At 58.5% G+C, this 42,859-nt stretch carries 45 protein-coding genes (1 of these 45 cut by a window edge); 23 read left to right on the forward strand and 22 right to left on the reverse strand.

Annotated elements, in window-relative coordinates:
* The 3 genes in view from ACN2TU_RS01760 to ACN2TU_RS01770 are tightly spaced (at most 1 nt apart) and all read left to right on the forward strand, a layout consistent with a single transcriptional unit that may run on beyond the window.
* Window positions 1–702, forward strand: partial view of an ABC transporter permease gene (locus ACN2TU_RS01760; protein WP_435152285.1) — the 3' portion only. Its footprint begins 279 nt before the window's first position; 702 of the gene's 981 nt are visible here — the last part of the coding sequence; its start codon lies beyond the left edge, outside the window; it ends in the stop codon at window positions 700–702.
* Entirely contained in the window at window positions 699–1,736 is a 1,038-nt protein-coding gene (locus ACN2TU_RS01765; protein WP_435152288.1) for an ABC transporter ATP-binding protein, read from the forward strand. Before ACN2TU_RS01760 ends, ACN2TU_RS01765 begins: the two co-directional genes overlap by 4 nt.
* 1 nt (window position 1,737) lies before the next feature.
* Window positions 1,738–2,838: an ABC transporter ATP-binding protein gene (locus tag ACN2TU_RS01770; RefSeq protein WP_435152290.1), complete on the forward strand. Its 1,101-nt coding sequence runs from the start codon at window positions 1,738–1,740 to the stop codon at window positions 2,836–2,838.
* Between the two features lie 375 nt (window positions 2,839–3,213).
* Here ACN2TU_RS01770 and ACN2TU_RS01775 read toward each other — a convergent pair whose 3' ends face one another.
* From ACN2TU_RS01775 to ACN2TU_RS01785, 3 genes are all read right to left on the reverse strand, one after another.
* On the reverse strand, window positions 3,214–4,263 hold the full coding sequence (locus ACN2TU_RS01775; RefSeq protein WP_435152293.1) for a succinylglutamate desuccinylase/aspartoacylase family protein: 1,050 nt from the start codon (window positions 4,261–4,263) through the stop codon (window positions 3,214–3,216).
* Between the two features lie 413 nt (window positions 4,264–4,676).
* The gene (locus ACN2TU_RS01780; RefSeq protein ID WP_435152296.1) at window positions 4,677–6,134 is read right to left on the reverse strand and encodes a metallopeptidase TldD-related protein; all 1,458 of its coding nucleotides are present in this window, start codon (window positions 6,132–6,134) and stop codon (window positions 4,677–4,679) included.
* Between the two features lie 89 nt (window positions 6,135–6,223).
* Window positions 6,224–6,466: a hypothetical protein gene (locus tag ACN2TU_RS01785; protein WP_435152299.1), complete on the reverse strand. Its 243-nt coding sequence runs from the start codon at window positions 6,464–6,466 to the stop codon at window positions 6,224–6,226.
* Between the two features lie 420 nt (window positions 6,467–6,886).
* Between ACN2TU_RS01785 and ACN2TU_RS01790 the strand changes: the two genes are divergently transcribed.
* Entirely contained in the window at window positions 6,887–7,909 is a 1,023-nt protein-coding gene (locus ACN2TU_RS01790) for a threonine ammonia-lyase (protein ID WP_435152303.1), read from the forward strand.
* 413 nt (window positions 7,910–8,322) lie between these two features.
* On the opposite strand, the gene ACN2TU_RS01795 is transcribed toward ACN2TU_RS01790, so the two are convergent.
* Together ACN2TU_RS01795 and ACN2TU_RS01800 are read right to left on the reverse strand one after the other, a co-directional pair.
* Entirely contained in the window at window positions 8,323–9,630 is a 1,308-nt protein-coding gene (locus tag ACN2TU_RS01795) for an amidohydrolase (protein ID WP_435152306.1), read from the reverse strand.
* A 300-nt stretch (window positions 9,631–9,930) separates the two neighbouring features.
* Window positions 9,931–10,188, reverse strand: coding sequence for a hypothetical protein (locus ACN2TU_RS01800; protein WP_435152309.1), 258 nt, complete (start codon window positions 10,186–10,188; stop codon window positions 9,931–9,933).
* 130 nt (window positions 10,189–10,318) lie between these two features.
* Between ACN2TU_RS01800 and ACN2TU_RS01805 the strand changes: the two genes are divergently transcribed.
* The gene (locus ACN2TU_RS01805; RefSeq protein ID WP_435152312.1) at window positions 10,319–10,804 is read left to right on the forward strand and encodes a hypothetical protein; all 486 of its coding nucleotides are present in this window, start codon (window positions 10,319–10,321) and stop codon (window positions 10,802–10,804) included.
* Window positions 10,805–10,823: 19 nt separating this feature from the next.
* Here the strand turns inward: ACN2TU_RS01805 and ACN2TU_RS01810 are convergent, their stop codons facing one another.
* From ACN2TU_RS01810 to ACN2TU_RS01845, 8 genes are all read right to left on the reverse strand, one after another.
* On the reverse strand, window positions 10,824–11,063 hold the full coding sequence (locus ACN2TU_RS01810) for a hypothetical protein (RefSeq protein WP_435152315.1): 240 nt from the start codon (window positions 11,061–11,063) through the stop codon (window positions 10,824–10,826).
* Between the two features lie 64 nt (window positions 11,064–11,127).
* On the reverse strand, window positions 11,128–12,204 hold the full coding sequence (locus ACN2TU_RS01815) for a M42 family metallopeptidase (protein WP_435152318.1): 1,077 nt from the start codon (window positions 12,202–12,204) through the stop codon (window positions 11,128–11,130).
* A 115-nt stretch (window positions 12,205–12,319) separates the two neighbouring features.
* Window positions 12,320–12,553, reverse strand: coding sequence for a hypothetical protein (locus ACN2TU_RS01820; protein WP_435152321.1), 234 nt, complete (start codon window positions 12,551–12,553; stop codon window positions 12,320–12,322).
* Between the two features lie 306 nt (window positions 12,554–12,859).
* A complete protein-coding gene (locus ACN2TU_RS01825; RefSeq protein ID WP_435152324.1) occupies window positions 12,860–13,036 on the reverse strand; it encodes a DUF7556 family protein in 177 nt (58 codons plus the stop codon).
* A 92-nt stretch (window positions 13,037–13,128) separates the two neighbouring features.
* Entirely contained in the window at window positions 13,129–13,329 is a 201-nt protein-coding gene (locus tag ACN2TU_RS01830; protein ID WP_435152327.1) for a hypothetical protein, read from the reverse strand.
* A gap of 357 nt (window positions 13,330–13,686) precedes the next feature.
* Window positions 13,687–13,833 carry a P-loop NTPase family protein gene (locus tag ACN2TU_RS01835; RefSeq protein WP_435152330.1) on the reverse strand — a complete coding sequence of 49 codons (147 nt, stop codon included), beginning with the start codon at window positions 13,831–13,833 and terminating at the stop codon, window positions 13,687–13,689.
* Window positions 13,834–14,031: 198 nt separating this feature from the next.
* Window positions 14,032–14,418: a Zn-ribbon domain-containing OB-fold protein gene (locus tag ACN2TU_RS01840; protein ID WP_435152332.1), complete on the reverse strand. Its 387-nt coding sequence runs from the start codon at window positions 14,416–14,418 to the stop codon at window positions 14,032–14,034.
* Entirely contained in the window at window positions 14,415–15,584 is a 1,170-nt protein-coding gene (locus tag ACN2TU_RS01845; RefSeq protein ID WP_435152335.1) for a thiolase domain-containing protein, read from the reverse strand. Before ACN2TU_RS01845 ends, ACN2TU_RS01840 begins: the two co-directional genes overlap by 4 nt.
* 348 nt (window positions 15,585–15,932) lie before the next feature.
* Here ACN2TU_RS01845 and ACN2TU_RS01850 point away from each other — a divergent pair, with 348 nt between their 5' ends.
* From ACN2TU_RS01850 to ACN2TU_RS01865, 4 genes are all read left to right on the forward strand, one after another.
* On the forward strand, window positions 15,933–16,922 hold the full coding sequence (locus ACN2TU_RS01850) for a TackOD1 domain-containing metal-binding protein (protein WP_435152338.1): 990 nt from the start codon (window positions 15,933–15,935) through the stop codon (window positions 16,920–16,922).
* Window positions 16,923–17,056: 134 nt separating this feature from the next.
* Window positions 17,057–17,338, forward strand: a complete 282-nt coding sequence (locus ACN2TU_RS01855; RefSeq protein ID WP_435152340.1) for a hypothetical protein — start codon at window positions 17,057–17,059, stop codon at window positions 17,336–17,338.
* Between the two features lie 132 nt (window positions 17,339–17,470).
* Window positions 17,471–17,767, forward strand: coding sequence for a hypothetical protein (locus ACN2TU_RS01860; protein ID WP_435152342.1), 297 nt, complete (start codon window positions 17,471–17,473; stop codon window positions 17,765–17,767).
* 73 nt (window positions 17,768–17,840) lie between these two features.
* Window positions 17,841–18,152, forward strand: a complete 312-nt coding sequence (locus ACN2TU_RS01865) for a hypothetical protein (protein ID WP_435152345.1) — start codon at window positions 17,841–17,843, stop codon at window positions 18,150–18,152.
* Between the two features lie 139 nt (window positions 18,153–18,291).
* Here the strand turns inward: ACN2TU_RS01865 and ACN2TU_RS01870 are convergent, their stop codons facing one another.
* Both ACN2TU_RS01870 and ACN2TU_RS01875 read right to left on the reverse strand, forming a co-directional pair.
* Entirely contained in the window at window positions 18,292–19,473 is a 1,182-nt protein-coding gene (locus ACN2TU_RS01870; RefSeq protein WP_435152347.1) for a mechanosensitive ion channel family protein, read from the reverse strand.
* A gap of 104 nt (window positions 19,474–19,577) precedes the next feature.
* On the reverse strand, window positions 19,578–19,976 hold the full coding sequence (locus ACN2TU_RS01875) for a hypothetical protein (RefSeq protein ID WP_435152350.1): 399 nt from the start codon (window positions 19,974–19,976) through the stop codon (window positions 19,578–19,580).
* 173 nt (window positions 19,977–20,149) lie between these two features.
* On the opposite strand from ACN2TU_RS01875, the gene ACN2TU_RS01880 reads away from it, so the two are divergent.
* Together ACN2TU_RS01880 and ACN2TU_RS01885 are read left to right on the forward strand one after the other, a co-directional pair.
* Complete coding sequence (locus ACN2TU_RS01880; protein WP_435152353.1) at window positions 20,150–20,581, forward strand: hypothetical protein; 432 nt, start codon at window positions 20,150–20,152, stop codon at window positions 20,579–20,581.
* 220 nt (window positions 20,582–20,801) lie between these two features.
* Window positions 20,802–21,392: a methyltransferase family protein gene (locus ACN2TU_RS01885; RefSeq protein WP_435152356.1), complete on the forward strand. Its 591-nt coding sequence runs from the start codon at window positions 20,802–20,804 to the stop codon at window positions 21,390–21,392.
* 20 nt (window positions 21,393–21,412) lie between these two features.
* On the opposite strand, the gene ACN2TU_RS01890 is transcribed toward ACN2TU_RS01885, so the two are convergent.
* Complete coding sequence (locus tag ACN2TU_RS01890) at window positions 21,413–23,062, reverse strand: acyl-CoA synthetase (protein WP_435152358.1); 1,650 nt, start codon at window positions 23,060–23,062, stop codon at window positions 21,413–21,415.
* Window positions 23,063–23,173: 111 nt separating this feature from the next.
* The gene (locus ACN2TU_RS01895) at window positions 23,174–23,506 is read right to left on the reverse strand and encodes a hypothetical protein (protein ID WP_435152361.1); all 333 of its coding nucleotides are present in this window, start codon (window positions 23,504–23,506) and stop codon (window positions 23,174–23,176) included.
* Window positions 23,507–23,683: 177 nt separating this feature from the next.
* Between ACN2TU_RS01895 and ACN2TU_RS01900 the strand changes: the two genes are divergently transcribed.
* Window positions 23,684–24,061, forward strand: a complete 378-nt coding sequence (locus ACN2TU_RS01900; RefSeq protein WP_435152365.1) for a hypothetical protein — start codon at window positions 23,684–23,686, stop codon at window positions 24,059–24,061.
* Between the two features lie 94 nt (window positions 24,062–24,155).
* On the opposite strand, the gene ACN2TU_RS01905 is transcribed toward ACN2TU_RS01900, so the two are convergent.
* Both ACN2TU_RS01905 and ACN2TU_RS01910 read right to left on the reverse strand, forming a co-directional pair.
* Window positions 24,156–24,920 carry a DUF4397 domain-containing protein gene (locus ACN2TU_RS01905; protein ID WP_435152368.1) on the reverse strand — a complete coding sequence of 255 codons (765 nt, stop codon included), beginning with the start codon at window positions 24,918–24,920 and terminating at the stop codon, window positions 24,156–24,158.
* 71 nt (window positions 24,921–24,991) lie between these two features.
* Window positions 24,992–26,686 (reverse strand): right-handed parallel beta-helix repeat-containing protein, encoded by a 1,695-nt coding sequence (locus tag ACN2TU_RS01910; protein WP_435152370.1) that lies wholly within the window; start codon window positions 26,684–26,686, stop codon window positions 24,992–24,994.
* A gap of 102 nt (window positions 26,687–26,788) precedes the next feature.
* Here ACN2TU_RS01910 and ACN2TU_RS01915 point away from each other — a divergent pair, with 102 nt between their 5' ends.
* Window positions 26,789–27,142, forward strand: coding sequence for a hypothetical protein (locus tag ACN2TU_RS01915; protein ID WP_435152373.1), 354 nt, complete (start codon window positions 26,789–26,791; stop codon window positions 27,140–27,142).
* Window positions 27,143–27,209: 67 nt separating this feature from the next.
* Here the strand turns inward: ACN2TU_RS01915 and ACN2TU_RS01920 are convergent, their stop codons facing one another.
* Together ACN2TU_RS01920 and ACN2TU_RS01925 are read right to left on the reverse strand one after the other, a co-directional pair.
* The gene (locus ACN2TU_RS01920; protein ID WP_435152376.1) at window positions 27,210–27,659 is read right to left on the reverse strand and encodes an ester cyclase; all 450 of its coding nucleotides are present in this window, start codon (window positions 27,657–27,659) and stop codon (window positions 27,210–27,212) included.
* Window positions 27,660–27,745: 86 nt separating this feature from the next.
* On the reverse strand, window positions 27,746–28,450 hold the full coding sequence (locus ACN2TU_RS01925) for a DUF6517 family protein (protein WP_435152379.1): 705 nt from the start codon (window positions 28,448–28,450) through the stop codon (window positions 27,746–27,748).
* 155 nt (window positions 28,451–28,605) lie between these two features.
* Between ACN2TU_RS01925 and ACN2TU_RS01930 the strand changes: the two genes are divergently transcribed.
* On the forward strand, window positions 28,606–29,766 hold the full coding sequence (locus ACN2TU_RS01930) for a glutathione-independent formaldehyde dehydrogenase (protein ID WP_435152444.1): 1,161 nt from the start codon (window positions 28,606–28,608) through the stop codon (window positions 29,764–29,766).
* A gap of 72 nt (window positions 29,767–29,838) precedes the next feature.
* Here the strand turns inward: ACN2TU_RS01930 and ACN2TU_RS01935 are convergent, their stop codons facing one another.
* On the reverse strand, window positions 29,839–30,489 hold the full coding sequence (locus tag ACN2TU_RS01935; protein ID WP_435152381.1) for an RNA ligase partner protein: 651 nt from the start codon (window positions 30,487–30,489) through the stop codon (window positions 29,839–29,841).
* A 122-nt stretch (window positions 30,490–30,611) separates the two neighbouring features.
* Between ACN2TU_RS01935 and ACN2TU_RS01940 the strand changes: the two genes are divergently transcribed.
* From ACN2TU_RS01940 to ACN2TU_RS01980, 9 genes are all read left to right on the forward strand, one after another.
* Window positions 30,612–31,718: an RNA ligase gene (locus tag ACN2TU_RS01940; RefSeq protein WP_435152384.1), complete on the forward strand. Its 1,107-nt coding sequence runs from the start codon at window positions 30,612–30,614 to the stop codon at window positions 31,716–31,718.
* A 55-nt stretch (window positions 31,719–31,773) separates the two neighbouring features.
* Window positions 31,774–33,009, forward strand: a complete 1,236-nt coding sequence (locus tag ACN2TU_RS01945) for an ornithine cyclodeaminase, nickel-pincer nucleotide-dependent (RefSeq protein WP_435152386.1) — start codon at window positions 31,774–31,776, stop codon at window positions 33,007–33,009.
* A gap of 101 nt (window positions 33,010–33,110) precedes the next feature.
* Window positions 33,111–35,621 (forward strand): PAS domain S-box protein, encoded by a 2,511-nt coding sequence (locus tag ACN2TU_RS01950; RefSeq protein ID WP_435152389.1) that lies wholly within the window; start codon window positions 33,111–33,113, stop codon window positions 35,619–35,621.
* 82 nt (window positions 35,622–35,703) lie between these two features.
* Window positions 35,704–36,081: a DUF7344 domain-containing protein gene (locus ACN2TU_RS01955; RefSeq protein WP_435152392.1), complete on the forward strand. Its 378-nt coding sequence runs from the start codon at window positions 35,704–35,706 to the stop codon at window positions 36,079–36,081.
* Between the two features lie 321 nt (window positions 36,082–36,402).
* Window positions 36,403–37,758 carry a diaminobutyrate--2-oxoglutarate transaminase gene (locus ACN2TU_RS01960; RefSeq protein ID WP_435152396.1) on the forward strand — a complete coding sequence of 452 codons (1,356 nt, stop codon included), beginning with the start codon at window positions 36,403–36,405 and terminating at the stop codon, window positions 37,756–37,758.
* Window positions 37,755–39,296, forward strand: coding sequence for a pyridoxal phosphate-dependent decarboxylase family protein (locus tag ACN2TU_RS01965; RefSeq protein WP_435152399.1), 1,542 nt, complete (start codon window positions 37,755–37,757; stop codon window positions 39,294–39,296). Before ACN2TU_RS01960 ends, ACN2TU_RS01965 begins: the two co-directional genes overlap by 4 nt.
* Window positions 39,293–41,116 carry an IucA/IucC family protein gene (locus ACN2TU_RS01970; protein ID WP_435152401.1) on the forward strand — a complete coding sequence of 608 codons (1,824 nt, stop codon included), beginning with the start codon at window positions 39,293–39,295 and terminating at the stop codon, window positions 41,114–41,116. Before ACN2TU_RS01965 ends, ACN2TU_RS01970 begins: the two co-directional genes overlap by 4 nt.
* Window positions 41,113–41,703 (forward strand): GNAT family N-acetyltransferase, encoded by a 591-nt coding sequence (locus tag ACN2TU_RS01975; protein ID WP_435152404.1) that lies wholly within the window; start codon window positions 41,113–41,115, stop codon window positions 41,701–41,703. The genes ACN2TU_RS01970 and ACN2TU_RS01975 overlap by 4 nt, the downstream gene beginning before the upstream one ends.
* Window positions 41,700–42,859, forward strand: a 1,160-nt coding sequence (locus ACN2TU_RS01980) for a lysine N(6)-hydroxylase/L-ornithine N(5)-oxygenase family protein (protein ID WP_435152407.1), incomplete at its 3' end; no start/stop codon positions are given. The genes ACN2TU_RS01975 and ACN2TU_RS01980, both read left to right, overlap by 4 nt.

Raw genomic sequence — 42,859 nt, forward strand, 5'->3', positions numbered from 1 at the left:
AAACCATCGCTTCTCGGCGCCGACAACTCCTACATCCTCGGGACGACCGCAGAAGGGTTCGACATCTTCAGCCAACTCATTTACGGTACGCGTGCGGCGCTGATGGTCGGGCTCATCGCAGCGGTGTTCACCGCCGGCATTGGGACACTCGTTGGCCTTATCGCAGGGTATTATGGCGGAAAAGTCGACGACGCGCTAATGCGGCTGGTCGACTTTCTGTACGGAATGCCGTTGTTGCCAACCGTTATCGTCCTCGTCGCGGTGCTAGGCCCGAATCTTTGGAACATCATTCTCGCGCTGATAATCCTTCAGTGGCGTTCGACTGCTCGCGTCATCCGGTCGCAAGCCCTCTCACTCCGCGAGCGGCCGTTCGTGAAGGCCGCGGAGGTCGCCGGTGCGGGCGACTGGTACATCATCAGTCGGCATCTTGCCCCCAATGTCCTGCCACTAACATTCCTGTACGGGTCGTTCGGCATCGCATGGGCCATCCTGGCCGAGGCGGGTGTCTCGTTCATCGGCCTCGGCGATCCGAACACCGTCTCGTGGGGTACGATGCTCCAGGCATCCCGAGCGTACTCGGCACTTCAGTTCGGTGCGTGGTGGTGGTTCGTACCGCCGGGCATCTGCATCGGGCTACTCGTGATTAGCGGCTTCCTCATCGGCCGCGGCTACGAAGAAATAACTAACCCCAAGCTACAATGAGTCTACTCAAAGTCAAAGACCTCGAAGTTTACTACGAAACCGAAGACGGTCCCGCACAGGCGGTCGACGGCGTATCATTTGAACTCGAAGAGGGCGAAAACCTCGGCATCGTCGGCGAGTCGGGTTGCGGTAAGACCACACTCGCGAAGGCAATAATCGGCATCCTCCCCGACGCTGGATACGTCAACCACGGTAGCATTGATTTCAAGGGTGACGATATCACCGAAATGACTGGCCCCGAACGGCGTCGCTTAAAATGGGAGGAGATATCGATGATCGCTCAGTCGGCGATGAATTCGTTGGACCCAGTGTACACCATCCGTGAGCAGATCGTCGAGGCCGTTGAGACTCATCGACCAGGCACGGGCCGCGTTGAGGCCGACAAGCTGGTGACCGAGATGTTCGAACTCGTCGGATTGGACCCGGATCGAGCCGACGATTATCCCCATCAGTTCTCCGGCGGAATGCGGCAGCGCGCCATGATCGCGATGGCGCTCGTGCTCGAACCGTCGCTGATGTTGGCCGATGAGCCGACCACAGCGCTCGATGTCATCATGCAGGATCAGATCCTCAAACGCATCAGCTCGATTCAACAGGAGATCAACTCCTCAATGCTGGTCATCACCCACGACGTGAGTGTCGTTGCTGAGACATGCGATCGTGTCCTCGTGATGTATGCCGGGAAAGTAGCGGAAGAGGGACCGGTCGAAGAGATATTTGAACAACCGTACCACCCCTACACGATCGGCTTGAAACGGGCGTTCCCGAACATCCGTATGAGCGACCAAGACTTGCTATCCATAGCGGGGTATCCGCCCGAACTGGTAAATCCACCTCAGGGCTGTCGATTCGCCGAGCGATGTCCGATGGCGACCGACCGGTGCCGCGAGGAGGAACCCGAAGCACAGCACATCAACGGCCTGCGGTCATACTGCCACTACGCCGACGAGATCGATTCGGAACTGCGGCCGTACGCCGACGACGCAAGAACGTGGAACCAGACTGCTGCAGCCCAAGACGTCGGAGGTGACTAAGATGAGCGACGTACTCTTAGAAGTCGACGATCTCAAGAAACACTTCAAGGTCGATCAGGGATGGATAGCAAGTCTGATGCAGTCGGTCTCCGGTGGAGAACCGGAGTACGTCCACGCCGTCGACGGCGTCAGCTTCGACCTTCACGCGGGCGAAACTCTCGGACTGGCAGGAGAGTCCGGCTGCGGCAAGACCACAACGGGAATGTCGCTGGTAAAGCTTCATGACCCGACCGACGGCGACATCGTCTACAACGACAAGGAGCTTTCGAAGGCCAGCGACGCCGAACTCCAAGAGTTCCGGCAGAACGCGCAGATGATATTTCAGGATCCGTTCGAGAGCCTGAATCCACGGATGACGGTGTACGACATCGTGGCCGAACCGCTTCGAATCCACGACATTCGCAACGAGACTGCACGGGTTCAGCGCGCCCTGGAGTTCGCAGAACTCCTTCCGGCCGAGCAGTACTTCGATCAGTACCCCCACGAGTTGTCCGGGGGTCAACGCCAACGCGTCGCCATCGCGCGTGCACTCGTGCTTGATCCCGATTTTATCGTCGCAGACGAACCGGTGTCGATGCTAGACGTTAGTCTTCGAGCCGGAGTTCTGTCGCTGCTGGATCGGATGACCGACGAGTTCGGACTTTCGGTCGTCTACATCAGTCACGACCTCTCGTTGCTCCGGCATATGTGTGATCGCCTCGCCATCATGTACATGGGAAAAATCGTCGAGAAGGGGCCGACGGACCAGGTAATCGAGAATCCTCAACATCCCTATACACAGGCGCTCATTAATGCGGTTCCCGTTCCCGACCCGGACGTGGGACGTGAGCGAGTCGAACTACAGGGCGAAGTAGGTGATGTTATCGACATTCCGACTGGCTGTCGGTTTAAGGATCGCTGTCCAAAGTACATCGGCGACGTCTGCGACAAAGTCGTCCCGCCGTTGGAACAGAAGTCGGACGTCGACGGAGAGCAAGCCATCGCCTGCCATCTCTACGAAAGCGCCGAGGGGTACGACCCCTACGAGGAGTTGGCAGGCGAACATCGAGAGGGCGAAGTCACCGCGAACGACGACACCGAGTCGGCACCGGCGGACGACTGACCGATTCCTCTCGCATCGCTCGCAGGTCGCCGCCCAAACTTACTGGTCGCCTATACAGGATTACAGCGAGAGTGCCCGGTGGCTTGACTGCGGGGGTGACTCGCGTACGCGTTATCGTCTGTTCTCTCAAGATGTCCCCTGCGGACTGTGAACTACCCCGTCCTACGCGCTTCGCGCGTTGAGGAAGGGCCTTAGCGCCTGCAATTCAGGTAATGGGCGACAGTGAGGTGTGTGAACCGCCCGACCCCTCCCTTCGTATCCGCTCGGACGCCCGCGGTGGAAGACGTGCGGGTGCAGGGCGTGTGCATCCGAATTTGGGGAACCGGCAAACGCCGCGGGGTTTGACCCCGCGGTTGTTCACGACAGCGGTTAGTCTCAGCGCTCCTGTAGCAGCGGTTCGTCGTCTGGTACGGCCATATCGAGGAGTGGATCGTTTTCGTAGACTGCCACGCCCTCGTAACGGCTGAGGACGTACCCCGAGTGTTCTGCGTTCACTCGTGTCTTCGTCTCTCCGTGGGGAGTGACAATATCCGCGACTGTCTGTCCCGATTGGACTGACTCCCCCTCTCGTACCCTGTATTGAACGATTCCAGCGGTGTCCGTGTGCGGGTGGACAAGCCGTTTGAGATTGTTCTCGGCAGGCAGCTCGAACTCCATCGGGAACGACGCCGATTCGGCGACCATCCCGGAGGCGTGGAGCACGTTGTACAAGCCGACGATGGCCGCTTCACAGACGTCCTGTTCCACGACAAATCGACCGCCAAGTTCCGGAGTGAATGCCGGAATCCCGTCTGCGGCGGCTGCCCCGGTCAACGTGTGCTCGAGCGACCGTCGCTCGGTCGCCTCATGACTGAATTGGTTGACCACAGGGAGGCCGAACGCGTCGGCGAGTTCGGTGATACAGTCGCGTAACTCGACGGCTTCGGCTTTCTCTCGATTCTCCCCGTAGTTCACTCGCGGTCGAATCGTGTACGGGTACGTCGCGATCCAAGACGTATGAAGTGAGATGACCATATCTGCGCTCACGTTGATCTTCTCGTACAGCCGCTTGCAGATCAACTGCTGAACGCTCGGTGGCGTCTCGGCGTCTTTGCGCTCGAAGCCGAAGTATCGGTTCGGGTCGTCGCCGTGATAGTACGAGGTTCGAGCATTCGTCCGGAGTCCAGACGGGTTCATCACCGGAACACAGACGACGGTTCCCTTGAGCGGTTCGTCCCGAATTCGGGCTACAAACTCGTGTATTGCTTCCATTCCAGTCGGTTCATCGCCGTGGATCGTTCCGGTCACCCATACTGTCGGCCCAGATTCTTTCCCTTCGACGACGACGACGGGAATATGTTCGGGCTGCCCCGTCGGCAAATCAGTGACAGACAGGTAGCCCGTAGAAACCTCACCGGGCGTTGACTCTGCAGTTCCGAGTTTCATGGGTATTTCTGGTGACGATCTGTGTAAGTCGATGTCTCCGGCACGTGTTGCGGTTCAATATGCGGACTGGGTAATCGGCTCGATGCGATGGGAGCAATCCATCTTTCGTGATCGATTCGCTGTCGCGTAGCGAAACGAGCTCTCCGCCGTTCTACAGTATCCCTGTGAAACATAGCTAATCGTGAGTTGGTCATTTTCGTTAGTCAGTCGGTTAGTTGACGCCTCTCTCGTTGGTTATCGGAGACGCTGGCAATCCTGATAGTCGAGAATTCCGTAGAGGTGGATCGTAAATCCATCGGGAATTCTGTTGCCGACACGTTCGTCGTGTGGAAGCGTTTCCTGGGGAAGCTCTGTTCGCTACGTATCGTCACCGACAGTGGGTCTGCAGCCTCCTTCTGACTCCTCTCCGTGGCTTACTTCCGAGTGCGAAGTCTAGTCCGGAGGCGAACGCCGGGCGCAGTCACCGTATACGGAATCTGTGATTTGTGTTTCTCGTCGACACCTGTGACGGTGCCGCGAACATCTCCGATGGCGGTCACCTTGTGGAGTGTCAAGGGGTCGTACGCTAGCGACAGACTTTCGGTGCGACCGGCGCGTTCGCCGTTCCGAAGTCGGTAGCCCTCTGCGACAGGGAACTCGGCGCAGCCTCGGTCGGGTCGGTCACCGACCTTCCGGTTGATATCTCTCGCGTAGAGGGCACTAGCGGGCATGACGCCCGACCGCTGGACGCGTTCAAACTCGTCGCGAAGCCACGGTTCGTCGAATCTCTGGATGAGTACGTCGGCCCCGTCGCGGAGGGCCGTCCGGCTGGTGTCGCCGGGTGCGACCTCTAAATGGCGGGCGTGGATTCGCGGTGCCTGCCCGAAGCCGAGACTGCGGACAGCGTTCCCGGTGGGGGACACGCCTGCTTCGGCTCCGGTGGCGGTGTTGTGGAGGTGTCGCGTCACGGTTCCGCTCTCGACCAGTTGCACCGGTGTCGTCGGTCGGAGTTCGGCGTCGTAGCCGGCGGCGGCCCATGACCCGGCGTGAACGGTATCCTCTATACATAGCGACTTTGGACCGAGTTCGTCACCGATGTCGTACGGGCTTAACCCCATCTCAACCATGTCGGCTTCAAGGTACCGCGAGACGAACGCGAACAACTGCCCAGCCGCCTGCGGACTCAGAACGACGGTCGTCTCGCCGGTTGGCGCGTTGGCCCTCGCCGCTCGCGTCAATGTCCGTGCGTCAGCGGCTGCGGACTCGAATATGTCTGGGAGTTCGTCGAGAAATGTCGCGCCCCGAGTGGACCCGGTGTGGCGTCGAATCGTCGGTCCGTCTCGGATCGCGAGGGTGAATGCCGCGCTCGCGCGATCCAGCGTCGTTCGAACGGTGCTTCCAGTCGTCGTCGCCGCCGTCTCCTCGATGTGGGCGTCGGTGTAGTTGACCCACTGTCGTTCGAGATCAATATCCGCCGCCGCCGTGAGACTCGCTTCAATGGTCGAACGCTTCGTTTCTAGCGATACCTTGTCGATTCGATCCGTTGCCCACCCACCGTGGACAGCTCTGTGGGTGGTGAACTGGTCGAATCGGGCAGCATCAGCCTGTGCCAGAAATTCGCCGCCGCGGACCGCTCTGTCCGCTATGTCGGCTAACACCTCCTCGTTTAAAGTCGTCGTGTACCGATAGTCGGCAGCGCCGTCGGTGAAGACGCGACACCAGACGCCCGTCTCGTCGAACGCAAGTTCGTCTCGTGGACCGTCTTCGGTCACGACGAGGTCTGTTTTTGCCTGCGAGACAGCTCCCACCTCAGCGTACGCGACGTCGTCATCGTCCTCGAAGCGGTCGAGCAACCATTCCATCGCTGCTATCGGCTCGTCGCTCTCGGTCATGCGAAGAGATATCAATCCACAGGGTATGAAACCACCGGAAGACGACCGGGTTCACCGTTGTTTGAACGCGCCAACGCATTGGAAATCGACTATCGTCGATTCTTGCGCTGCTGTGCTTCCGCTTCCGCCTCGTACGACTCGGCGACATTGGTATCCTGCAGTTTCCGTCGATACTCCCATCCGCCAGCCAATAAGATGAGGAGTCCAAATACCCCGCCGCGCAACGGGGCCCCCGCGAATGAGAAGTAGGCGAATGCGACGACGGCGAACGCCACGGAGAGCCCGAGGCTGACCGTCGCCCATCCGTTCCGTCGCGGTCGAAAGTTTGGCATGCTTTCACATATCAGGAGCGACCGTATCAACCTTCGGGAAGTCAGTCTTAAACGATGGAGATACTATTGACACGGCGTTTGGTCAACGACCACTTAAACCGATAATACCGATACATTGATAATTTGTTCCGATTGACGATCATGCCAATTTCTGGAGCGATTTTCCTGATTGCTCGACAAGATAAGTGGATACGCTCGCCACGGTATTCGAATTTCGAGCACCTGTAGCTCCTAAGCGGCCAACTATGCACCAACCACACACCCATCGAGAGAAGAATATCTGAGAGCCACTGAACTCCAGCGAGGGCGCTAAGTATTGGCACCTCGATCAAGAGATCCACTCCAAGTTAGTGTAATTTACGAAACACGACCATTCCTACCGTCGACACTTAACTCACTTGCACCCCTATCGCCGAGCCGATGCCATCATACAAACCCGTCGAATCCCCAGACAAGACGACAATCTTCTCTTATCATGACCTGACCCCTCCCACCACACGGGAGATCTATAAGGCACGACAAATCGTCAGGCAGTATCTCCCGCAAACTCCGTTAGTGCGGAGTGAGAGTCTCTCAGCTGAACTTGACGCTAATGTGTTGATCAAGCGTGAGGATGTGCTTCCAACACGATCGTTCAAAATTCGGGGGTTCTATAACCTCCTCGCCGAGCTTGAGCCAGAGTTTCGTGAGAAAGGATTAATCACGGCGAGTATGGGCAATCACGGCCAAGGGATGGCGACAGCTGCACGCGAATTCAATATTCCAGCAATTATCGTCGTTCCTGGGACACTCGAGAATCAGACGAAAATCAACAGTATGAAGCGGCTTGGTGCGACCGTCATCAAGCACGGCCAGGATTTCGATGAAGCCCGCGAATACGCTGAACAACAGGCAGCCGAGGAAGGATATCGATATGTGCATGGTGGGAATGAGCCCCATCTGATTGCCGGACGTGCCAGTGCTGGTCTCGAAGTTATTGAGGACTGTCCGGAAGTGGATGTTGTAATTAACCCTGTCGGCGGGGGGAGCAGTGCTTCAGCCTACGCACTCACGATTGGCAAACTTCTCGGCGGTGATGTCATTGGCGTTCAGGCAACCGGGGCTGATGCCGTCTATCAAGCGTGGAGTGAGGGGACGATTGAACTCCAAGAGCAAGCGGATACGTTTGCTGAGGGAATCAATACACGAACCCCATTTGCACTTCCGCTTCAGATTATGCAAGACCACCTAACAAAAATGATGCTTGTCGAAGACGACGACATACGGGCTGCCATTCAGAAACTTCTTACCGAGGATGCAGTGTTAGCCGAGGGGGCAGCCGCCGTCGGTGTTGCAGCTGCAGTTCAATTGGGCGACAAACTTGCAGGGAAGACCGTTGTTTTGCCAATCACAGGAAGCAACCTCTCGGCGGAAAAACTCCAAGACATACTTGTTAACTCGTGAGGGATTACAGTCCGGAATTTGTGTTCCACGGTATCCGAAATTCAAGTGGTAAACCCATCTTCAACGGAAGGGGAAAAAGAATAAGATAGGAATACAGTAGCGTTCATGTATTCTCACCGTGTAATTGATCTTCTAACTCGGCAATCAAATAAGTAGTAAAATATCCGCCATGCTACCACCGATGATTAAACGTGGAAAGAAACGTGTGGAAGACGTATAGACAAAGTGCCGAATTGATAGGAGTGGGCTAAGTCAAACCACACAAAGAGGGATACATCCACAGAGTCAAGAACCGCTGTGTTCACAGTGGTGCACGTTCTCCTGAAACAGAAAGCTTCGGACTTAGTGGAGGCGCGATGCGCTACAGTAGCCGGGGAGTTCACGCGCGGGGTATTGTCCTCCTTACCCTATCTTCATAAACCTTCTTCAGAACAATCGAGTGGATCACGATGAGCAACAGTGCAAATAGCGTCGGTTAGCACCTCGACTGCGATCGGTAGTGACGCTTCGTCGATATCAAACGTCGCTGTATGATGACCAGTTGGGTGATTAGTACCGACGATGACGTACGTTGCTAGTCCACCCTGTTCCTGAACTGCGTCCATAAGGTAGGTTGCATCCTCGCTTGCTCCGAACCGAATCTTATCGATAACGTGGGTAACAGCATAGTGGTTTTGTGCAGTCTCACTAACGATAGCAGCCAACTCGGGATCGCTGTCAGCACGCGGTGCTTGACCATCAACAGTCACATCGGCATCGCATTCATGCATGGCTGCAGCGGCGTGAACCGCATTCTCAAACCTCGTTTTTGTATACTCCATTATGCGAGTAGTCTCACCACGTACCTCTGCTTCTGCCTGGATTTGCTCGGCAATTACGTTCGGTGCGGTCCCTCCCTCCACGCGACCAATATTGACTCGGGTTGTCCCATCGGCATGTCGAGGAATGGCGTAAGTGTTCTGGATCGCGGTCCCAAGAGCCTGCATTGTGTTTTGGCCATCGTTCGGTGCGAGGCCAGCATGGGCAGATTTCCCCTGAAACGTGACGCTGAGGTTGCTAACTGCAAGTGGTTTGACCATCCCAGCAACTACCTTTCCAGTCGGATGATCAAGACCGATGTGGATCGCGAACAGATAATCAACGTCGGATATATGCTCACTTTTCGCCATTGGTCGGCCACCTCCTGCTTTCTCCTCTGCTGGTTGGAAGAATACCTTGAACGTGCCAGAGAAGTCACTCTCTGTAATAGCCTCAAGTATACCAAGTCCAATGGTCATATGAGCGTCATGCCCACAAGCGTGCATTACACCATCATGTTGAGAGCGAAATCCTTTGGCTGTCGGATGATGAATTTCGTCAGTCGACTCTTCACGAAGGAGACCGTCGATATCGACGCGCAGAGCGACAGTTGGCCCATCACCACGATCAAGGATCGCAACTGCACCGGTGCAATTCTTGAGCCGATTGAGAAACTCAGTAGGGGCACCGTCTTCACGGGCCTGTTCTCGCCAGCGGTTCATTTCAGTAGCGGAGGGGACGGCCAGTCGCTCAGTAAGGTTCATCGCTTCCTTCCCAAGGTGGAGTTGGTCAACACCGATGTATTCAATTTCTTCTGCAAGCCGAGAGGTAGTGTAAAACTCACGCCATGCAGGTTCAGGATATCGATGAAACTCACGTCGAAGGTCGGACAAACGATCATGAATAGGAGTGGTGACCGGCATGAAATCAACCTTGGTTGTACTGGTTATAAATTTACCCTCTACATACTCTGCTATCCTTGAAGAGACCAGCAAGAAGTGAAACCAAAGTTACTCTGATTACTCACACAGGTACTCTCTAAGAGATACCAGCGGTAGTATCATAGAAATCAAATTCGGTGAGGCGTTAGGAAGTTCTCCACTAAGAGGAGTTTCAGGAGATTATAGACTAAGGTAATTAAACAAGTAGTTGTGGGTCGATAGAATAAACGAGGTTACTGATGACACGCCACCTCACCAAGACGGAGCGAATTTCAACGTCTACTATCGACGGCGGGTCGGGAGCGCGTCGAACTGGAGGGCGAGGTCGGGGACGCAATTGACGTTCCGAGCGGCTGTCGGTTCAAGAATCGCTGTGAGGAGTACATTGGAGGCGTCTGTGACAAGGTTTCGCCGCCACTCGAAGGAAAATCTATCACCGAGGTCGAACGAGAAGTAGCCTGTCACCTCTACGAAAGTGCACAGGGCTACGACCCCTTTGCGGAGATGGACGGCGCGCCCGCCGAGGAGGGCGGAGAACACGCGACGTCCTCCGCGGACGCCGACTGAGCGTTCACATCATTTTTTCGGCGCTGAAACCGAAATCGGCTGAAGGATACAGTAGAATCCACCTCGTGTCGGATAGGGTCGGCCCGATTCCGACTGATGCAGCATGTTCGACACTAATGGCGCGTCTGCTATTCCCGACGGCGGGGAACCGGACGACACGGAAACCGATAGCTCCGAGACCGACCGCTATCACTTCCGTCTCGGCGGCTTGTCGCTCGACCTTTCGGATGTCGAGGCCGACATCGACGGACTCACGCTCGGCTTGGATGCGATAGAACTCGACGTGCCCCGATCCGAAAAATCGAAATCGGTACAAAGCCGTCAACCCAGTAGTTACGGAGCGCGGGTGGGTGCGTTCGTCAGTCGGATGATCGGTGGTCTGATCGGACGCGCTACCGGTTACGGGCTTCGACTGTTGTGGGACGGAATTCGCTCCCGTGTCGTGAGATCGAAACGAGGTGATGAATCGAGCGAAGAGGGTGAGTCGAACGAGGAGAGCGATTCGAGTGTTTCAGGGGAAAGACGGTCTGACCCAGAGGAAGAACTGATAGAACGACAGAAACGAGCAACCGAGGGTGAATCCGATTGAACGACTCCCGTTACGTCTATTATCCCCGACGCTTTCGCTGGCTTTCTTCCGCCTCGGCTTCCAACTGCTCGGCGCGGATTTCGTCGCTTCGTTTTCGTCGCCACTCCCAGATGCCCGCGACGATAATCAGTACGCCACCGGCGACGCCGCGGAACGGTTGCCCCGCGAGCGAAAGCGCGACGAAAACCACGACCGCAAACAGGAGCGAGACGCCGAGCGTTATCTTCGCCCATCCACGCTGTGGCCCTCGAAGTCGCATACTCCGTGGTTGGGGAGCAGATAGGTGAACGTTGTGGAGTCGATTGCTGGTCGGTGGCTGTAAGTCACCGCGGACGGCGAATCTCGTCACGCGTCGGGAATTCCCGACCCAGTGCCGACAACAACACCTCCGCCGTCTCCTCTGCATCCGCCATCGAGAGCGTTTCGACCGGCGAGTGTGAGTACCGGCAGGGAACCGCTATCGCCCCGGCGTGGCGACCACCGCGCACCTGTTGGAGTTCGGTCGCGTCGGTCGAACCGGTCAGCATCAGGTCGTGTTGAATTTCGATGTCCGCCTCGTTTGCGGCCTCTTGCAGCCACGTTCTGGTCTGTCGATCCACGATGACGCCGCCGAAGAGGTACTCCGACGTGCCGTCGCCGAATTCGACGACGGGGCCGCCGTCCAGCGTCGCCGTTACGCCGTCGGTTCTTCCGGCGGGGTAATCGTCCACCGGAAAGATTTCGAGCGCGATGCCGACATCGGGGTCGAGATTGTAGCCTGCCGCGCGGGCACCACGAAGGCCGACTTCTTCCTGTACCGTGGCAACGTAGTGTACCGTCGCGTCGACGTCCTCCTCGCGTGCGATTGCGAGTAGGATTGCCAATGCGATTCGGTCGTCGAGTGCCCGCCCCGCGATTCGGTCGTTTCCGAGTCGGGTAACGCCATAGTCCCACGTCGCATAATCGCCGGGTTCGACGCCGAGGTCTGCTACGTCCTGCGGCGAGATAGCACCGATGTCGATGCGGAGGTTTTCCGGAAGAGAATCCTTTTGGTCCTCGTTCATATAGTGACGACAGCGCGGGCCGATGACGCCGGGAACGCCGTCCGGCCCAACGCGAACTCGCTGCCCCGACAGATTTCCTTTGTAGTGGCCACCGAGCATTCGGAACGTGAGAAACCCGTTTTCGTCCACTCGGTCGATGAGAAAACCCAACTCGTCGGTGTGGGCCGCGAGCATGATTTCGAAATCACTGCCTTCGCTTCCTTCGCTCGTCGCCGTGACGTTGCCCATCGCGTCGAACGAGACGTGGTCTACGTGTGGCTTTATCAGGTTCGCAAACCGGTCGGCGACGGCGTACTCGTTTCCGGGCGCACCGGGTGTTTCGACCAGCGTTTCGAGGTCTTCGAACGAAATATGCATACGTGAATCGCGGCCGAACGAGGGTTAATCGTTCGGGTCGATGCAACTCGGACTGCTGTGGCTCGAAGACGTTCGGTATCGTATACAAACGGCATGAAATGAGGAAGAATCGCAGTTACTCGTCCGTGTCGAATCCGAGTTCCGAGAGCGTCTCGTTCGAGACACCACTGTCGAGCATTCGCCGGTAGAAATCTCGTCGTTCAGTATCCGAAAGGTCGATAGATGTCCCATTGCCGGTGCCGTCAGTACGACCGGTTCCGCGTGCCGTCTCGTACGCGTCGCGGATGAGTTCGGCTTCCAGTTTCGGAACAGATTGGGGAATCCCAGGTAATTTTTTGATTCCAGACATCGTTTCCCGCCACTCACAGGAGGGTGTTAAAGTTATTCCAAGCCAACAGATTTGTCTTTTCCCTGTTGTACAGTTCTCTTTCGTGATATGTACGTGGGTGTAAGGCTAGACGTTCTCCCTACGTCAAATTAGTTCACACCAAGTTTAGTGTAGCGACGGATGATTTCGAACCTAGATAGTGGCTATCTGGGCGTCAATACGTCACCTTCGGTTTATCGCTTGGATGAATTCGAATGGGTCGGTACGCTGCTCGTGTAAATCGTTTTCTGTAGTCAAATCTATCCGACATTATCGGCTGGACGACAGTTACCGCCAGTCTTCCAATACCAGTGCGTCCGGGAGGTCTGCGGCAAGCCAGGCGTTATCCCGAGTGATGTCAGCGATGACCGCTCGGTTTGGGCATCGCTCATCCGGTGTCTCGTCTATTGCAAAGACGATTTCCGGTGTCTCGTCGTTTCGTTCGTCAAGTGCTGAGTTCGTCATGGTTGTGGGTGTTCGACTGTGTTCGGACAGGGAGTTTCAGAGATGACTTCGAACAGCAGAATAAAATCGGTTGTGACCGATCGTTCGAATCATCAGTCGAAATCGTCGGGGTCGAATCTGTATTCGCTGTTGTGGGGTGCAGGAATCGGCTGGAGTGCCGAGATTTCGGGTAGAAACATCTTGATAACGACGAGAATGCCGACGAACGTGGGAAGTATGGAAAAAAACGGGACGGTCGCTCCGAGCCAGCGGATGGTTTCCCAGAATTGTGACAGTGTGAGTGTTATTCCCATACTCTGCTCATGTGAAAGCTGACACTGGTAACATATAACAATGTCGGTTGCAATTTTGATAAAATACTGATTTGTGATATATTGTACGACTCAGCGTCTGTCCTCCCTGATACTAGTTTACGTCTCCTGGTCGTTAAATCGAGGCATTCCGGTGAGTATTCCTTGGAGATTATCCATTGGCTCACCTACTTTGATTCCATTATTTGTAATACTGAACTCCCGAAGGTAGCGTTCGTAGTCACTGGTGCGCTTTTTCAGCACGCCGACCGCCTTGCGCAGTTCACCTTCCAGTTCGAGGTGTTGTAAGAGGAAGATGTTGTCCGCGAGGTAGCTGATACCCTCTCCGGTCGCTTTGACCTACCCTGTCATCGAATCGTGTTCGGTGATGAGAATGACGGTCACGCCCATATTTTTGAGATAGCGACAGAGCGATTGCATCGTCTCGACGAGGTTCAGTCGGTCGTCACGGAGCGAGACGATGTACCCCTCGATACCGTCTATCATCACGATGTCCGTATCGTGTAGTTTTTGAGAACACGACTGGAGGGGTCGGTGGTAGTTCGGGGATGACAATCACACATAATGATAAACCACCCAACTGATTGTTGTTCTTCCCCCTCGATTCTCGACTCCGTGGAAATAGTGGCCGTATTTATACACCCTGTCGTTGTTCGTTGGGAACCGTACGACCGACTCCGGCCGTCAGTCGCGTGGTTCGAATACCGGGGCGGGCATCCCGTCGAGTTTGACCGTCCCGGCGAACTCGACTGCGTCGCCGATTTCGACACCGCCCTCGATTCGACCCAGCAGCTGGCCATCACCCAAATCGACGATGCCGACTTGGTACGGCCCTTCGACTCCCGCGGGCGGAACGGTGATGGTGGTTTCACTGTGAACCTCACCCGACTGCGGCAGGTGGTGGGGGGCTAAGTCCCGGCCACCGCAGTCGCCACAGGCGCGTTTGGGGGTTGCGGTGATGTGACCGCACGAACGACATTCGAGTCCGACGAGTTCGCCCGATTCGAGGTGGTTTCGCCACTCGTCATAGGTTAGGCTGTCGTCCGTTTCGACGCCATCGCTCGGACTCATGCTCGTTCCTCCATGACGGTGACGACCGTCGTTCCGGCGTCGCCGCCGAGGTTGTGTGCGATTCCCGTCGTCGCCCCTTCGACTAGACGTCTACCGGCAGTGCCGCGGAGTTGTTCGGTCAACTCCACGATTTGCGCGGTTCCCGTCGCGCCGATTGGATGGCCTTTCGCTTTGAGGCCACCGCTCGGGTTCACTGGTATCTCTCCGTCGGTGTAGGTTTTCCCCTCGACCGCCGCCTGCGCACCCGTGCCGTCCTCGAACAGGCCGAGCGCCTCGATGGCCAGTATCTCCGCCCCGGTGAAACAGTCGTGGACTTCGGCGAAATCGACATCCGAAGCGGTAATTCCCGCTTGGTTGTATGCTTCGCGTGCGGCGTCGCGGGCGGACTGCGTCGCCGAAAGCGAAGCCTTGTCGGCCAACGGAATCGCGTCGGTGCGGTGGCCGACGCCGGTGACGGAGACGGCGTCGCCGGAGAAGTTCTCAGCGAGGTCGTCGGAGACGACGATGACTGCGGACGCACCGTCGGAGAAGGGGCAGCAGTCCATGAGATGAAACGGGTCCGCGACGATAGGGCTGTCCAGAACCGCTTCGACGTTCGTGTCGCGGCCGAAATGCGCATGGGGGTTGAACTGACCGTGATGGTGGTTTTTCACCGCGACCTCGGCGAGTTGCGCCTCGGTCGTCCCGTACTCGTGCATATGCCGTTTTGTGAGCAGTGCGAACACGCCGGGGAACGTCAGTCCGGCGGGTTGCTCGTACTGACGATGGGCCGCGCTCGCAAAGATTTTCGTCATCTCGCCCGTTCCGAGTCCGGTTTCGGGCGTACAGCGTTCCGCACCGCCGACCAAGGCGACATCGTGGATTCCGGATTCGACGGCCTGAACCGCATGCTTGAACGCGTTCGACGAGGTCGCACACGCGTCCTCGAACCGCTGGCACGGAATTCCGTGGATGCCGATGTGGGTCGCCAGTTTCGGCGCGAGATGCGTGTCGTCCTCGGCTTGTCCGCCCAGCGCGTTGCCGAAGTAGAACGCGTCGATTTCGTCGAGCGAGACGCCAGCGTCGTCAATCGCGAGGAATGCGGCATCCCCGAACAGTTCTTCTATCGGTTGGTCGTGCGGGCCGAAATCGGTCATTCCCGCCCCGACGACGACAGCTCGTGACACGACAACTCGTTTCACGAGCGAGACCAATAAACTACTGTCTGCTGTGAACTCCGTCCCAGTGTCATCTTCCACCGCAAACGGGTCATCGTTTGCCTCGTGAGGCGGAAATCAGGTGTCGGCTGAAACTGGTCGTATATAGCGTAGCCTCTGCTTGCTGGCCGATGGGGATGCCTGTTCGAATCGCTATCTCGCCGGAGATCTTTCGATAGCGGTTCTCGGCGAACGACACAGTTGTAGAGTGTTCACACTGTTTTTCATACAATTGCTACACGTGTTGGAATACTCAGTGGCTGCTTCCAAGCGGTATTCGAATCATTACTAAATGGCTGTCGCCTGTCGTGATAGGACATGGCTTCACCGGGTACGGTACGGCTATTGACCGCCCTCTGGGAGGGGTCGTTGGACGAGATTCGGCCGACGCTCGACGTTGATACGGGAGAAGTGACCTATCCAGATGCGACACAGCAGTTGGACGAGCGCGACGGTGAGACGTTCGACGTGCTGGAAACGCTGGCGGAACGAGACCTCCTCTATCGTGAATTTCAGGAAAAGCAGTACATCTGTCCGCGATGTGAAGCAAAAGGGATGCAGTACACCACCGCCTGCCCGACGTGCGAATCGCCGCAGACGATTCGTACTGACCGCTTTCGACATCCCGACTGTGGATACGAAGGACTGCGCGAGCAGTTCGTCGCCGAGGACGATGTCATGTGTCCCGACTGTGAGGCGCATCTGGAATCGTTGAAACATCTCGAATCGGACGCCGCACACATCTGTGAGGACTGCGAAAACGTGTTCGAAACGCCGGAACACCGACTCCGGTGTCGCGAATGTCTCTACGTCGCGCCACCACTGCAAACTATCGAGCGGATCCTCTATCGGTACTACATCAGCGACCAGGGTGTCCAGTGGGTCGAAGAGCAACTCACTGCGCGCCAGTTGGTGGTGGAGTTACTGGAAGCGAGGAAGTTCGAAACGACGATCGATACGACGGTGACGAACGAATCGGAGGAGGAGATTCCGGTTCATGTGTTTGCACACGACGACCTGCTGGACGACCGCATTATCGCCGCTGTTCACGAACGCCCCGACGAAAACGACGTTCGGGAACTGCAATCGGTGGCGTCCGATGCGGATGCGCGCGCGACGCTCGTCACGACCTCCGGCGAAATCGTCGGAAATGCTATCGCAGATGTGATTGCAGCCAATGGGATGTCCGTCCTTCGTCTCACGAAAAACGATACGCTCCGTCGTGAGTACAAAATCGTCGAGGAGACCGATGCACCGAACTCGTTCGTCGGGCGCATCGCCGATATTTTCAAACCGCAGAACGGGTAGGTGTTCCAACCAGAACGTGTTTGAATTTTCTGTGACATGTTTGGTCGTGCACCGACGGATTAGTGTTCGGTCAACCCCTACCAGTATTGCCGTGAATACGACTTGTCTTCGAGGCAACAGCGGTTTGCATCACTATGTTCGACAAACTCAACCCATTCAGCCGACGTGACAACGACGACCATCCGGAGTTTGGCCGTGACCACCGGATTGAAATCCGCTGTCCGGAGACGATGGAACTGATAGCGACGGAGGCGACGGATCCGGACGAGTGGGACTCGGACGTTGACGATGGCGAAGGAATCGCGACCTACGACTGCTCGGAATGTGGCAGTCAACACCGGTATCTCTGGGGTCCGCCCGTCCCTCTCAGCGTGGACGAGGGGGAATCGGAACCATCCCTATTCGGCGACGAGTGACCGTCGGTCGATACTCGGCGTACCGAGGGCTTATACCCGCTCGCTCCCGAGATGACGTATGAACGGTGGGGTGGAATAATGCGGCGGTCGATACCCGGACGTGGACGCCTTTTCCGACTTCTAATACTCCTCATGGTTTTCTCGCTCGGGCGACGACTGCTCGGCGGAAACGAGTTCGGAACCTTGGTCGGCGGAATCGGCGTAGACGGCACGATACTGGCCGGAGTTGCGGTCGGCCTGCTCGTCATCGGCGGTGTGCTCGCGTTTCGCGCCGGCGTGTTGACGCGGGAAAGCTCGTCGTCTGCGACAACCGTCGAAGCGCCCGATGGGGGCTACGTTTGCCGATACTGTGGGACGAACCTGGAACGGTTCAGAAACCGCTGTCCGTACTGTGAGACGCGCAATCCGGTGACGAATCCGGACGAGTAGCGACGTTCTATTTGAGGATTCCCATCCACCCTCATTTTTAATAGTTATATTGTTCGGGTTGCTATCTCATACCATGGTGTCCGAGACCGTCTTTCGAGTACTCGTCGCCGGAGTGCTCACCGTCGCGCCGACGTTGTTGTTCCTCGGATTGTGGCGAGGGCTGATGGCCCTTCGTGACGACGATTTGGTCAATCGAACGATGAACGGCGAGTTCGGCCCGGTGTCCGATTCGCTGATTCACCCCGACTTCTTCGGCTTCTCGGGGGGAGGCCGTAACATTCCCGCGTCGAACCGTGTTTTCGAGTCCGTTCGGTGTCGTGCCTGCGAGACGGAAAATCCCAGCTACGCCGACTACTGCGGGAACTGTTTGGAGAAAATCGGGTGATTCCGCGGTCGTTCAGTCCGACGTTCGCTCAATATCGACCTTGTAGGCGTGCCCGTCGAAGCATCACCGCGTGTCGCTCTCACAACCGGCCGCTTGCTCGGTGATGCGTTCGCTGAATCGGCGAACACGCGTTCCGAACCTACTCGATTCGTCGTTCTCGATTGTGGCCGTCTACGATACGAAATTCGCCGGTTCCCTCCCGCTGGGACACCTCGTGTTGGGGGAACGGTATCTTGATTCCTTCCCGGTCGTAGGTGGTTTTCACTGCCGCGATGACAGCCGTAATGGCGCGCCACTGCCGTCGACTGCTTGGTCGGTCGATCCAGAATCGGAGTTCGAGGAGGACGGCAGAATCGCCGAATCCCGTCAACACGGCACGGGGTCGGGGAACTTCCAAAACATCGTCTACGTTCGCCATCGTTCGCTCCGCAACCGATATCGCCCGGTAGGGGTCGGCCGAGTAATCGATGCCGACTTCCACTTCGAGTCGGAGTCGGCCCTTCCGTCCGTAGTTTGTGATGATGTTCGACCCAACCACGTCGTTCGGAATGATCACATATTTGCCCGAAAACGTCTCAATTCGCGTCGTAAACAACGTGATGTCGGTGACGATTCCCTCGTCGCCCAGGTCGCCCTCTAATGGAATTCGTATCCAATCGCCGATTTCGAACGGCCGCGAGAACATGAGCGTGAATCCCGCAATCAACGCGCTCAGGGTTTCGTTCGCAGCCAATCCGATGATGATGCCGAGGAATCCGGCCCCGATGAGGAACGCACGAACGTCCACCTGCCAGACGCCGAGCAGCAACAATCCGGCGAAGAGATAGACGCTGAGCTCCGTGATTCGGGCGATTACCTCCCCCTGATGGCTTGTGATTTGACCGCTTCCAGCGGCGAAACGGTCGACGACACGAACGAGCATCCCCGCACCGATATAGGCCGCCGCGAGGACACCGAAGGTTATCGCCAGTCTGACTCCCGCCGACGTGAGTTGCGAATAGACATCGACCTGCGGGGCGGGAGCGGTGCCGTCCGTCCAGAGCGCAAGCGTGTACTGTCCGATGAGAATCGCGGCGAGTCCGCTCGTGGTGAGGAGGAGGACATCCACGATACGTGGATTGACCTGTCGTTTCAATCTCGGCGCGGTCTTCCACAACACCCACGTGATGAATACGAGGACGACGAGCAAAAACGTCGAAAGCAGTACCCGGGCATCAGGAATTGGGAGTTGCTGGATGAACGGTAGCGAGTTCGGCATGGGAATCGGCTCCGGCGGTGATGTGGCACGCTCTCTGTCGGTACAGCGCCCCACGACACCCACCTAGTCTGTATGAATCGCGGGATGCTTTAGCATGGTGGGCAAAGCGACAAAATCGAGACACCATCCGAGGCTTCGAACGCCGAACGAGACGCTCGAAGGCGGATTCAGTCCCTCGTCCGAACCGTCCAGTCGTCGGCCTCACGCAGATAGCTCGGAATCGCCGTCGGCTTGATTTTTTCGTGAATGTAAATCGTCTCCTTTTCGACCGAACCACGGCCGAGGTCGACGAACATACGTTCCAACCCGTTGCGCCAACCCTCATCGACCAGTTGTCGCCAACAGGCTTCGAAAGCGTCCTGTTCGGTGGCTGTCGGGCCGCCACTTTTGCGGGCGAGTTCGAGACAGCAGTCGGGACAGTTGCGAACCGCCACCGGTTTACGGAGGGCGTGAACGTGCCCGTCGAAGGTGACGACCGGCGTTTTCGGTTCCATCGCGCCGTGACGTTCACAGACGGCGTCTTCGGGGTCGGTGCCGATGTAGATGGGGCGTCGGTTCGGTGACATGGTCGGAAATGGTGACTAACCAACAACTGATTCGGCTATGAAACTACCGGTGACCGAACCGTCGCGACGACTCGCCGTCCGTGACCGGAACCCTGCATTTGAAAGCTTCGAACCTAAATACGTAATTTTGCGGCAAATAGCTATTTCACTTACGTCATGAAATGAACCTCTGCATGAGCAACACCGACCTCAAGCAGGCGGTGCTCGACTCGACCCCAAACGACTGGGACACGAATGGTGTGCCCGATTCGTTCACGTATCCCGACCATGGCATCAGGGTGGAGAGAATCGGCGACTGGTCACCGGCATCCGCCCCATGGGAAGAATGGTCTGCGGACGATACCCCCCAGCAGGCGACATACCGCTTGTTCCACGACGACGTCCCGTTCGACCAACTGGATTTCCTCGCTCTCGGCGACGGAACCCTCCTTCCGATGCCCGATTACACGCCGCCGTCGGGGAAATCGGACGTGAGCGTCAGCGAGTTCGTCCTCTCGCTGAATCGGTACGAGCAGGCACTCGGCAAAATCGTGTCAACGAGCGATTTCGATGCGACGCGGGAAAAGGTGGGTGTGGAGATTCGCGACGAGACATTTCGGAAGTAGACGGGAATTTTTTCTTGTGGTGTGGTCGTCCACGCTCATCCGATATCGGCCACGTTCTCGATGCGGCGAAATCGGTCGAAGTACTGTACCGCTGGTTGATTCCGGGCGCTCGCCAACTCACTCGTCGTTCACTCTGTCGGTCGCTGTAACTTCTCCACGACATTTACGAACATCAATAATGTCAGAATAATTATCGGGTTTCGGAGTTTCGAAACGACGTATGCCACCCTCCCTCGTCTTTCGGCAACCCTACCAGTCCATCTTCTTCGCCACTATCGCCGTCTGGGTCGTTTCCAACTTCCTCATCGGTCTTCGGCACGACTCCGATTCCGACGGTACCCAAGACCGCGGGTCGAAACGCGTTCTCGGGGGCGCTATCCCAGCCGGTATCGTACTCGCAAGCCTCGCTACCGAAGTAGTTCCGGCGGCTCAACTGCCGTTTCCATCCTTCACTTTTTGGTTCGGAATCGCCACCATTCTGTTCGGTGTCGGGGTTCGACGCTACGCCGTGTGGACGCTTGGTCGCTACTTTTCGACGACGGTGACAGTCGATTCCACGGACGAAGTCATCGATACCGGGCCATATCGGTTGGTTCGTCACCCGTCGTACACCGGCAGATTGCTGTCGGTGGTCGGACTCGGGATGGCGACCGGAAACTGGCTCAGTTTCGCATTCGTGTCGCTGGCCGGAATCGTCGGCTATGGCTACCGGATTTCAATTGAGGAGCGTGCTCTTCGGGAGGAACTGGGAGACGAATATCATGAATACGCCGCGGACACCCCGTATCGTCTCGTCCCGAAAATCTGGTAATGAGGGTGGTGGTTCTTCGCCTATTCGCCGGTCTGGTCGCGCAGTTCGGTGCGGCGAATCTTCCCCGTTACCGTCTTCGGTAGTTCGTCCACGAACTCGACTTCACGGGGATACTCGTGCGCAGAGAGTTCCTCTTTGACGTGGGTTTTGATGTCTTCCGCGAGGTCGGAACTGGGGTCTGCGCCCTCGCTCAGGACGATGTAGGCTTTCACGATGTTGCCGCGTTCGGCGTGGGATTTCGGCACGACGGCGGACTCCGCGACAGCAGGATGTTCGCCGAGCGAGCTTTCGACCTCGAACGGGCCGATTCGGTAGCCAGCGCTGATGATAACGTCGTCGGCGCGCCCCTCGAACCAGAAGTAGCCGTCCTCGTCCAGATGACCCAAATCGCCGGAGAGATACCAGTCGTTCACGAAACAGCTCTCGGTTTTCTCCGGCTTTTGCCAGTACTCCGCGAAGAAGCAGGGGTAGTCGCCTCGCTGGGCGATTTCACCCGTTTCGCCGGGTTCTAATGGTTCGCCGGTTTCCGGGTCAACCACGGCGGCCTCGATTCCCGGCAATGGTTTGCCCATGCTTCCGGGCCGAATTTCCATCGTCGGGTAGTTGTTGATTATCATGTTCCCCGTCTCGGTCTGGCCATAGGTGTCGTGGATGGTGACGCCGAGGGTATCCTCGCCCCACTCGACCACGCCCGCCGAAAGCGGTTCCCCGATGGAGAGCGCGTGTCGAAGGTCGAGATTCGTATCCTCCAGCACTTGCTCGTTCTCGCGGAGCATCCGGTAGGCGGTCGGCACGCTGAACAGCGCCGAAATCGGGAACTCGTCGAGCAGGTTCGCCCACGTCGCCGGGTCGAATTCGCCTTCGTAGGTGAACAGACTTGCCCCCCAGAACCAGGCCCCCAGGGTGTTGATTGGCCCGGTCAACCACCCGAGGTCGCCGGTGGACCAGTACAGGTCACCGGGTTGTAAATCGACCGCGAATCGCTGGGTCGCGGCGACGCCAGCGACCCAGCGATGTTTGTGGAGGACGCCTTTCGCCAGTCCGGTCGTTCCGCTGGTGTAGTACAGGAGGGCATTGTCTTCGCCGCCGGTTTCGACTGTCTCGAACTCCGTTTCGGCGTCGGCCATCGCCGCGTGATAGCTGATGTCGCCGCGCTCGATGCCGGTTCCGTCGTCGCTGACCACGATGACGTGTTCGACCGAAGGCGCGTCATCGAGTGCCTTCTCGACCGTCCCTCGGTTTCTCGGCGTCGTGATGACGACTTTGGCATCGCAGTCGTCCAATCGGTAGGCGATACCGTCCGGGCCGAACCGTTCGTTTACGCCGCCCCAGACGCCGCCCGCCTTGAGCGTCCCGATGAGGGCGACGTAATGTTCCGGAATCCGCGGCATGTAGGAGAAAACGCGGTCGCCCGTATCCACGAGGTCGGAGAGGACGTTCGCGAACCGGTTCGACTGTTCGGCCAGCTCCCAGAACGTGAGCGTCTCACGTTCGCCGTTCGTTCCGGCGTAGTAGAGTGCGACCTTCCCGCGGTCGTCTGCGTGCCGGTCACAGACCTCGTGAGCGATGTTGAGTCGCTCCGGTGCGTCCCAGTCGGCCTCGCCGAAGATGTCGTCCCAGTCGAACGATTCCCGTTTCTCGTCGTAATCGTGCAGATTGTGCACAGACATCAAACGAACTATCGAGAACGGTCGGTAAAATCATTATCACAGGTGAGTTAGATGTCTCGTCCGCGTCGATGGTCGGTCTCGGAACGTCTCCGGTGTTCGACGGCGAACGCTCTATGTAATCAGATTCCAATGACCGTCCCGTGAGAGATCGTCGAGGTCGAACTCGGATTTCGGTACTTCGCGGTATCGCTCCCGTCCCACGGCGGTTCGGAGACGGACAAGATACGTGTCGCCATCGGGGTCGTAAACGGAGAGCGTCCGTCGTGACTGGGTGTCTGTCAGTTGTGAGGTGAGCGTCACCGTGTCGAGCTGTCGAAGACGGTCGCCCAAATTCCAACTCAGTCGGTACCCGGCGTCCAGTGGCGAACGGGAGCGGATCCGGGACGGCCGTGAGTCTTCACTGGTTTGTAACGAGTCGGTTTGACATTCCCCATGGCTACCCATGACACATCTAACATCGACCCGGTACTTAAACCATGTCGATTCCTCCTCGTGTTTCAGGGCTGTTATAAATGGGATAAAAACTCGCTCCGTCGAACATCGCCCCGGTGGTGCCGGATTCGATATCGCTGGACTGACTCGCTGGAACAGGTTATAGCCGCCCGCGTCGTACAAGTGGGTATGAAACGAACGAATCGCACTCATGATGTGGGTCGAGACGAGATGCGGTCGCTGATTCGTCGGCTCCGACGCGGCGATTCGGTTGCGGTCGGCACCGACACCGGTACGCTCAGAACGCCGCGTTTTTTCTCAGTGGATAGGGTCGCAGAGGAGCGCTCAGCGAGGGATAACGAGGTGTACTACCGCGTTCACTTGCGCGGACCGCGCGGTGGTCACTACGTGATGATGCCGGAGAAGCCGCAGGGAAAAGGTGCCCACGAACCGCCCGAGTTGTTCTACCAGCATCCGGACGACCACGACGGTTGGGGAGACCCCGAAGAGGAGACCGAGGGTAGCATCGTCTATCTCAGGGTCGAAGCGGGAACGCCTGCCGAATAAGTAGCTCGTCCGGGGAGACGTCGCTCGTTGCTCTCGTCTCGCGTCGTCACGTCGCTAGAAAAATAACCGCTGTCGCTGTGCAAACGATTCGAGACTAGCTTGTCGTCTCCGTCGTGGTGGTTGTGGTGGTCGTGGTAGTCGTCGTTCCGTCGCCCCCTGCGTCCACGGTGGTCACGAGGTCGAGCGACTGCGCTTCGTCCTGAGCCTCCACCAGACCGACGGCGAATGCCGACACGACGGTGCCACCGTCGAGGGTTGCGTCGAACATCGCAACAGCCTCGCTCTCTCCAGCAGGTCGAATTTCGATGGAGTACGACCCGGCGGGAACCTCGACGTAGTCGCTGGCGTTGCCGAATTCGAGACCCTCGACCAGTACCTCACCGTCCGCCGCGATATCGACCGCTGGCGCGTCGGGCGAGAGATGAACCGCTCGGAGGCGAACCTGGTCGCCGGATGGCGGTTCGTTTTCGTCCACGAACGAGAATGCCTCAGGACTGTCGGGTGTCCCTCCCGCCGCAATCGTATAGTCGGTGTTCGCTTCGAGCGTCGCCTGTTCTTCGATGAGCGCGCTCTCTCGTCCCTGTCCCGCGGGCGCGACCTGAAAGGTGTGCTGGCCCGGTTCGAGTTCGAGGTAGTCGCTCACGTCCTTGTACGCCACGTCTTGCAGAACGCGGTTTCCGTCTACGTACACGTCGACGTTCGGGGCGCCGGGCACGGCGTGAATGATTCGAGCGCGGGCGACGTTCCCGCCGCTCTCACCGTTCGTCGTAGTCGTCTCCTGTGCGCTCGAAACCCCACCGAGAACTGTCAGTCCACTCGCGCCGACGAGTCGAAGCACTCGCCGTCGTGTCTGGTTCATTTTCATTTCCCCCGACAACTCATTGGTCGGTTCGTAAAAAAGAATTTCCCCCAACAGGTTCGAGTCATTCGTCACACCGATTCGACGAACAGGTCAACGGTCGCGTTCGGGGTGCCGACTGTGAGTTCCACTCCGTCGAACGTGCCGCCTTTCGTTTTCGAGTAGGATACCGATTCGACACCGCCACCGACGCGTCCGAACGTCAGTTTGGGTCGTTGTGCGTAGGGTTTGTCGAACTGAACCCTCACGGTTCCGGTGTTGTCGGCGACGACGCCGCGATGCACGTCGAACGCGGGAATCTGGCCCCGTACGAACGAAGTGGCGCTTTCGATGCGCCACGGCGAGTTCCCATCTGCCCAGTTCTCGCCGTAGCAGTTGTCGCCACCGCTGTCGGCTTCGACGATTGCGAGGCCGCCATCGCTCCGGTGGATTCTGTTCCCGCAGACGATGTTTCCCTTCGTTTGTAGCAGGATTCCCTGATAGTAGCCGTCGCTCCGTCCGTACTCCCGAACGTGATTGTCGGTGATCTCGTGGTGCGTTCGACCGCGCCCTCTGGAGACGATGCCGGATCGTTCGACCCGTCGAACGAGATTGTGTTCGACTGCGACGAATCGGGCACCGTCGAGGAGGATTCCACTCCGTCCGGTTCCCGAGACGATGTTTCGGGCGACGACACCATCCCTCGCACCGTTGATTCGAATCCCGTCGGTTCCGGTGTCGTAGAGGCCGTTTCTGGCGACGACGAACTCCGAAATTCCCTCCTCGACGTTGACGCCCGCTCCACCGTAGTCGTAGAGGTCGTTGTCCACGATGGTGACGTTCGTCGCCCGGTCGATGTTGAGCGAGATTCCGGCGAAGTCGGCGGCACCATCCTTGACGCTCACGTTGCCATCGATTCGGACGTTTCTCGCCCTGCCGTTGAATCCGGCGTGACAGAACGATTTGTGCGTGCCGAAACCGATGTTGTTTGCGATGAGGATGTACCCGCCCGCCTGCAGGTCGTTGCCGCCGATTCCGGTGAGGCTTCCCTCGATGTTGTTTCCCAGCACGTTTCCCACGATAGCCACGTTCCGGGCTTGGTGGTGGTCGGAGCCACGCCACACGTCACAGGAAATCGAGCGGTCGAGCCCGTTCGTGACGACGTTTCCGGAGACGACGACCTGTTCGCCAGCGATTTGAATCCCTCTGTCCCCGATATCGTCGATCTGGTTGCCGACGATGCGGACGTTTCGCGATTCCTTTTCCGCACTGATACCGCTTCCACCGCTGTTGTGCTCGTGATACGGGTGTGTTCGAGTGAGATAGTTCCCGGAGAGGGTGACGTTCGTCGCGTCTCGGACGACGATGCCGTGGCACCGTTTCGAACTCGCTCGTTGACCGTCAGGATTCCCGTCATATCCCACCCCCTGAATCGTGACGTTCTCGCAGTGGTCGTTGTGGCCGATTCGAAACCCACCGACGTTCGCTCCGTCGGCGGGTTTGACGAGCGTCGGCACGTCCGGGCCGACGACGGTGACGCCGTCCACGTCGATGTCGAGCCAGCGAGTCGTTCGGTAGGGTGCGTTGTCGCCCGTAATGACGACGGTGTCGCCCGTCGAAAGGTCGGCGAACGCGGATTCGAGTGCCGACGCCGTTGAGACGACGGCGTCGGCGAAACGACGCCCCCCTTCGTTCCGCTCTCCACCTCGAAAAACGTCCCGTCCCGCGAACGCCAGCGCGAGTCCCGCGGTTCCCCGTAACACCCCTCGGCGTGGTATTTCTCCCATTCCCTCCGAATGACGACGGCAAACAAGCACTGTTTTGTGGCCGGACGGGTGCGCTCGAAATACCCACGGGAGCGAGGGTCGTGAGTTCGCCATCGGACGAGAATGCGAACGACGCCGCCTGGAAACGGCGGTACCTTGACGATAGCGGCGATTGAATTCGATACCAACGTTCCCCCTAAAATCATGGTCGAAGTCCACGAACACTACCGTCCGACGAACGATGGATACACTCCCGGCATTTACCGTGTCGTGGGTACAACCGATGAGATGGCGCTTCTGCGTGTTACCGACGCTGACGGGAGACGGGTCGCAACCGGCGAACTACTCCACGTTTCTCAAAATACGCTCGACACCGAGTTCGAATTCGCGACCAACCCCGATACGGGTTTCTCCCCGATACATGGCGTTCGAAACGCGCTAACCGGACTGTACTGGTCGGTACGGCGTTTTTTCTGATGTGGACGAGGCTGTCGGGCAGCCTCGTCCACTGTCCTGATTTCACCCGTTAATCTGCCGAAACGACTTATCCCGCCATCTCTGCGAGGTCATCCGGCACCGGAACGATACCGAGTTGCTGAAGCAGTCCCAGCATATCCCAGTTCGCCCACGTTTCCGTGATACGGCCGTCTTCGACGCGATGCATCGCGAGGCCGGTGATTTCGAACGTCTCACCTGTCGGTTCGTGACCCATGAACTCCCCGTCGTGGGTGCCACGTTCCGTCCCGCGGAAGACGACCAAATCGCCCTCTGCGATCATCTCCTCGATACTGATTTCGCCGTCCGGAAACGCCGACTGAAACATCCCTATCATCGCCGTGAACTCGTCCGGTCCCTGCACACCACTCGGTGCGTCGGGGTCGTATCGAACGTAGTCCGGCGCGAGCAGTTCGTCGGCAATCGACTCGTCACCTTCGTTGACGAACTCGTTTATCAATCTGCGAACGACAGCCTTGCTTTCGTCTGTTTGTCCCATTGTCCCCACACCCACATGGAGGGACGTCTTCCGGGTACAAAGTTATTGCTCGGATATCATGTTTCGCGCCGCGAGCCGCCGAACCGTCACCGAACGCTGTGCATCAGACGAAGGAGCTCCCGTCGGTACGCGTCGTCGTCACGGTTCAGAACCCCTAACAGCTCGTCCGTCGGTCGGATACCCGCCGCGAGAATGAGTGATCGACCGGAACGAGACACGTCGAAGTAGAGCACCGTCTGTACCCGGTTGTCCCGACCGATCCCCGGAAACCTTGAGATATTCGACGGCGGCGTCTCGGTGTATCGATCGATGCTATAATACCCCTCGTATTCGGCAGTCGCTTGCTCCTGCGTCGTTTCTCGCTCGGCTGGCTCGCGCTCGCGCAATCTCGAAAATCCGCGTCTCCGCGCCGTGCGTTCGAACCGACGCTTGGCGAGTCCGGTGACCAACGAAGGTTGCGCGAACGCCGAGAGCGGCGAGTCGAACGTGATGCGGGTCGTGATGAACGCTCCAACGATACCCTCGAAATCGCGACGAAGGCGTTCGTCGAACGCTGCCGTGAGGCGGGTATCCTTGTAAATCAGCGTAGTTGTGTACGCGCCTCCGAGATCGATGCCTCGGCTACGGAGTGGCATTCGATCCGTCTCTCGCGCCTCGACTTCCCAGTACCGAACGAGGGATGCAGTGACCCGCGGATTCCTGTAGCGTTCGTCATCCTGCCGCGCGCTCACGATTTCGCCTCCCCCGACGACCGTCCCTCCCAGCAGTTCGATGAATGACCTTCTATCCACGATGGACGGTCGGTTCGTACGTGCATATCCCTCACGGCTCTGTACCGAATTTGAACGAGCGAATCGACGCCAGCAGACACCTCCTCTTTTGGGACAAAAACATCATAGTCGTGACCCCCGTAGCCGTGTAGTTGCAGGGGTGGGAACGAATGTCAATGGACGCGGTCGTTTATCAAGGACCGCACGACGTAGCAGTAGAATCGGTCGATGAACCAGGAATCGAACACCCGAACGATGTCGTTATCGACATCACCACGACGGCCATCTGCGGGTCGGATCTCCACATGTACGAGGGCCGAACCGACGCGGATCCGGGAATCGTGTTCGGGCACGAGAACATGGGAATTGTGGACGAAGTCGGCGACGGGGTGGAGACGCTCGAGGAAGGTGACAGAGTCGTCCTTCCGTTCAACGTCGCCTGTGGCTTCTGTAAGAACTGCGAGAACGGATACACAGGATTCTGTACCAACGTGAATCCCGGCTTTGCCGGTGGCGCGTACGGATACGTTGCGATGGGGCCGTACAAGGGCGGGCAAGCGGAGCGGCTTCGAGTCCCGTTCGCGGACTTCAACGCACTGAAACTGCCGGAAGGCACCGAGCACGAGGATTCGTTCATCCTGCTCGCGGACATCTTCCCGACGGGATGGCACGGGACGGAACTGGCCAACCTCCAACCCGGCGAATCGGTCGCCATCTTCGGGGCGGGACCGGTCGGACTGATGGCCGCCTACAGCGCGAAAATCAAGGGCGCCTCGGAAATCTACGTAGTCGATAGGGTCCCGAGTAGGTTGGAACTCGCGGAACAACACTGTGATGCGACGCCAATCAACTTCGAGGACAGCGACCCGGTCGAACAAATAAAGGACGCCCACGGCAGCGGTGTGGACAAAGGCGTAGACGCTGTCGGTTACCAAGCGATCGACCCGGAAACCGACACAGGCGACGACGCCTACGACCCGGCACGGGAGAACCCCGCGGTCGTGCTCAACCAACTGATTCAGGTCGTTCGCGCGACCGGGCAGTTGGGCGTCCCCGGCCTGTACGTGCCGTCCGACCCCGGCGCGCCGGACGAGATGGCCGCGCAGGGCCGACTCGGCATCGACTTCGGGAAGTTCTTCGAGAAAGGACTCAAGGTCGGCACCGGCCAGTGTAACGTCAAGGATTACAACCGCGAACTTCGTGACCTGATAATCGAGGGGCGTGCGGACCCGAGTTTCGTCGTGTCGCATCGCGTGAGCCTCGACAAAGCACCGGAGATGTACGAGCGGTTCGACAACCGTGAGAAAGGTGTGACGAAAGTTCTGCTCGAACCCTGAGCAGAAAATTTTCGATTTTTCGCAGTCAGTAGTTCAGCACACGCAGCGGCTACGCTTCCCGTTCATGGAAAGTCACTGGTTCGCTTCGAGATACTCTTCGAGCAGCGAGGGGAAATCCCGGCCCTTCAGATATCGGAGGCCGAAATCCTCCGCCCAGCCGATGATGCCGGTATCCTCGGTGACGACGCCTGCGTCGAGTTCCCGAGCAAGAATCAGCAGGTCGAAATCCTCGCGCGAGTCGAGAACGCCGCGCCGAAGGACGCGGCGATATTTGTCCCGAAGGTTGGAAATCAACGCATCGATTTCCGTCATATATTCGTGGTCTTCGACGGGTTGTTCTTCCAACGTCCGGGCCTCGCGAACCGCTTTTTCAGAGAGGCGAAGGCCGCGATTGACCCGGTCGCTCATCTCGTCGATAAACTGGTAGACGATTTCCGCCGGAATCATCACCTCGTACCGCGCGGGATTTTTCTTGATGACCCAAATGTTGAGTTTTGAATAGACCTCCTCGGAGACGTCACGTTCGTCCAACATCGTCGTGAGTTCGTCGTACACCGACGGTGGGAGATAACAGGAGATGTTCAGTTCGAGTTTCGCGTCGGCGATGAGGTCGAGCAGTCGGACGAGGGTTTCATCGAGGGATTCGTCTCCACGGCGAATCTCTTCCGTGATGAACACCGACGTGTCGAGCACGAATCGCTGTTTCAACGGAAAGTCAGCCATAGATGTGTATCGGTGCTCACCGATAATAGCTCTCTCCACCGGTGTGAACGCCCGAATTTCCACGACACTCGACACTGTCGTGCCGTCGTCATTCTTTTCCCGCAGACTCGCTAACAGCTAGCATGGTGTCCGTCGACCAACTCGGGATTTCACCCGATGCAGTCGAAGATTTCGTCGAGCATTTCCAGCAGTGGACGTACGAGGGACATGACTATCGGCTCCTTCCGAAGGCACGTTCCGGTATCGAACGTGGAACGGTACTCATCGGCGAGACGGTCGTCCGAGGGTTTCCGAGTATTCCACGCATTCTCGTCCTCGGAGAAGGTGTCCCGGCGTTCTTCGATGAACCGTTCGTCATCGAAGAGAAGCTAAACGGCTACAACGTTCGCGTCGTCCGTGTCGACGGGACGCTCTTTGCGTTCACCCGCGGTGGATTCATCTGCCCGTTTACGACCGCGAAAGTCGAAAGAAGCATCGCCCTTTCGCCGTTTTTCGACGACAACCCGACGGTCATGCTTTGCGGGGAGATGGTCGGGCCACGAAACCCGTACACGACGTACGACTATCCGGGTATCTCGGACGTGGCGTTTCGCGTGTTCGATATCCGCGACCGCGTGACTGGACGGCCGGTTTCCGTCGCCGACCGTCGTCGGTTGTGTTCGGAGTACGACATTCCACAAACCACCTTGTTCGGCCGGTACGACCCGACTGAGACGGAAGCCGTGTCGGCACTGCTGAATAACCTCGACGCCCGCGGTCGCGAGGGAGTCGTCATGAAATCGCTCGACGGGCGAAATCTGCTCAAATACACGACACCGGCGACGCATCGGGATAACCTCGCGTATGCGTTCTCCTTGCCCTTCGATACCGGTCGTGATTTCATGTTCCCCCGTCTCGTTCGCGATGCTTTCCAAGCGGTCGAATGGAACGAACCGACTGCGGCAATCGAGCGGCGAGCGCACGAACTCGGCGAAGCCATTCTGTTGCCGATGGTCGAGACGATTCAGCGAGTGAACACTGGGGAGTTCGCCGGTGAAGAGCACACGATTCGGGACGATGCGGACGTTATCGATGCGACACTTTCGCATCTGGATTCCCTCGGGATGACGCTCGATATCACGGACGACCGAACGGTCGACGGCGAGCGCCTCGTGACGTTTACAAAGCGGGCGACTTCGACGACCGACAAGATCACCCATTATCTCGATGGCGGCCGGGTGGTGGAGTAGCGAGAATCTGTCCGGCGACACAACGCTGATACCACTCTCGCACATCCGGTTTTGTATGGTACAATCTCGCACAGTCGAGTTGGAGGGACACATCATCGACTCCGGCATGATGCAACAATGTTTCGGCGTCGTGATGGATCTCGACGGGGAGTTCGAGGTCGAAGAGTTTCGGGTCGGCAAACACAAAGACGAGGAGTCGTATGCCCGAATGGCCGTCTCGGCGAACGACGAGGAGACGCTTCGGTCTATCCTGCACGAACTGCACCAAAACGGCGCACACGTCCCGAATCCGACGGACGCAGCGCTGGAACCGGCTCCGGAAGACCAAGTCGTTCCGCACGGCTTTTACTCCACGACGAACCACCCGACGCAGGTTCGGTACGAGGACGAGTGGATCTCCGTCGAAAACATCGAGATGGACTGTGCAATCGTCATCGACCCCGACGAGCGGCGGGCGACGACGAAGGTGCTCAACGCTATCGAGGAAGGTGACCTCGTCGTTACGGACGAGTCCGGCGTGCGAGTTGACCCGCCGGAACGTCCGCGCGGCGGGGGCGGCCCGTTCGGATTCATGCAGGGCGGCGTGTCGAGCGAACGGCCTTCGGAGTCGCTCATTCGGGAAATCGGCGAAACCATCGTGGAGACGAAAGAGGACGGCGGGACGGTGCTCGCCGTGGTCGGCCCGGCACTCATTCACTCGGGTGCTGGCGACGACTTGGCCCACCTCATCCGCGAGGGGTACATCGACATGCTCAGCGCGGGTAACGGATTCGCGGTGCACGATATCGAACGCGGTCGGTACGGTACCTCGCTGGGGATGGATATCGAAACGCTGGAACATCCCCGAAAGGGGCACAAACACCACATCTACACCATTAGCGAGGTCATCCGAGCGGGCGGTATCGCTGAGGCGGTCGAAGACGGACTCATCGAAGAGGGAGTGATGTACGAATGTGTGGAAAACGACGTTCCATACGTCCTCGCGGGGTCGATTCGTGATGACGGCCCACTGCCGGACACCATCACCGACGCCGTCGAGGCTCAGAATGCCATTCGGAAACAAGCCCATGAGGCAGACCTCGTATTGATGCTCTCGACACTTCTCCACTCCGTTGCGGTGGGTAACTGTCTGCCATCGACCACCCGCGTCGTCTGCGTGGATATCAATCCAGCGACGGTCACGCAGCTGCTCGACCGAGGAAGCGCACAGGCCATCGGGATGGTCACGGACGTGGGGACGTTCGTGCCGACCCTCGCCGAAACCGTTCTGGGGCGTGCGTCGTCCGACTGAATATCGGCTCGAAAATACCGCACCATTCGTATAATTTTATTGAAAATACCCGATGGCTTAGCGAAAGCCTATTTCTCGTCCTCCCCCTGTATTCCACAATCATGTCCGAGCCCTCTCCCCCGAACGACCCGACCGCCAGCTCACTCAGGAGCAGCGAGTCGGCCGAAGAGGCCGCTTTTTTCAAAAGCATCGTTCGGGATTCACTCGACGGATTCATCACGATGGACGAGACGGCGACCATCGTCTTTGCGAACGAAGCGGCAACTTCCCTTTTCGGCTATCACGAAAACGAGCTTCTCGGGCGCTCGATACGCATGCTGTTTCCGGAGCGGCATCGCGACGCGTATCTCTCCGATTTTTACCAGTATATCGATGATTCGGAACCGACTGTCGAAGACACGACCATCGAAGGAGTCGGTCTCCAGCAAACTGGTGACGAATTTCCACTCTCCGTTTCGCTTCGCGAGCACACCTATCGCGGACAGCGGTTGTTCACGGTGATACTCCGGGACGTTTCCGAACGGCAGCGACAGCGAAACGAACTCGATGCGGCGACGGAGAAGTATCGGACGCTCGTGGAAACCGCGCCGGACGCGATTTTCGTGGCCGATGCGGAAACCGGCATCCTACAGGAAACTAACCGAGCGGCGGCCGAGTTGCTCGGCCGGTCGATGGACGAGTTGGAAGGAATGCATCAAGCCGAGCTCCATCCCGCCGACGAATCCGGACGGTACGAACGGATGTTCCAAGGCCATCAGGAACGTGGCGGCCGCTTCGAGGAGAATCGCGATCTGACGGTCGTCACCGCGAACGGAACCCAGATACCTGTTGCAATCAGCTCGAAGGTAACCGAGTTGAACGACCAGAAGGTCATTCAAGGCATTTTTCGTGACATCAGTGACCGGAAACGCCGTGAAGATGCACTCAACGCGCTGCACGAGACGACACAACGAATGTTCGAGACTGCGTCCTCCGAAACGATTTGTACGCACGCGGTGACGACAGCGGCGGAGGTTCTCGAATTCCCGATTAGCGGAATCCATTTCAAAGCGGCGGATGCTGATGCGCTCGAACCCGTTGCAACGACTGACGACGTTGCCGCCGCACTCGGTTCGGTGCCGACGTTCACGCCGGAAGATCCGTTCGTCTGGGAGGTCTTCGAAACGGGCGAACCCCGCGTCGTCACCGACATGGATTCAACGGAGCAAGGAGCAACCCGGGACACACCGATTCGAAGCGCCATTATCGTCCCGCTCGGAGAACACGGCGTGTTTCTCACGTCTTCGGAGTCGGTTCGTGACTTCGACCGGATCGATTTCGAGTTGCTGCGGGTGTTGGCCGCCAACACGGAAGCCGCCCTGACGCGAGCCGAACGCGAACGTGCCATCGCTCGGCAACGTGACGAACTGACGACGTTGAACCGAATCAACACCATCGTCAGGGATATCAATCAAGCTTTAGTCGCCGCCCCGACGCGGGAGGAAATCGAGCGGACGGTGTGCGAGCGGTTCGCGGCGTCAAATGTCTATCACGGCGCGCTCGTCGGCACTCTGTCGTCGGCCGAGCAGGGGTTTGTCGTCCAAACCGCTGCCGGTATCGATGACGCGTATCTGGAAGCGATCGCCGACGAAAAAGCCGAAACGGAGCACGGTGCCGCAGCGACCGCGGTGCGAACCGGCACGCTGCGGGTCATCGAAGATATTTCAACCGACCCGGCATTTCCCTCGTCGATAAAGGCCGCAGCACTCGAGCGAAATTACGGTTCCGCTGCCTGCATTCCGTTCGGACACGGGGAAACGACGTATGGAGTGTTGGTCGTGTACGCACCCCAACCGACGGTCATCGGGGAGCGTGAACAGGCCGTATTCGGCGAACTGGGTGAGATGATCGGCCACGCGATAAACGCCGCCGAAAGCAAGAAACTCCTCTACAGCGACCACATCCTCGAACTCGAATTTTCACTCACCGGGACGGGTTCCTTTTTCGTCACCACGTCCGCGGAATTGGAGTGTTCGTTCACGCTGGATGGAGTGGTACCGGCACCGAACGACACCTACATTTTCTACGTGACGAGTTCCGGGGTTTCACCGGACGTCATCATCGAGCGAGCAGAGGCGTCGCCCAGTATCGAACATGTTCGACAGATACAGGGCAATGACAGCGATAGCACGTTCGAAATCACGATTAAGGGGACACAAACCACCGCGCAAGCACTCATCGAACACGGTGCGTACGTCCGCAGTGGGTCGATTACCCACGGCGAGGGGACGCTCATCGCCGAAGTCCCGGCGAACACCGAGATTCGCCCGTTCGTCGAAGCGGTTCATTCCGTCTACCCGAGCGCAACGCTCCTTGCGAAACGCAACCGAGAACACCCCTTGCACCCGGAACCCGACCTCCATCACGAGTTGGAGACGATGCTGACCGCACGGCAGTTCGAGATACTGCTGGCCGCATATCTGGCGGGCTATTTCGATTATCCGCGGTCGAGTACGGGAGCGGAACTCGCCGAGACGCTCGACATATCCTCGCCGACGTTCCATCAACACTTGCAGGCAGCACAGCAGAAGGTACTCACGCTTCTGTTCAGCAACCGCAGCGAGACGGACTGACCCCGTCCGCACGTAACCCAGACGAAGGCACCCTCAATAATGAGGCAAAGGATTGGTGGCCAGCGACTTGTTTCCTCAGGTAATGAGCGATTCCGAGAAACGATCCGACAACATCGAAACTGTGCGGTCTCATCCCGAGGAGTTATACGAGCGAAAACTGTCGCCCGAAACTATCGCACGGGTTCTTGAGAATCGGCAACGGAGAGCGATTTGCCGCGTTCTTTCGGGTGGTTCAAACATCACGACGCTGGATGAACTCGTCGACGCGCTCTCGGAGCGAGAATCGGACGCGGCGGACACCGAACTCGACCGCGAATCTATCGCGCTCCAACTTCACCACATCCATCTCCCGCTGTTGGAAGATATCGGCCTCATCGAATACGAACATCGGTGCGAGACCGTTCGCTATTGGGGGCATTCGGAGATAGAGTGTCGTCTCGAACGTCTCTCAATCCAGTAAAAACGCTCGGAAACGTGGAACATACCCGTTCTTGACGCAGATAGTTGGCCGTACATCGCGACCGAACTTCCACCGGATGGGAATTGAGTCGGCGCTACTCGTCCTTGTTCTGTATCTATATCTTCGATAATTCAATTACTTTTCGTCTAGCAGTTTTATTGTTCCCACGACGAATGTAACGTTTTATAATATTTAGGGCTGCCTAAAAATCGGAGGGTTTACAATGTTTTAGGCGAGCCTAAAACCTGTAATGCGTCGATATACGCCGCGGAACACACGAATAGATGCATCTCTACCGGTCGATTCGACTGGAGGGATGCGATGAGCGGCAGCGGAAACGCGCGCTTGCTGGCCCAGCAAGCGCGCCGCGAATCGAACGCGCGAACGTATCCCCGACATCTTCCGATCGCCATCCAACGAGCGAAGGGGGTCGAAGTCGAGGACGCGGACGGAAACGTTTACTATGACTGTCTGGCGGGTGCGGGGACGCTCGCCCTCGGCCACAACCATCCCGTCGTCGTGCAGGCCATCGAGGAACTGCTGGACTCGAACGGCCCACTACATACGCTCGACATCACGACGCCCACGAAGGAGCGGTTCGTGGATACGCTGTTCGACAGCCTCCCGGACGAGTTTTCGGACTCTGCACGGGTGCAGTTCTGTAGCCCCGCCGGAACCGACGCCATCGAAGCGGCGCTGAAACTGGTCAAAACCGCCACTGGAAACCGCTCTATCCTCGCGTTTCAGGGGGGGTATCACGGGATGACACATGGCGCGCTCTCCTTGATGGGCAACACCGACCCCAAGGAATCCATCCCGGGAACGATGCCCAACGTGCATCACTTTCCGTATCCCTCGGACTACCGCTGTCCGTTCGGCATCGGCGGCGAGTCCGGCCATCAAACCGCGAGTCGGTACGTCGAACACGTCCTTTCCGACCCGGAAAGTGGTATCGTTGACCCGGCGGGAATGGTGCTCGAACTCGTGCAGGGCGAGGGCGGCGCGATTCCCGCCCCCGACGACTGGACGCGGGCAATTCGCCGGATGACTCACGAACGCGACATCCCACTCGTCGTGGACGAAATTCAGACCGGACTGGGACGCACTGGTGAACTGTACGCCTTCGAACACGCCGATATCGTCCCCGATGTTGTGACGCTCTCGAAAGCGGTCGGTGGCGGGCTCCCGCTTTCGGTCGTCGTCTACAAGCAGGACTTGGACGTGTGGGAACCGGGTGCCCACGCCGGAACCTTCCGAGGCGACCAACTGGCGATGGCCGCGGGACAGGCAACCATCCAGTACGTTCTCGAAAACGACCTCGCATCCCACGCCGAGAGGATGGGCGACAGGTTCCGCAACCATCTCGAAGGAACGCAGGAAACGTTCGATTGCGTCGGCGACGTTCGCGGGCGCGGCCTGATGCTCGGGGCGGAAATCGTCGATACGACAGCGAAGCAGGACGACCTCGGAAACCATCCGACCCACTCCGACCTCGCATCCGAAATCCGCGATGAATGTTTCGAGCGCGGACTCATCGTGGAACTGGGCGGGCGCGACAGCAGTACGGTTCGATTCCTGCCGCCGCTCATCGTCACGAAGGACGACGTGGACGCCATCGCGGAACGTTTCTACGAAGCGGTCGGGACGGCGGTTCGCCGGGAGGTGACCGCCGCATGAACAAGCCACCGGAACATCGTCCGGAACCGACCGCGGAAGCAACCGGATCCGTTTCACAATCCACCGAATCGCTGTTTTTGGGCAGCGATGAGGGAACGGACGCCTACCGAACTGCGATGGAGCGAACGACGGACGCGGTTCTCGATGCGTTCGTGGAGAACGCAGACCCCTACTCGGGTGCGAATCCGGAATCGCTCCGCGAGGAGTTTTCGGAAATGGAAATAATTCCCGACGCGGGCGAAGGGTTGGAGGACGCGCTCGAATCGGTCGAACCCGTCCTTCGGAATTCGGTCGGCGTTTCGAACCCGCAATGTCTCGCGCATCTTCACTGCCCGCCGATGATTTCGGGTCTCGCCGCCGAGGCGATGCTGTCCGCGACGAACCAGTCCATGGATTCGTGGGACCAGAGCCCGGCGGCGACACTCCTCGAAAACCGGATGGTCGAGGAACTGTGTGGCCTGTTCGGCTACGACGAGGATGGTGACGGCGTGTTCACCTCCGGCGGCACACAGTCGAACTTCATGGGTCTGTTGTTGGCCCGCGAGTGGTTCGCCAAGGAGCGGTTCGGCACCGACGTGCAGCGATCCGGACTGCCACATCGGGCCAAAGCCATGCGAATTCTCTGTTCGGAGGAAGCGCATTTCACCGCAGAACAGGCTGCCGCCCACCTCGGATTGGGTGAAAATGCGGTCATCACCGTCGAGACGAACGACGACCGGGAGATGTGCCCCGACGCGCTCGACCGAACGTTGGCCGAACTCGACGAGCGCGAACTCCTTCCGTTCGCGCTCGTCGGAACGGCGGGGACGACCGACTTCGGAAGCATCGACCCGCTTTCCGAACTCGCAGACCGTGCCGACGAACACGACCTGTGGTTCCACGTCGATGCGGCCTACGGCGGCGCGCTCGCACTGTCCGACCGCCACCGGGGGCTGCTCTCGGGTATCGACCGGGCAGATTCGCTGTCGGTCGATTTCCACAAGTTGTTCTACCAACCGATCAGCTGTGGCGCGTTCCTCCTGCGCGATGGCTCGCAGTACGAGCACATCGCGCGAAACGCATCGTATCTCAATCCTGAGGGCGACTCCGCGCCGAACCTCGTCGCCAAATCGGTGCAGACGACGCGGCGGTTCGACGCGCTGAAACCATTCGTCTCGTTCCAGGCGCTCGGTCGGGACGGGTTCGGCGCGTTGGTCGATGGGACGATTGCTCTCGCCGACTACGTTGCGGCCCTCCTCTCGGAACACCCATCGTTCGAACTGCTCGCCGAACCGACGATAAATGCGGTCGTGTTCCGGTATCGCCCGGCGACTGAGATGGACGACGACCGACTGAGTTGGTTGAACGAGGCGATACGCGAATCGCTCCTGCGGGAAGGTGAGGCCGTCGTTGCGCGAACAGAAGTGGACGATATCACCGCGCTGAAGTTTACCCTGCTCAACCCACGCACGACGTTGACGGATGTCGCCGACATCCTCGACGCAATCGAACGACGCGGTGGTTCTCTCAGTGCGGTCTCACCGGAGGTGGCGCGATGACGCCACCAGAAACGACGACACAAACGGATTCCACCGTCGAACCGGCGGATTCGGCGGCTGCCGCCGAATCCGCGACAGCTCACGCCTTCCTCAACTGCTACCTGCGCGAAACCGGCGCATACGACGTGGTTCCGGATCAATCCGCCGAGGCTGGCGAGTCGGCCCTGTTCGAACTTCCGATTCTGGGAATCGGCGTTCGGGCACCCCTATCGTATCGCTCTCCGACTGGACGACATCTGTTCGACCTTCCGGTTCGGTTCCGGGCGGGGGAGGGGTGGAACGACCTCGATTACGCGACCCTGTCGAGTCTGGTCATCAAGGAACTGTCCCTCGCACGCGGGGGCGACCACGTCGGCGACGAACTGCTCTCCCACGTGCTGTCGAGCAAGGCCCGAATCGAGCGATTCGTCGCCGCGCGCGCGGACGATCACGACCGACTGTACGGTACTGACTTCGACTTCAGGGATGCGGAGCAGTCACTGATTTTCGGCCACCTGCTCCACCCGACGCCGAAAAGTCGGGTGGGTATCGCGGCGCGAAACGCACCAACCTACGCGCCGGAACTGCGCGGGGCGTTTTCGCTCCACTACTTCCGGGCAGATCCCGACATCGTGGCACAGGATTCGGCACACGACGAAGCTGCTGATGAGTGGGTGAAGGCCGAACTGCGGAACGATTCCGAAATTTCGGAATCGTTCCGCAGGGAACACGTGGAAAGCGACGACGTGCTGATTCCAGTCCATCCGTGGCAGGCGAAACACTTGCTCTCCCAACCGCACATCGAATCCCTGCTGGCGGATGGCAGTCTACAATACCTTGGAAGCCACGGCAAACCGTACTACCCGACGTCGTCGGTTCGAACCCTCTACAGTCCGAACTCGTCGTTCATGGTGAAGGGGTCGCTCGCGGTAAACATCACCAACTCGGAGCGGACGAACAAACGTCCCGAACTCGAACGCGGCGTGGCCATCACAGAACTGATGGACACGGAACTCGGTACCGAACTCGAAACCCGGTTCCCGAACTTCGCCGTGGTGCGCGACCCGGCCTATCTGACCGTCGATGTCGGAACGGAATCGGCACCCGAATCCGGGTTCGAGGTCGTCCTGCGCGAAAATCCGTTCCGCGGTGAGGACGCGGCGGGTGCCTCGCCGGTCGTCGGCCTCTGCCAAGACCACATGTTCGGTGGAAACTCGCGCCTCGCAAACGTCGTCTCGGAAATCGCGGAGCGGGAAGGCCGAACCACCGACGACGTGAGCGAAGACTGGTTCCGGCGATATCTCGCCATCTCGCTCCGGCCGGTGCTATGGCTCTACCTGAACTACGGCGTCGGCTTGGAGGCGCATCAGCAAAACAGCGTCCTGACGCTTCGTGATGGCTATCCCGCACAGTTCCACTACCGGGACAACCAGGGCTACTACTTCACGGAATCCGGACACGACGACGTCGATTCCCTGCTTCCAGGCGTCGCGGAACGCGCGGACACGCTCGTTTCGGACGAGCTGGCGGACGAGCGAATCCGGTACTACGTCGTCCTGAACAATATGCTCGGCGTCGTCAACGCGTTCGGTACCGCCGGACTCGTGGACGAATCCCGTCTCCTGTCGGCGCTTCGTGAAGAACTCGAATCGCTGACCGAACACGACCACGAGGCGTCGTCCTTGCTTTCGAGCCTGCTCACGCAGGAACGACTGGCGTGCAAGGCCAACCTGCTGACGCGGTTCCGCGGCATGGACGAACTGACCGGAACGCTCGAAAACCAGTCCGTCTACACCGAGGTTCCGAACCCACTCGTCACTGAACTGGAGGAAAATCGATGACTGGCCCCTCCAGAATCATCGCGTCGGAATACGACTTCCAGACGCACGATTCGACCATCGAGAAGACGATTTCGTTCCGGCAGGCCGCGATGGAGCGCGACCTCGGTCGCCTCCATCGCTGGCTGAACGAACCGCACGTCCTGCCCTACTGGCAGTGGAACGACCCACTCTCGGAGTTCCGCACGAAACTCGCGGAAAAGCTGGTCGACACCCATCAGACGCTCTACATCGGTCATCTCGACCACGTCCCCATGAGCTACTGGGAATCCTACTGGGCGGTGGACGACGACCTCGCAGAACACTACGACGCGGAGCCGACTGACCAAGGGATTCACCTGCTCATCGGCGTGCCCGAGTTCTTGGGTCACGGCTACGCGGAGCCACTGCTACGGGCGATGACTGCTTTCCAGTTCCGCCACGACGAAACCGACCGTGTCGTGACCGAACCCGACGTTCGCAACGAGAAGGTCATCCACGTCTTCGAGAAGTGTGGTTTCGAACCACAGCGCGAGGTTGCGCTGGAGGAAAAGGACGCCCTGCTGATGATTTGCGAGCGCGAGCGATTCGAGCAGGAAGTGATTCGATGACGACGGAAGAGGGACGGACGAACGACGACGCGACTGGTGACGTGTATGACGTGCTCGGAATCGGTCTCGGCCCGTTCAACCTTGGCCTCGCGGCCCTGCTCTCGGACACCGACTGCGAGTCGGTGTTTTTGGAACAAAAACCCGAGTTCGAATGGCACGGCGGGATGCTCATCGAGGATGCGACGCTCGAAGTGCCGTTCATGGCCGACCTCGTGACGCTCGCCGATCCAACGAACGAGTACAGCTACCTGAACTACCTCCGACAGCACGACCGTCTCTACGAGTTTTACTTCTACGAGACGTTTCAGGTGCCGCGCCGGGAGTACGACGAGTACTGTCGCTGGGCCGCCGAGGAGTTGGACAGCGCCCGATTCAGCCGCCGCGTGACGAACGTGACCTACGACGAGTCGGCGGGGGAGTTCCACGTCACTGCGCGCAATCCCGAAGACGGGAACGCGGGTGAGACGGTCGAGTACCGCGCGAGGGACATCGTCGTCGGCGTCGGAAGCGTTCCGTTCGTCCCCGAGTCGCTTCGCGGGCCTTCCGAGGAAGACGTGTTCCACTCGGCATCCTACCTAAATCGTCGGGAACGCTGTTTGGACACGGAGTCGGTTACGGTCGTCGGGTCTGGCCAGAGCGCGGCAGAGATATTCCTCGACCTGCTTCGCCACCAACCGGAAGCGGAGTTCCGACTCGATTGGCTCACGCGGTCTGACGGGTTCTTCCCGATGGAGTACTCGAAACTCGGACTCCAGCACTTCACGCCGGAGTACACCCAGTACTTCCACGACCTGTCCCAAGAAACGAAAGACGACCTCTTGCCGGAGCAGGGCCTGCTGTACAAGGGTATCGACGAAAACACCAGCGAGGAAATTTACGACCTGCTGTATGAGCGATCCGTTGGAGGCGACGACCCGAACGTCGGCATGCTCGCCATGACGGAAGTCGAGGATATCGAGCAGGTCGGCGATAGCTATCGCCTGACCTGCGAGCAGTGGCAGGAAGGGGAACGATTCGCCCACGACAGCGAGGTCGTGATTTTGGGAACGGGCTACCACCGTCCGACGCCGCCATTTCTCGCCGGAATCGAGGAGCGAATCGACCGTGACGCGAAGGGACGCCTCCGCGTCGAATCCGACTTCGAAGTCGGATTCGA

Source organism: Haladaptatus marinus (assembly GCF_051194195.1).

What these genes read in the sequence shown, in the direction of transcription:
- ACN2TU_RS01910 (WP_435152370.1), bottom strand. Translation starts at nt 26,686, where the DNA reads ATGGGAGAAATACCACGCCGAGGGGTGTTACGGGGAACCGCGGGACTC.
- ACN2TU_RS01895 (WP_435152361.1), bottom strand. Translation starts at nt 23,506, where the DNA reads ATGGGTAGCCATGGGGAATGTCAAACCGACTCGTTACAAACCAGTGAA.
- ACN2TU_RS01825 (WP_435152324.1), bottom strand. Translation starts at nt 13,036, where the DNA reads ATGACGAACTCAGCACTTGACGAACGAAACGACGAGACACCGGAAATC.
- ACN2TU_RS01815 (WP_435152318.1), bottom strand. Translation starts at nt 12,204, where the DNA reads ATGCATATTTCGTTCGAAGACCTCGAAACGCTGGTCGAAACACCCGGT.
- ACN2TU_RS01765 (WP_435152288.1), top strand. Translation starts at nt 699, where the DNA reads ATGAGTCTACTCAAAGTCAAAGACCTCGAAGTTTACTACGAAACCGAA.
- ACN2TU_RS01805 (WP_435152312.1), top strand. Translation starts at nt 10,319, where the DNA reads ATGTTCGACACTAATGGCGCGTCTGCTATTCCCGACGGCGGGGAACCG.
- ACN2TU_RS01840 (WP_435152332.1), bottom strand. Translation starts at nt 14,418, where the DNA reads ATGAGTCCGAGCGATGGCGTCGAAACGGACGACAGCCTAACCTATGAC.
- ACN2TU_RS01915 (WP_435152373.1), top strand. Translation starts at nt 26,789, where the DNA reads ATGCGAACGACGCCGCCTGGAAACGGCGGTACCTTGACGATAGCGGCG.
- ACN2TU_RS01970 (WP_435152401.1), top strand. Translation starts at nt 39,293, where the DNA reads ATGACGCCACCAGAAACGACGACACAAACGGATTCCACCGTCGAACCG.
- ACN2TU_RS01850 (WP_435152338.1), top strand. Translation starts at nt 15,933, where the DNA reads ATGGCTTCACCGGGTACGGTACGGCTATTGACCGCCCTCTGGGAGGGG.
- ACN2TU_RS01855 (WP_435152340.1), top strand. Translation starts at nt 17,057, where the DNA reads ATGTTCGACAAACTCAACCCATTCAGCCGACGTGACAACGACGACCAT.
- ACN2TU_RS01935 (WP_435152381.1), bottom strand. Translation starts at nt 30,489, where the DNA reads ATGGCTGACTTTCCGTTGAAACAGCGATTCGTGCTCGACACGTCGGTG.
- ACN2TU_RS01940 (WP_435152384.1), top strand. Translation starts at nt 30,612, where the DNA reads ATGGTGTCCGTCGACCAACTCGGGATTTCACCCGATGCAGTCGAAGAT.
- ACN2TU_RS01955 (WP_435152392.1), top strand. Translation starts at nt 35,704, where the DNA reads ATGAGCGATTCCGAGAAACGATCCGACAACATCGAAACTGTGCGGTCT.
- ACN2TU_RS01775 (WP_435152293.1), bottom strand. Translation starts at nt 4,263, where the DNA reads ATGAAACTCGGAACTGCAGAGTCAACGCCCGGTGAGGTTTCTACGGGC.
- ACN2TU_RS01780 (WP_435152296.1), bottom strand. Translation starts at nt 6,134, where the DNA reads ATGACCGAGAGCGACGAGCCGATAGCAGCGATGGAATGGTTGCTCGAC.
- ACN2TU_RS01950 (WP_435152389.1), top strand. Translation starts at nt 33,111, where the DNA reads ATGTCCGAGCCCTCTCCCCCGAACGACCCGACCGCCAGCTCACTCAGG.
- ACN2TU_RS01830 (WP_435152327.1), bottom strand. Translation starts at nt 13,329, where the DNA reads ATGGGAATAACACTCACACTGTCACAATTCTGGGAAACCATCCGCTGG.
- ACN2TU_RS01885 (WP_435152356.1), top strand. Translation starts at nt 20,802, where the DNA reads ATGCCACCCTCCCTCGTCTTTCGGCAACCCTACCAGTCCATCTTCTTC.
- ACN2TU_RS01865 (WP_435152345.1), top strand. Translation starts at nt 17,841, where the DNA reads ATGGTGTCCGAGACCGTCTTTCGAGTACTCGTCGCCGGAGTGCTCACC.
- ACN2TU_RS01795 (WP_435152306.1), bottom strand. Translation starts at nt 9,630, where the DNA reads ATGCCGGTCACCACTCCTATTCATGATCGTTTGTCCGACCTTCGACGT.
- ACN2TU_RS01945 (WP_435152386.1), top strand. Translation starts at nt 31,774, where the DNA reads ATGGTACAATCTCGCACAGTCGAGTTGGAGGGACACATCATCGACTCC.
- ACN2TU_RS01770 (WP_435152290.1), top strand. Translation starts at nt 1,738, where the DNA reads ATGAGCGACGTACTCTTAGAAGTCGACGATCTCAAGAAACACTTCAAG.
- ACN2TU_RS01880 (WP_435152353.1), top strand. Translation starts at nt 20,150, where the DNA reads ATGAGCAACACCGACCTCAAGCAGGCGGTGCTCGACTCGACCCCAAAC.
- ACN2TU_RS01920 (WP_435152376.1), bottom strand. Translation starts at nt 27,659, where the DNA reads ATGGGACAAACAGACGAAAGCAAGGCTGTCGTTCGCAGATTGATAAAC.
- ACN2TU_RS01890 (WP_435152358.1), bottom strand. Translation starts at nt 23,062, where the DNA reads ATGTCTGTGCACAATCTGCACGATTACGACGAGAAACGGGAATCGTTC.
- ACN2TU_RS01860 (WP_435152342.1), top strand. Translation starts at nt 17,471, where the DNA reads ATGGTTTTCTCGCTCGGGCGACGACTGCTCGGCGGAAACGAGTTCGGA.
- ACN2TU_RS01905 (WP_435152368.1), bottom strand. Translation starts at nt 24,920, where the DNA reads ATGAACCAGACACGACGGCGAGTGCTTCGACTCGTCGGCGCGAGTGGA.
- ACN2TU_RS01820 (WP_435152321.1), bottom strand. Translation starts at nt 12,553, where the DNA reads ATGTCTGGAATCAAAAAATTACCTGGGATTCCCCAATCTGTTCCGAAA.
- ACN2TU_RS01965 (WP_435152399.1), top strand. Translation starts at nt 37,755, where the DNA reads ATGAACAAGCCACCGGAACATCGTCCGGAACCGACCGCGGAAGCAACC.
- ACN2TU_RS01785 (WP_435152299.1), bottom strand. Translation starts at nt 6,466, where the DNA reads ATGCCAAACTTTCGACCGCGACGGAACGGATGGGCGACGGTCAGCCTC.
- ACN2TU_RS01975 (WP_435152404.1), top strand. Translation starts at nt 41,113, where the DNA reads ATGACTGGCCCCTCCAGAATCATCGCGTCGGAATACGACTTCCAGACG.
- ACN2TU_RS01790 (WP_435152303.1), top strand. Translation starts at nt 6,887, where the DNA reads ATGCCATCATACAAACCCGTCGAATCCCCAGACAAGACGACAATCTTC.
- ACN2TU_RS01960 (WP_435152396.1), top strand. Translation starts at nt 36,403, where the DNA reads ATGAGCGGCAGCGGAAACGCGCGCTTGCTGGCCCAGCAAGCGCGCCGC.
- ACN2TU_RS01810 (WP_435152315.1), bottom strand. Translation starts at nt 11,063, where the DNA reads ATGCGACTTCGAGGGCCACAGCGTGGATGGGCGAAGATAACGCTCGGC.
- ACN2TU_RS01900 (WP_435152365.1), top strand. Translation starts at nt 23,684, where the DNA reads ATGAAACGAACGAATCGCACTCATGATGTGGGTCGAGACGAGATGCGG.
- ACN2TU_RS01930 (WP_435152444.1), top strand. Translation starts at nt 28,606, where the DNA reads ATGGACGCGGTCGTTTATCAAGGACCGCACGACGTAGCAGTAGAATCG.
- ACN2TU_RS01835 (WP_435152330.1), bottom strand. Translation starts at nt 13,833, where the DNA reads ATGATAGACGGTATCGAGGGGTACATCGTCTCGCTCCGTGACGACCGA.
- ACN2TU_RS01875 (WP_435152350.1), bottom strand. Translation starts at nt 19,976, where the DNA reads ATGTCACCGAACCGACGCCCCATCTACATCGGCACCGACCCCGAAGAC.